Genomic DNA, 41,130 nt, shown 5'->3' with positions numbered 1-41,130 from the left:
CGACGCCGTCCTGCGCCAGAACCCGGAAGTCGGCGCCTACAATCAGACGATCTGATACCGAGCGGATGAAGTTCTGACCTGTTCGGAACTTCATCCGCGAAGGCGAGCCCGAACGGGCGTCGGCCGGTCAGGCCGCAACCCACGAAATTCGGACGAGTCCGAATTTCGTGGACTCGGTATGAGCTGTCGACGGATCTCTCTGCGGCGGTTCCGCAGCGATGCGAAGGGCGCGGAACCTCTCCGAGTGTTTCGTCGCGGCAACTCGCCATCACGAAACGGCGACGACGCGACGACACCCGCTGACATGTCTCGTCGCCTGCCCTAATTTCCTCTTTCCGCACCGTGCCGTTTCGGGACGATGACGACGACGAGGAGATGCCGAGGAATGACGAGCCGCAGCCGCGACGCCGACCGCCCCGAGACCCGCCTGATCGCGACCCGCCGCGCCGCCCTCCTCGGACTGCCGCTGTTCCTCGCCGGCTGCGCCGCCGGCGGCCGCATGCGGTCGATCCCCGGCTCCGGCGTCGGCTCCTTCGCCTTCGCCTCCCCCGCCGGCGACTGGCGCACCATCTACGCCGCACGCCGCGACAACGGCCGCGAGATCGAAGCGCTCGACATGTCGCGCATCGACCGCCAGTACCTGCGCCACACCGTCGCCTGGGCCGGCGACGAGGCGCCCGGCACCATCGTCGTCGACCCCTACGAGCGCTTCCTCTATCACGTCGAAAGCCGCGACCGGACGACCCGCTACGGCGTCGGTGTCGGTCGCGAGGGCTTCTCCTGGGCCGGACGCGCCCGTATCGGCGGCAAGTCCGGTCCGTGGCCGACCTGGACGCCGCCGCACGAGATGACGTTGCGCGACAAGGCCGCGGCGAAATGGGCCGGCGGCATGCCCGGCGGCCCCGACAACCCGCTCGGCGCCCGCGCCCTCTATCTCTTCCAGGGCAGCCGCGACACGCTCTACCGCATCCACGGCAACAACGACGAGACCAGCATCGGCAAGGCGGTGTCGTCGGGCTGCATCCGCATGCTCAACCACGACGTCGTCGATCTCTACGGCCGCGTCGGTGTCGGCACGCCGGTGATCGTGCTGGGCTGATCGTCCTCGGCCGAGCTTCGTGATGCGAAAGGGTAGCACCCCGGGTCTCCCTCCCCGGCGCCGCTCCGTACGTCCTCGATTCCGCTGCTTCGCTCACACCTCGACCGGCGCCACCAGCCGCCGGTAGAGGTGCCACGTGGTGTGGCCGAGGATCGGCAGCACCACGAAGAGCCCGACGAAGGCGGGGATGACCGCCACGAACATCAGCGCCGTGACGATCGCCGCCCAGGAGAGCATCGTCTTGGGATTGGCGATCACCGCCTTCACCGAGGTGATCATCGCGGTGATGAAGTCGACCTCGCGATCGAGCAGGATCGGGAACGACACCACCGTCAGCGTGAAGGCGACGAGCGACACGATCGCCCCGTCGAGGTGGACCAGCACCAGGAACAGGAAGCCCTCCGGCGTGCTCGTCGCCACGTGGAGGAATTCGGTCGCCGTGGTGAAGTTCTTCAGGCCCAGGCACAGCACCAGCAGAATGCGGACCTGATACATCCACATCAGGAAGATGAAGAGGGTGACGAAGGCCATCCAGCCGAGCTCGCGCCGGCTCTGGTCGAACATCGCCCCGAGGATGCCGCGCCACGCGAGCGGCAACCCCGCCTCTCGCCGCCGGCTGACTTCGTAACAGCCGACCGCCACGAAGGGGCCGAGGAGGGCGAAACCGGTGGCGAAGGGATAGGTCAGATAACCGATGCCGACGCCGAAGGTCAGCCACACCAGGAACAGCCCGCCGATCGCGTAGAAGCCGCCGAAGAACAAGCCGTAGAGCGGCGCGGCGCGGAAGTCGGCGAGCCCGGCGGCGAAGGCCTCGGCGATGTCGCGGCCGTCGATGTTGCGCACCTTCGGCTGGCGCCGGCGGTGTTCCTCCGCCGCTTCCGCGCTTCGGCCGGGATCGGTGGACATCGTGTTCGCGTCGCTCATGGTCGCCCCTCCGCTCGCGTCGGCCCCACGCGCGATCGTTTCCGACCGGGATGCGATCGTCCGAACGTCTGTTTGGATCGATTAGATCCGCGCGTCCGCACCATTTGCAAGGGGATTCACATAGTCGAAGGCGAGAACTCGGCCGTTTCTGCCACAATGTCGGGCGACGTCGCCTCCGGCGCGTCGACCTCGACCACGTCGACCGCCACGGCGAGGCCCTGCGAGCCGGCCGACAGGATGATGCCGGTCACCGGCGAGACGTCGGTGTAGTCGCGGCCGTGGCCGACGACGATGTGATCGGTGGCGACGGCGATGCCGTTGGTCGGATCGAAGCCGATCCAGCCGAGCTCGACGCCGCACCACACCTCGACCCAGGCGTGCATGGCATCCGCCCCGGCGAGCCTCGCTTCGCCCGGCGGCGGCACGGTCCTGAGATAGCCGCTGACATAGGCCGCCGGCAGGCCGAGACCGCGTAGGCCCGCGATCATCACATGGGCGAAGTCCTGGCACACGCCGCGCCGTTCCGAGAACGCTTTGGCGAGCGGCGTCGCCACGTCGGTGGCGTGGGGATCGTAGGCGAAGTCCGCGTGGATCCGCCGGGTCAGGTCGAGGGCGCCGGCGACGATCGACCGCCCGGGCGGAAACGACGACGCCGCCCAATCGGTCACCGGCGGGGTGAGCGGCACCCAGCGCGAGGGAAACAGGAAGTGGACCGGATCGTCGGGCGCCAGTGAGACGGAGCCGGCGGCGAGATCGCGGATCGTCTCGTGCGCCGGACTCGGGTCGGGGTCGAGCGACGGCGGCGGCGCCACCGTGACGCGGGCGGTGGCGCGGATGGTGAGGCGGCGATGCGACCGGCGGAAACCGACGCGGGTGACGTGGTTGCCCCAGAAGTCGAGCCCGTCGACGAGACCTGAGGCCGGAGGGTCGACCACCAGATCGGAGACGTGGACCCGCTGGCCGCGCCGCTCGATCGGGATCAGGCGCAACGCACAGTCGGCGAAGGGCACCGCCGCGCCCCAATCGTAGACCGTGACCTGGGTGACGTCGTAACGCATCGCCTCACTCGTCCGTCTCGTCGTCGGCGAGCGGCACGGTCCGCCCGAACCAATGCGCCGTCACCTGATCCGAGATCGCCATCAGTTCGATCTCGATCGCCTCGATGCGCGAGATGTCGAAGGCGCCGGCGTCGCTGGTCTCGAGCGTCGTGACGAGGCGTTGGGCCAGTCGTTCCGCCGGTTCCAGCAGGTCGCCCTCGCTGCGCCCGGTGAGCCGGGAGAGGTGTTCGACGATGCGCGCCACCTGATAGGCGACCGCCCGCGGATGACCCTCGTCGAGCAGCACCAGATCGAGCACCGGCCGCCGCGCCGGACCGGAGAGGTACCGGCTGTGATAGGTCACCCGCCCGTCGGCGAGGTCGAGCAGCAGATCGAGCGCCTCCGAGCCGGAATCCGGCCCGGTGAAGGTCCGCGCCGCTCGCGACAGGCCGATGCCGCGCTCGATCCGCCGCCCGAGATCGAAGAAGCGCCAGCCTTCGCGCCGGTTCATGGTGTCGTGGGCGAGACCGACGATGGCGGCGAGGGTTCTGAGCGCCCGCTCGATCTCGCCGAACACCGGCGCCGCTCGCCGTTCGTCGTCGCCGCGCAGCTTGGATTGCTCCTCGAGGTCGAGCAGCGCCCGCCAACAGTCGGGCGACAGGCGGTCGCGCACCACCGCCCCGGTCCGATGCGCCGCCGCCACCAGAGAGGCGACCGACCCCGGCATGGCGCCCCACAGCGCCGCCGTCGCGGTTTCTTCGACCCCCCGCGTCTCCGCCACCGCCCCCCAGCCGACGAGCTGCCTCCCGATCCGCCGGGCGAGGCCGCCGGAGGTTTCGGCGACGCCGTCGTCGCCGTGACCGGCCAGCGCCCGCAACAGGCGCAACGTCGTCTCCGCCCGCTCCAGATAGCGGCCCAACCAGAAGAGATTGTCGGCGACGCGCGCCGGCAGGATGCCGTTGTCGCGACGGATCTCCGCGGCTTCCGCATCGGGCACCAGCCGGGTCTCGGCGCGCGCCGGCGTGGCACCTCCGAGCACCCAGACGTCGGCGGAGCGACCGCCGCGCTGCATCGACAGGTTGCGCACGTCCTCGCGCTCGGAGATACGGGCGAGACCGCCCGGCATCACCGTCCAGCCGTTCGGCGTCCGCGCCGCGAAGATACGCACCGCGAAGGGGCGCGGCACGAGGCGGCCCTTCTCCCACACCGGCGCGGTGGAGAGACGCAGCGGTTCGCGCCCGACGAAATCGACGCCGCGGCGTTCGAGCAGGTTGGCGATGCGCCCCTTCTCCGCGGCGGAGAGACGCGAGCCGAGCACACCGGTCGAATCGAGCGTGCCGCGCAGCGACCGCCCGAAGGCCGGCGACAGCATCAGACGGTCGAGGTTCGCCGTCACGGTCCTGCGCGCCGCCGCCTCACCGCACCACCAGGTGGCGACGTTGGGAAGGCGCAGGTCCTCGCCGAGCAGACGCCGGGAAATCCCCGGCAGGTAGCCGGCGAGCGCCGGCGCTTCGACCAGGCCGGAGCCGAGCGCATTGGCGACGACGACGCGGCCGTGACGGACCGCCTCGACGAGCCCGGCCACACCGAGCCGCGACGACGGATCGAGTTCCAGGGGATCGGCCCAATCGGAGTCGATACGACGGACCAGCACGTCGACCGGCCGCGGTCCTTCGACGGTGCGCACCGCCACACCCTCGGGCGAGGCCACCAGATCGCTGCCCTCGACCAGCTGGAAGCCGAGGACCCGGGCGAGATAGGCGTGTTCGAAATAGGTCTCGTTCCACGGGCCGGGGGTCAGCAGCGCGATGCGCGGATCCTCGCGCCCGCTCGCCGCCGCGAGGCCGGATCGCATCGCCTGGAAGAACGGCCCCTGGCGCTCGACCCCGAGCGCGTCGAAGAACTCCGGCAACGCCCGCGACAGGGCGATCCGGTTCTCGATGGCGTAGCCGGCGCCCGACGGCGCCTGCGTGCGATCGGCGAGAACCCACCACCGCCCGTCCGGCGCCCGGCTGACGTCGGCCGCATAGAGATGGAGATGCGCCCCGCCCTTCGGCCGTAGACCGGCCAGCGGCGGCAGGAACTCCGGATTGCCGGCGACCAATGCCGCCGGCAGTACGCCTTCGCCGACGAGACGCCCCTCGCCCATCAGGTCGTCGAGGATCGCCTCGAACAGGCGGGCGCGTTGCAGGACGCCCTCCGCCAGCCCCGCCCAGTCGGCCGCGTCGATGACGATCGGCAGATGGGCGAGCGGCCAAGGCCGCTCCACTTCCGCCTCGTCGCCGTAGACGCGATAGACCACGCCCGATTCGGCGAGCCGCCGGTCGGCCTCGGCGAAGCGCCGCTCGAGTTGGCCGCGGCCGAGCGCCGCCAGCCGGCCGAGCAGATCCTTCCAGTGCGGCCGGAGGCGGCCGGTCGCATCGACCAACTCGTCGTGGACGCCCGGCACCGGGCGATAGCCGACGAGCAGCGGAGCGAGATCGCCGTCGATCTCACCCGTCCATCGCATCGCCAACTCGAGCTGCGTCGACGCCACCTCGCCCCCCGCGCGGTCCCCTTCCTCAGCCGCGAGTGGGCGGGCGTCGGAGGTCGAGTGTCAAGGGGTATTCCCCGGTTCTCTCCGGCTGCGGCACCACGACGAAGCCCGGCGTGTGTCCGTGGTCGATGAATCGGGCGAGACGACGCGCCTCCGCCTCGTAGGAATTGACCGGGAAGGTCTCGTAGTTGCGCCCTCCCGGATGGGCGACGTGATAGACGCAGCCGCCGATCGACCGGCCCGTCCACTTGTCGAGGATGTCGAAAGTGATCGGTGCCTGCGGCGGGATCGTCGGATGGAAGCCGGAGGCCGGCTGCCACGCCTTGAAGCGCACGCCCGCCACCGCCTCGCCGGTCACCCCGGTCGAGGTGAGCGGCACCGGCCGGCCATTGGCGGTGATCATGTGGCGCGTCGGGTTGAAACCCTCGACCTTGACCTGCAGGCGTTCGACCGAGGAGTCGACGAAACGCACCGTACCGCCGACCGCGCCCTCCTCGCCGGTGACGTGCCACGGCTCCAGCGCCTGACGGATCTCGAGCTTCACGCCGGCGTGCTCGACCGTGCCGTAATAGGGGAAGCGGAACTCGTATTGCGCCTTGAACCACAGCGGATCGAAGGCGTATCCGGCCCCCTTCAGGTCGTCGAGAACCCCGAGGAAATCCTCCCAGACGAAGTGGCCGAGCATGAAGCGATCGTGCAGCGCCGTGCCCCAACGCACGAACTCGCCCGACTGCGGCTCCCGCCACAGCCACGCGATCAGCGCCCTGAGGAGGAGTTGCTGGGCGAGCGACATGCGCGCATCCGGCGGCATCTCGAAGGAACGGAACTCGACCAGCCCGAGCCGGCCGGTCGGCCCGTCCGGCGAATAGAGCTTGTCGATGCAGATCTCGGTGCGATGTGTGTTGCCCGAGACGTCGACGAGGAGATTGCGGAACAGCCGGTCGACCAGCCACGGCGGCGGCGGCCATCCCTCACCCGGTGACGGCACCGAGGCCATGGCGATCTCGAGTTCGTAGAGCGTGTCGTGCCGGGCCTCGTCGATGCGCGGCGCCTGGGAGGTCGGGCCGATGAACAGGCCGGAGAAGAGATAGCTGAGCGAGGGATGGCGCTGCCAATAGAGCACCAGGCTCTTCAGGAGATCCGGCCGCCGCAGGAACGGACTGTCGGACGGCCAGCGCGAACCCACCACCACGTGGTTGCCGCCGCCGGTGCCGGTGTGGCGGCCGTCGACCATGAACTTCTCGGTGCCGAGCCGCGACCAGCGGGCCTCCTCGTAGAGCTTGGAGGTGATCTCGACGCACTCGCTCCACGACGCCGCCGGCTGGACGTTGACCTCGATGACGCCGGGATCGGGCGTGACCTTGATCACCTCGAGCCGCGGATCGAACGGCGGCGGATAGCCTTCGATGTGGACGGGCAGACGATGCGTCTCGGCCGCCGCCTCGACCGCCGCCAAGAGTTCGAGATAGTCGTCGAGCGTCTGCACCGGCGGCATGAACACGTTGAGGATGCCGTCGCGCGGCTCGATCGACAGCGCGGTGCGCACCTGATCGGCACCGATCTCCTCGACCCAGCGCTGGGTCACCCGCTGCGCCGGCCCCGAGCGACGGTAGACCTGGGCGAGGTCGTCCGGATCGGGCAGGTCCGGCCGCTCGACGAAGGGATCGAGTTCCATGATGTAGGGATAGCTCGCCGGCGGGATCCACGGCAGCGAGGCGATCGGCAGGCGATAGCCGACGGGGCTGTCACCGGGGATGAGGAACAGCTTGTCGCGCCGGAGCCGCCACTTCTCCGAATACCAACCCTGGCCGGCCCGGCTCTGCCAGCGCTGCACCGGCAGCACATGGCCGGTCGCGCTGGTCAGACCGCGGTCGAAGACGCGGGCCATGCGATGGCGATCCTCGGCGTTCTCCAGCTTGGAGTTCGACGGATCGGTGTTGACCGGCAGTTTCGCCTCCTGGACCATCCAGTGGGCCGGGTCTTCGTAGGCCGCCACGACGTAGTCGCCGCCGATGTCGAGCCGTTCGGCGATGCTCTCGGCGAGGATGCGCGACTGTTCGACCGTCGCGTCGCGGCCGCCGGCCTCCAGCGCCACCAGCGACGGGTCGCGCCAGATCGGCTTGCCGTCCTTGCGCCAGTAGAGCGCGAAGGCCCAGCGCGGCAGGCTCTCGCCCGGATACCACTTGCCCTGGCCGTAGTGCAGGAAGCCCCCCGGGGCGAAGCGGGTCCTGAGCCGACGGATCAGGTCGTCGGCGAGCGTCCGCTTGGTCGGCCCGACCGCGGCGGTGTTCCATTCCGCCGACTGATAATCGTCGATCGACACGAAGGTCGGCTCGCCACCCATGGTGAGCCGTACGTCGTTGCGGACGAGGTCTTCGTCGACGCGCTCACCCAGCGCGTCGAGCGCCGCCCAGGCGTCGTCGGAGAAGGGCGCGGTGACCCGCGGCTTCTCGGCGATGCGGTCGACCCGCATCCTGAAATCGAAGGTGACTTCCGCCGGATCGACCAGACCGGTGATCGGCGCCGCCGAGCGATAGTGCGGCGTGCCGCACAGCGGCAGGTGGCCCTCGCCGGCGAGGAGACCCGATGTCGGATCGAGACCGATCCAGCCGGCGCCCGGCAGATAGACCTCGGCCCAGGCGTGCAGATCGGTGAAGTCGTGATCGGTGCCCGACGGCCCGTCGAGCGATTTCACGTCCGGCCTCAGCTGGATCAGATAGCCCGAGACGAAACGCGCCGCGAGCCCGAGCCGCCGCAGGATCTGGACGAGCAGCCACGCCGTGTCGCGGCACGAGCCGGATTTCTTCTCCAGCGTCTCGTCCGGCTCCTGGACGCCCGGCTCCATGCGGATGACGTAGCGGATGTCCTGCGACAGGTGGCGATTGAGATCGACCAGGAAATTGACGGTGTTGGTCTCGTCGCGCGACAGCCCCGCCAGATAGGCCTCGAACAGCTCGCCCGTCGGCTCGGCCACGAGATAGGGCTTCAGTTCGTATTCGAGTTCCGGCTTGTAGGCGAAGGGGAACGTCTCGCCGTATTCCTCGACGAAGAAGTCGAACGGGTTGTAGACCGCCATTTCGGCGATGAGATCGACCTCGATGCGGAACTCCGTCGTCTTCTCCGGAAAGACGAACCGCGCCGCCCAGTTGCCGTGCGGATCCTGCTGCCAGTTGACGAAGTGGGTCTCCGGCGTCACCCGCAAAGAATAGCCGGTGACCCGGGTCCGGCAATGCGGCGCCGGCCGCAGCCGGATGATCTGCGGCCCGAGTTGGACCGGTCGATCGTAGGAATAGGCGGTGACGTGGTGCAGCGCGGTCTGGATGGCCAAGGGATGCCCCTGCTCACGAAATGAACTTTCACAGGTGAGCCTAAACCTTGTGCAGCGCAGCGCAAGACCATTGGTGCGGAACGCGGTTCGTCGTTCGACGTAGGCGCGGCGCGTGCAACGAAGAAGCCCCGGAACCTTGGGTTCCGGGGCTCGTGTAGTCTCGGATGAACGGGAGGCTCACGCCGACAGCCGGTCCAGCGCCGCGACGATGGCCGTGCCCATCTCGGTGGTCGAGACGGTGTTCTCGCCCGGCTTGGCGATGTCGGCGGTGCGGACGCCCGAGCCGAGCACGTCGGAGATCGCCTTGTCGAGCAGGTCGGCGGCGTCGCCGAGGCCGAGCGAATAGCGCAGCGCCATGGCGAAGGAGCCGATCATGGCGATCGGGTTGGCGAGGCCGCGGCCGGCGATGTCCGGGGCGGAGCCGTGCACCGGCTCGTAGAGCGACTTGCGCTTGCCCGTCGCCGCGTCCGGCGCGCCGAGCGAGGCCGACGGCAGCATGCCGAGCGAGCCGGTCAGCATGGCGGCCACGTCGGAGAGGATGTCGCCGAACAGGTTGTCGCAGACGATGACGTCGTACTGCTTCGGCCGGCGGACGAGCTGCATGGCGCAGTTGTCGGCGAGCACGTGCTCGAGCTCGACGTCGGCGTATTCCGCCGCGCCGACCTTCGACACCACCTGCTTCCACAGCACGCCGGACTTCATCACGTTGTGCTTCTCGGCCGAAGAGACCTTGTTGCGGCGGGTCTTGGCGAGGTCGAAGGCGACGCGAGCGATGCGCTCGATCTCGTGGGTGGTGTAGACCTGGGTGTCGACGGCGCGCTTCTCGCCGTTCTCCAGCGTCACGATCTCCTTCGGCTCGCCGAAATAGACGCCGCCGGTCAGCTCGCGCACGATCAGGATGTCGAGGCCCTCGACCAGCTCGGGCTTCAAGGACGAGGCAGAGGCGAGCGCCGGATAGCAGATCGCCGGGCGCAGGTTGGCGAACAGGCCGAGGTCCTTCCTGAGACGCAGCAGGCCGGCTTCGGGGCGCACCTCGTAGGGCACGTCCGCCCACTTCGGCCCACCGACCGCGCCGAACAGCACCGCGTCGGCCGCCTGGGCGAGCGCCATGTCGCTCTCCGAGATCGCCTTGCCGTGGGCGTCGTAGGCCGAACCGCCGACGAGGCCGCTCTCGGTCTCGAACTTGGCCACGCCCCGCTTCTCGAACCAGCCGAGCACCTCCTTCACCTGGATCATGATCTCCGGACCGATGCCGTCGCCGGGAAGAAGGAAGAGATTGAAGGAGGCCATGGGCGGAAATCCCGTTCGAAGTGACAAGGAGGCGCGCTCGCGCGGCCTCCCTTTACCAAGACGCGACTTCCTCGGCAACGACCGGCCGACCCGGCACGCCGCTCGCACCACGAGCGGGACAATCGCACCGGATGTTTCGAAAAGAGACACTTTCCGGACCAAGAAGACATCGATCGACGGAGAAGCCCATGTCCACCCTGACGAGCCGTTTCGATGCGAAACTCCTCGCCGTCGTGGCGATCGCCATGGTCATCGCGGTGGCCGGCTGGGAAGGCTGGCGGCTCACCGCCCGCGGCGCCCCGGTGAACGTCCCCAAGGTGGTGACCGACTTCGGCCACCAGAAGGTGATCTATCACCTGACCGAGAGCGGCGGTTACCTCGGCAGCAAGTACCGCAACTGGGTCGGCAACATGGAGAACCACTTCGCCGCGGTCGAGCCCGACCAACTCGATCTGGTGGTGGTGATGAACGGCGACGGCGTCGACCTGCTCACCTACGCCAAGGGCGACGAGAAGCTCGCCGCCCGCATCGACGCGTTGAAGGCCAAGGGCGCCCGCTTCCTCGTCTGCCGCAACACCCTGATCTCGCGCCGCATCGAGCCGGCCGACCTCCACGGCCTGAAGACCGAAGATCTGATCGGCGCCGGTGTCGCCCAGATCGCCCTGCTGGAGCGCCAGGGTTACGGCTATCTGAAGCCCTGAGACGAGGCCGGGCGCGACCGCCGCCGCGACGAGGGGGACGCCCTCCGTCGGCGTCAGCCGGTCTCGCCGGTCTCCAACCGATCCCAGCTGCCGGTCGCCTCGTCGAGCACGTGCAACTCGCCGAGGCCGATGTCGAACCACACCCCGTGGAGCTTCAGCCGCCCGAGCATCTCCAGCGCCCGCACGCAGGGAAACGTCCTGAGGTTCTCCAACGAATTGGCGATCGACAGGTGTTCGAGCCGATGCTGGCGCTCCGACGGCTCGGCGATGTCCTCGCAACGGCAGGCCTCGACCGGCTTCTCCAGCAGCGAGATCCACTTGCCGATGAAGTCGCCGGGCGACAGCGGCGAGCCGCCCTCCTTCAGCGCCGCGGCGATGCCACCGCACCGGCCGTGGCCCATCACCACGACGTGCTCGACCTCGAGCCCCATCAATCCGAATTCGAGCGCCGCCGAGGTGCCGTGATACTCGCCGTCGGGCGCATAGGGCGGCACCAGGTTGGCGACGTTGCGCACCACGAAGAGTTCACCCGGCGAGGAGTCGAAGATCAGCTCCGGCGCGGCGCGGCTGTCGCAACAGGCGACGACCATCACCTTCGGCCGTTGGCCGGTCTCCGCCAGGAGGCGATAGCGATCGTTCTCCGACTGATAGCGGCCGGAACGGAAGGCGGCGTAACCCTTCAACAGGCGGTCGGGAAGCATGTGGGTCTCTCTCGGTCACGAGGGGGTCACGGGGCCAGTGCCGCCAGGGCGGCGAGATCGACGTTGCCGCCGCACACCAGAACGCCGACGCGTTCGCCCCGCGCCGGCCGATAGGCGCCGGAAAGGAGCGCGGCGAGCGCCGCCGCACCTCCCGGTTCGGCGGCGATGCGCAGGCTCTTCCACAACCGCCGTTGCGCCTCGACGATAGCGCTGTCGGGCACCAGCACCGACTGGTCGACATGGGTCGAGGCGATCATGTGGACGAGGTCGCCGACCCGCTTGGCGCCGAGACTGTCGACGGCGATCGATTCCACCTCGACGTCGACCGGCCGCCCGGCGGCGAGCGCCGCATGAAGGGCCGAGGAGCCGCGCGGCTCGACCGCCACCACCTTGGTCCGCCCGGCGAACCACAGCGCGATCCCGGCGACGAGGCCGCCGCCCCCGGCGGCGACCAGAACCGTGTCGAGGCCGTCCGCGGCGTCCTCCTCCCACTCGAGCCCGACGCTGCCCTGGGCGGCGATCGTATAGGGGCTGTCGTAGGGGTGGACGACGAGGGCGCCGCTCTCGCGGGCGTAGGCCTCCGACAACAGCGCCGCATCGGCGTAGCGCTCACCCGCCACCACCACCTCGGCGCCGTAGGAACGGATGCGATCGACCTTCACCGGGCTCGACACCGTCGGCACGAAGATGCGGGCGCGATGCCCGAGACAGGCCGCCGCATAGGCCACCGCCGCCCCGTGATTGCCGCCCGAAGCCGCGGTCACCCCGGTCTTCGGCACCTGACGGGCGAGAAGATTGTTGAAGGCGCCGCGGCTCTTGAACGAGCCGGTGTGCTGGAACAGTTCGAGCTTGAGGCTCACCGGTTCGGCGAGACCGAAGGCCGCGCCCTCGACGCTCATCACCGGTGTGTGGCGCACGTGCGGGCGGATACGGGCGAGAGCCGCTTCGACGGCGGACGGACTGAGCGCTTCGGCCAATCTCGACACCTCCCTGTCTCGCCATCACGGCGATGCGCCTTTCGCATATCGGATCCCGATCGCTTCGCCAAGACCGCGCCGCGTCGCGAAATCGCAATGCAACATTCCACGCCACCGACGAACACCGACAACACGACCGGATACCGCGGTTTTCGCGACGGCCGGCCGATCGATGGACGGATCACTTGCTGCGGAATTTATGCTGCATTGCAGCAAACCCCTTTCGCTCCCGCCTCGCAAAGGTTATCTAGGAAAGGATTTTCGGCCGCCCACCGCCACCCGGAGCGGGACGAGCCGAGATCTTCGGAGACGCTCGCATGCCCCTGCGCCTGCTCCAACCGCTACTCGGAACCACCTCGCTCGGCATGGCCGGCGTGTGGGAAGCGATGGGCGAGATCGCCCGCCTGTCGCCGATGGTGATCGCGCTCAGGACCGACGCGGCGCTCGCCGCGCTCGCCGATCCGAAGTCGGCGCCGGCCGGCGAACCGGTGCGGATGGTCGCCGAGAAGTTCGACGCGCTGGCCCAGAGCACCGTCGCCGCCACGCTCGAGGCGGGCCTCACCGTCGGCCGCAGCATGACCGAACGGCGTCTGCCGGTCGACGCCGCCTTCCGCGTCGCCACCGCCGCGCTCGAGCCGATCCGCGGCCGCCTGCGCGACAACGTCCGCCGCCTCGGCGCCGGCCGCATCGAGCCCGGCACCGGCGGCGAATGAGCCCCGCCGCGCACCGTAGACCGCGAATTCACCCGCCGCGGCCGCTCGCCGAAGCGCCCCATACGACCCCGGGCGGCGAGACGCCCCATACGACCCTCGGCGGCGAGCCGCCCCAATCGACCCCCGGCGGCGAAGCCGCTCCATACGACCGAAGTCGCAGAGCCGTCGCTTTGACTTCCCCCCACCCGATCGCTACCTCCCTTGCCGACCGAAACTGCCGCGAACGGCGCTCGGTCGTCCGGGGTTGAGAGAGGGTCGCGCCCCATGTCGCAGAGCGAGGACGAGAGCCGTACCGTCGTCGGGCGCTATCAGGCGCTGGTCGACACGCGCGCCATCGCCTACGACCCGCTCCAGGCCGAACTCGCCCGCCGCCTCGACGACCTCGATCGCGCCCTCGCCCAGTCCGATCTCGCCGCCAAGGGCTCGGCCCTCGGCTGGTTGTTCGGCCGTCGCGCGCCGAAACGCGAGACGCTGCGCGGTCTCTACGTCCACGGCGCCGTCGGCCGCGGCAAGACCATGTTGATGGATCTGTTCTTCGAGTGCTCGACGGTCGCGCGCAAGCGCCGGGCGCATTTCCACGCCTTCATGGCCGACACCCAGGACCGTATCCATCGCGCCCGCCGCGCCATCCTCGACGGCCGGCGCCAGGGCAACGATCCGATCGCCCCCGTCGCCGAAGAGATCGCCGCCGAGACGCGCCTGCTCTGCTTCGACGAGTTCGCCGTCTACGACATCGCCGACGCGATGATCCTCGGCCGGCTGTTCCAGAAGCTCTTCGAACTCGGCGTGGTGGTGGTCGCCACTTCCAACGTGGCGCCGCAGCGCCTCTACTGGGGCGGCCTCAACCGCGCCCTGTTCCTGCCCTTCGTCGACCTCCTCGGCCGCCACACCGACGTCTTCGAACTCCTCTCGCCCAACGACTACCGCCTGACCAAGACGGAAGGCGACGAGGTCTGGCGCATGCCGCTCGGCGCCGTCACCGACGCGGCGATGGAGGAGGAGTGGTTCCGCCTCACCGGCCACCGTCCGACCCCGCCCGAGGCCATTCCCTTCCGCGGCCGCGCCATCGACATTCCCGCCGCCGCCGCCGGCCACGCCCGCTTCCACTTCCGCGACCTGTGCGACAAACCGCTGTCCGCCGCCGACTTCGTCCAGATCGCTCGCCGTTACCACACGGTGATGATCGAGGGCGTGCCGGTGCTCGGCCCCGACCGGCGCAATGCCGTGAAGCGACTGATCAACCTCGTCGACGCCCTCTACGACTGCCGGGTCAAGATCGTCGTCTCTGCCGCCGCCGAGCCGGCGGCGCTGTGGACCGACACCGACGGTACCGAGAGTTTCGAGTTCGCCCGCACCGTCTCCCGCCTCACCGAGATGCGCTCGCACGAATACGCCCGGACCCTCCACGGCACCGGCGACGGCGCCCTCGCCCACGACGAACCGGACACGTCGGAGGAAGATCCGGACGATGCGGTGCGGCAAGCGTCCGACACATGAAATCTCTTGCGAATTTGCGCGGAAAATGCCGTTTTTCTTAGCCTTTTTGCGATGCGAAATAAACCTTCGGCCGACTTGCACCCCCGTCCGGAACGGAGTATCGAACCGCACGACAGGATGTCGCACCGACCTCCAATTGACGTGAAGGGAAACCTCTGAAATGGCGCGTAAGAAGATCGCCCTCATCGGCGCGGGTCAGATCGGTGGCACGCTCGCTCATCTCGCCGGTCTCAAGGAACTCGGCGACATCGTGCTGTTCGACATCGTCGACGGCGTTCCGCAGGGCAAGGCCCTCGACATCGCCGAGTCCTCCCCCGTCGACGGCTTCGACGCCGGCTTCTCCGGCGCCTCTTCCTACGAGGCCATCGCCGGCGCCGACGTCATCATCGTCACCGCCGGTGTGCCGCGTAAGCCCGGCATGAGCCGCGACGACCTGCTCGGCATCAACCTCTCCGTCATGGAGAAGGTCGGCGCCGGCATCAAGGAATTCGCCCCGAACGCCTTCGTCATCTGCATCACCAACCCGCTCGACGCGATGGTGTGGGCGCTGCAGAAGTTCTCCGGCCTGCCGGCGAACAAGGTGGTCGGCATGGCCGGCGTGCTCGACAGCGCCCGCTTCCGCTACTTCCTCGCCGAAGAGACCGGCGTCTCCGTCAAGGACGTCCATGCCATGACCCTCGGCGGCCACGGCGACGACATGGTCCCGCTGGTGCGCTACTCGACCGTCGGCGGCGTGCCGCTGCCGGAACTGGTCAAGATGGGCTGGCTCACCCAGGAGAAGCTCGACGCCATCGTCGACCGCACCCGCAAGGGCGGCGCCGAGATCGTCGGCCTGCTGAAGACCGGTTCGGCCTATTACGCCCCGGCCGCTTCCGCCATCGCCATGGCCGAGTCCTACCTCAAGGACCAGAAGCGCATCCTGCCGGTCGCCGCCGAGCTGAACGGCGAGTACGGCCAGAAGAACCTCTACGTCGGCGTCCCCGCGCTGATCGGCTCGAACGGTGTCGAGAAGATCGTCGAGGTCTCCTTCGACGCCGCCGAGCAGGCGATGTTCGACAAGTCGGTCGCCGCGGTGACCGGCCTGATCGACGCCTGCAAGAAGATCCAGCCGGCGCTCGCCTGAGCCGCCGAAGCGAATGCATCCACGGCGAGCGCCGCATGACGGTGCTCGCCGGTTCGATCGAACGATGCGCGTGAGCGGGCCCAGATCCGCCACGTCCTCTCGGTGGGCCTCTCTCTCCGAGACGGTACTTTCCGCATCCCGGCCGCGACCGGACCCGGACCCGGGTTCGGCCGCGCAGCGGTTCCGGCAACCTCAGAAACCGAATTCTCGAGGCGAGACAGGGCGATGAACATCCACGAATACCAGGCGAAGGCGGTCCTTCGCGAGTACGGCGCTCCGGTGTCGCGCGGCATTCCGGCCTTCACGCCGGCCGAGGCCCGCAAGGCGGCGGAAGATCTCGGCGGCCCGCTGTGGGTCGTCAAGTCGCAGATCCACGCCGGCGGTCGCGGCAAGGGCAAGTTCAAGGAACTGCCGGCCGACGCCAAAGGCGGCGTGCGTCTCGCCAAGTCGGTGGCCGAAGTCGAGGCCTTCGCCGCGGAGATGCTCGGCAACACCCTCGTCACCGTGCAGACCGGCCCGGCCGGCAAGCAGGTGAACCGCCTCTACATCGAGGACGGCTCCGACATCGAGCGTGAGCTCTATCTCTCCGCCCTGATCGATCGCGCCACCGGCTCGGTCGGTTTCGTCGTCTCGACCGAAGGCGGCATGGACATCGAGGCGGTCGCCCACGACACGCCCGAGAAGATCCACACCTTCCACGTCGACCCGGCCGCCGGCTTCCAGCCCTACGTCGGCCGCAACATCGCCTATGCGCTGCAACTGACCGGCGCTCAGGTCAAGCAGTGCGTCAAGCTGGTCGCCGATCTCTATCGCGCCTTCGTCGAGAAGGACATGGCGATGCTGGAGATCAACCCGCTGATCGTCACCAAGCAGGGCGACCTCAAGGTCCTCGATGCCAAGGTGAACTTCGACTCCAACGCGCTCTTCCGTCATCCCGACATCGTCGCGCTCCGCGACGAGACCGAAGAGGACGCCAAGGAGATCGAAGCCTCCAAGTTCGACCTCGCCTACATCGCCCTCGACGGCACCATCGGCTGCATGGTCAACGGCGCCGGCCTCGCCATGGCGACCCTCGACATCATCCAGCTCTACGGCGAGAGCCCGGCCAACTTCCTCGACGTCGGTGGCGGCGCTTCGGAAGAGAAGGTGACCGCCGCGTTCAAGATCATCACCTCCGATCCGAACGTGAAGGGCATCCTGGTCAACATCTTCGGCGGCATCATGAAGTGCGACATCATCGCGCGCGGCGTGCTCGCGGCGGTGAAGGCGGTCGGCCTGCAGGTCCCGCTGGTCGTTCGTCTGACCGGCACCAACGAAGAACTGGGCAAGCAGATCATCCGCGAGTCCGGTCTCAACGTCATCCCGGCCGACAACCTGGACGACGCGGCCCAGAAGATCGTCAAGGCCGTGCGGGGAGCTTGATCAGATGTCCATTCTCGTCGACAAGAACACCAAGGTCATCTGCCAGGGCTTCACCGGCGCGCAGGGCACCTTCCACTCCGAGCAGGCGATCGCCTACGGCACCCAGGTCGTCGGCGGCGTGACCCCCGGCAAGGGCGGCACCTGGCACATCGACCTGCCGGTCTACGACACCGTCTGGCAGGCCAAGGCCGCCACCGGCGCCAACGCCACCTCGATCTACGTGCCGCCGCCCTTCGCCGCCGACGCCATTCTCGAGGCGATCGACGCCGAGATGGAACTGATCGTCTGCATCACCGAGGGCATCCCGGTGCTCGACATGGTCAAGGTCGGCAAGGCGCTCAAGGGCTCCAAGTCGCGCCTCATCGGCCCCAACTGCCCCGGCGTCCTGACCCCGGACGAGTGCAAGATCGGCATCATGCCGGGCCACATCTTCAAGCGTGGCACCGTCGGCATCCTGTCGCGCTCCGGCACCCTCACCTACGAGGCGGTCAAGCAGACCTCCGACGTCGGCCTCGGCCAGACCACCGCCGTCGGCATCGGCGGTGACCCGGTCAAGGGCACCGAGTTCATCGACATGCTCGACATGTTCCTGAAGGACCCGGAGACCGAGTCGATCATCATGATCGGCGAGATCGGCGGTTCGGCCGAGGAAGAGGCGGCGGAGTTCCTCGCCTCCCACGCCATCAAGAAGCCGATGGCCGGCTTCATCGCCGGTGTGTCGGCCCCTCCGGGCCGCCGCATGGGCCACGCCGGCGCCATCGTGTCGGGCGGCAAGGGCGACGCCAAGTCGAAGATGGCCGCCATGGCCAAGGCCGGCGTCCACGTCTCCCCGTCGCCGGCTCGTCTCGGCGAAACCCTGCTCGAAGCCATCAAGGCCTTCGGCAAGTGAGTTCGACGAGGGGAGCGGCGACGCTCCCCTCGTCCTTCGTCCCCGGACGAACGACGATCGGCTCCGACTTTCCCCGTGGGCTCGCCCCCACGGACCCGACGGCCGGAGCCGAGACGACATCCCGAGCGAGTTCGAAACCGCGGTCCGTGACGATCACGAATCGGTTCGATCCCGCCGCCCGAACCGACCGACCGGAAGACGGACGCCCCCGCGACGGGACGCGCCGACCCAGATCGAGGCGGAGCCCGAGAGGTTCCGAGACGCACCATGGATCGTGACGATCAGCAGACCTCCTCGTTCCTCTTCGGTGGCAACGCCGCCTGGATCGAAGACCTCTACGCCCGCTACGAAGAGAACCCGGCTTCGGTCGACGCCAGCTGGCGCGAGTTCTTCGGCGAGTTGAGCGACGACCGGTCCGACGTTCTCAAGAACGCCAAGGGGCCGTCCTGGAAGCGCGCCAACTGGCCGATCAAGCCCGGCGAAGAGCGCATCTCGGTCCTCGACGGCGACTGGGACTGGCTGGAGAAGTCGCTCAAGGACAAGGTGAAGGGCAAGGCCGCCGCCAAGGGTGTCGAGATCACCCAGGAGCAGCTGCAGGCCGCCGCCCGCGACTCGGTGCGCGCCATCATGATGATCCGCGCCTATCGCATGCGCGGCCATCTCCACGCCAAGCTCGACCCGCTCGACATCTCGGCCGACAAGGACCACGAGGAGCTGCATCCCTCCTCCTGGGGCTTCACCGAGAAGGACCTCGACCGCAAGATCTTCATCGACAAGGTGCTCGGCCTCGAGTTCGCGACCGTCCGCGAGATGGTCGACATCCTGCGCCGCACCTACTGCTCGACCCTCGGCGTCGAGTTCATGCACATCTCCGATCCGGCCGAGAAGAGCTGGATCCAGGAGCGCATCGAAGGTCCGGACAAGGCCATCGCCTTCACCAAGGAAGGCAAGCGCGCCATCCTCAAGAAGCTGATCGAGGCGGAGGGCTTCGAGAAGTTCATCGACGTCAAGTACACCGGCACCAAGCGCTTCGGCCTCGACGGCGGTGAAGCGCTGATCCCGGCGCTCGAGCAGATCATCAAGCGCGGCGGCAACCTCGGCGTGAAGGAGATCGTGCTGGGCATGGCCCACCGCGGCCGCCTCAACGTGCTGTGCCAAGTGTTGGGCAAGCCCCACCGCGCCCTCTTCCACGAGTTCAAGGGCGGCTCCTTCGCCCCCGACGAGGTCGAAGGTTCCGGCGACGTCAAGTATCACCTCGGCGCCTCGTCCGACCGCGAGTTCGACGGCAACCGCGTCCACCTGTCGCTGACCGCCAACCCGTCGCACCTCGAGATCGTCAATCCGGTGGTGCTCGGCAAGGCCCGCGCCAAGCAGGACCAGCTCGCCAAGGATCCCTTCGCCGAGATCATCCCGCTCGACGAGCGCACCCAGGTGCTGCCGCTGCTGCTCCACGGCGACGCCGCCTTCGCCGGTCAGGGCGTGGTGGCCGAGTGCTTCGGCCTCTCCGGTCTGAAGGGTCACCGCACCGCCGGCTCGATCCACGTCATCATCAACAACCAGATCGGCTTCACCACCTATCCGCGCTTCTCGCGCTCCTCGCCCTATCCCTCGGATGTGGCGAAGATGATCGAGGCGCCGATCCTGCACGTGAACGGCGACGACCCGGAAGCGGTGACCTTCGCCGCCAAGGTGGCGATCGAGTTCCGGCAGAAGTTCCACAAGCCGGTCGTCATCGACATGTTCTGCTATCGCCGCTTCGGTCACAACGAAGGCGACGAGCCGAGCTTCACCCAGCCGATCATGTATCGGAAGATCCGCAACCACCCGACCACGCTGGCGATCTACGTCGAGAAGCTGGTCGCCGAGGGCGTGGTCACCCGGGCCGAGGTCGACGCGTGGCAGGCGGAATTCCGCAAGCACCTCAACGGCGAGTTCGAGGCCGGTCAGGCCTTCAAGCCGAACAAGGCCGACTGGCTCGACGGCCGCTGGACCGGCATGAAGGCCGTCGGCATCCACGACGACAGCGACCGCACCGGTCTGACCGGCTCGACCATGGCGGAACTGAAGGAGATCGGCGCCAAGCTCTGCGAGGTGCCGGCCGGCTTCAACGTCCACAAGACGATCCTGCGCTTCCTCGACAATCGCCGCACGGCGATCGAGACCGGTCAGGGCATCGACTGGGCGACCGCGGAATCGCTCGCCTTCGGCACGCTGGCCAAGGCCGGCCATCCGATCCGCCTGTCCGGTCAGGATTGCGAACGCGGCACGTTCTCGCAGCGCCACACGGTGCTCTACGATCAGGAGACCGAGGCCCGCTACATCCCGCTCAACAATCTGGCGGCGGATCAGGCGCGCTACGAGGTCATCAATTCGATGCTCTCGGAAGAGGCCGTCCTCGGCTTCGAGTACGGCTATTCGCTGGCCGAACCCAACGCGCTGACCCTCTGGGAAGGTCAGTTCGGCGACTTCGCCAACGGCGCCCAGGTGGTGTTCGACCAGTTCATCTCGTCGGGTGAGCGCAAGTGGCTGCGCATGTCCGGCCTCGTCTGCCTGCTGCCGCACGGCTTCGAGGGTCAGGGTCCGGAGCACTCCTCCGCCCGCCTCGAGCGCTATCTGCAGCTCTGCGCCGAGGACAACATGCAGGTCGCCAACTGCACCACCCCGGCCAACTACTTCCACATCCTGCGCCGCCAGCTGATGCGCGACTTCCGCAAGCCGCTCATCCTGATGACGCCGAAGTCGCTGCTGCGCCACAAGCGCTGCGTCTCTTCGCTCGACCTGCTCGCCGAGGGCTCGTCCTTCCACCGCGTGCTCATCGACGGCGCCGAGAGCGGCAAGGAGCCGACGACGACGAAGCTCGTCGCCGACGACAAGATCCGTCGGGTCGTGCTGTGCACCGGCAAGGTCTACTTCGACCTGCTCGAGGACCGTGAGAAGCGCGGCGTCGACGACGTCTATCTGCTGCGCGTCGAGCAGATCTTCCCGACCCCGGTGAAGTCGCTGGTCCGCCTCCTCTCGCGCTTCAAGCAGGCCGAGGTGGTGTGGTGCCAGGAGGAGCCCAAGAACCAGGGCGCCTGGTCCTTCATCGAGCCCTACCTCGAGTGGGTGCTGACCCAGGTCGGCGGCGCCTCCAAGCGGCCGCGTTACGCCGGCCGTCCCGCCTCCGCCTCTCCGGCGACGGGCCTGATGTCGCGCCACCTCGCGCAGCTCAAGGCCTTCCTCGACGACGCCCTCGGGGCGTGACGACTTCCGAGCTCGGTGAGGGTGTCCCACCCTCCCGGCCCCCGAAACACGATCCAGACGAAGAGACGACGATCATGGCGATCGAGATCAAGGTTCCGACCCTCGGCGAGTCCGTCACCGAAGCCACCATCGCGAAATGGTTCAAGAAGCCCGGCGACGCGGTCGCGATCGACGAACCGCTGGTGGAATTGGAGACCGACAAGGTCACCGTCGAGGTTCCCTCGCCCGGCGCCGGCGTGCTGGAGTCGATCGTCGCCAAGGACGGTGACACCGTCGGCGTCGGCGCCCTGCTCGGCACCCTCGGCGAAGGCTCCGGCGTCGTCGCCGCGCCGGCTCCGGCCGCGGCCCCCGCCGCCGCTCCGGCCCCCGCCACTCCGGTCGCCGCCTCCACCTCGATGCCGCCGTCGCCGGCCGCCGCCAAGCTGATGGCCGACACCGGCGTTTCGGTCGACGCCGGCTCCGGCAAGCGCGGTCAGGTGCTCAAGGGCGACGTCCTCGCCGCCGCCGCCCAGCCGCGTCCCGCCGCTCCGGCCGCCGCGCCGGCTCCGGTCGCCGCGCCGCGCGCCCCGTCGGCGGCGGAAGATGCCGCCCGCGAAGACCGCGTGCGCATGACCAAGCTGCGCCAGACCATCGCCCGCCGCCTCAAGGAAGCGCAGTCGTCCGCGGCGATGCTCACCACCTTCAACGACGTCGACATGTCCGCGGTGATGGCGCTGCGCAACCAGTACAAGGACATCTTCGAGAAGAAGCACGGCACCCGCCTCGGCTTCATGGGCTTCTTCGTCAAGGCCGCGGTGCAGGCGCTGAAGGACATCCCGGCGGTGAACGGCGAGATCGACGGTCAGGACGTCATCTACAAGAACTACTACCACATCGCCGTGGCGGTGGGCTCCGACAAGGGCCTGGTGGTTCCGGTCGTCCGTGACGCCGACAAGCTGTCGATCGCCGGCGTCGAGAAGACCATCTCCGACTTCGGTCGCCGCGCCCGCGACGGTCAGCTGAAGATCGAGGAGATGCAGGGCGGCACCTTCACCATCTCCAACGGCGGCGTCTACGGCTCGCTGATGTCGACCCCGATCCTCAATGCTCCGCAGTCCGGCATCCTCGGCCTGCACCGCATCGAGGACCGTCCGGTCGTCCGCAACGGCCAGATCGTCGTCCGTCCGATGATGTACATGGCGCTCAGCTACGATCATCGTATCATCGACGGCAAGGAGGCCGTGACCTTCCTCGTCCGCATCAAGGAGATGATGGAAGATCCGCAGCGTCTGGTGATGGACATCTGATCGCACGAACGATCGGGGAGCCGCGGCCGGTTGACGAAACCGCCGCGGTTCATCGTGTCGATGTGATGGTGGCGGGGGAGGTCGACGACGGTCATGAACGCTGAGCGTGACATCATCCTCGTGACCGGCGGTGGCCGCGGCATCGGTCGCACCGTCGCCCTCGCCGCCGCGAAGACCGGCGCCGCCGTCGTCGTCGACTACGCCCGGGACGCGACCGCCGCCGAGGCGGTCGTCGCCGAGATCGAAGCCGCGGGCGGCACGGCGATCGCGGTCCGCGCCGACGTCGGCGAAGAGGCCGAAGTGCTCTCGCTGTTCGCCGCGGTCGACGCCTATGCAGCGTCGATCGGCGGACGCCTCACCGGTGTCGTCAACAACGCCGGCGTCGTCGACCTGTCGACCCGTGTCGAGGACATGACCGCGGCGCGCATCGAGCGCATCTTCCGCATCAACGTCTACGGTTCGTTCTTCGTCGCCCGCGAAGCGGTGCGTCGCATGTCGACCCGGCACGGCGGCAGGGGCGGCTCGATCGTCAACATCTCGTCCGCCGCCGCCCGCCTCGGCTCACCCGGCATGTACGTCGACTACGCCGCCGCCAAGGCGGCGATCGACACCTTCACCAAGGGCCTCGCTCTCGAGGTCGCCGCCGAGGGCATCCGGGTCAACGCGGTCCGCCCCGGCATCATCGACACCGACATCCACGCCTCCGGCGGCGAGCCCGATCGGGCGGTCGCGCTGGCGGGTATCGTTCCGATGAAGCGCCCCGGCACGTCCGAGGAGATCGCTTCCGCCGTCCTCTGGTTCCTGTCGGAGGGCGCATCCTACACCACCGGCGCCATCCTCGACGTAACCGGGGGGCGGTGACCGGCGCGCACATTCGAACCACGAGGGTCAGGTCATGGCTGAAGTTTTCGATCTCGTCGTCATCGGCACCGGGCCGGGCGGTTACGTCTGCGCCATCCGCGCCGCGCAGCTCGGCATGAAGGTGGCCGTGGTGGAGAAGCGCAAGACCCACGGCGGCACCTGCCTCAACGTCGGCTGCATCCCGTCCAAGGCGCTGCTCCACGCCTCCGAACTGTTCGAGGAGGCCGGTCACGAGTTCGCTCACCTCGGCATCGACGTGCCGAAGCCGAAGCTGAACCTCGCAGCGATGCTGAAGCACAAGCAGGACACCGTCGACGGCAACGTCAAGGGCATCGACTTCCTGTTCAAGAAGAACAAGATCACCGTCTTCTCCGGCATCGGCTCGATCGTCTCCAAGGGCAACGTCGCCGTCACCCTCGACGACGGCACCAATCAGGTGGTCGAGACCCGCAGCATCGTCATCGCCACCGGCTCGGACGTCGCGCGCCTGCCCGGCATCGACATCGACGAGAAGGTGGTGGTCTCCTCCACCGGCGCGCTCGAACTTTCGGCCGTGCCGAAGAAGCTGATGGTGGTCGGCGCCGGCGTCATCGGCCTCGAACTCGGATCGGTGTGGCGCCGTCTCGGCGCCGAGGTCACCGTCGTCGAATTCCTCGACCGCATCCTGCCCGGCATGGACCTCGATTGCGCCAAGCAGTTCCAGCGTCTGCTCGCCAAGCAGGGCATGGCCTTCGAACTCGGAACCAAGGTGACCGGGATCAAGGTGACCAAGAAGGGCGCCGAGGTGACGCTCGAACCCTCCGCCGGCGGTGAGGCCAAGGTGGTGGACGCCGACGTGGTGCTCGTCGCCATCGGCCGCGTGCCCTACACCGACGGCCTCGGCCTCGAGGCGGTCGGCGTCGTCAAGGACGCCCGCGGCCGCATCGAGATCGACGACCACTTCCGGACCGCCGTCCAGGGCATCTACGCCATCGGTGACGTGGTGCGCGGCGCCATGCTCGCCCACAAGGCCGAAGACGAGGGCGTCGCCGTCGCCGAGATCATCGCCGGCCAGCACGGCCACGTGAACTACGACGTCATCCCCGGGGTGGTCTACACCCAGCCCGAGTTCGCCACCGTCGGCAAGACCGAAGAGGACCTCAGGGCCGCCGGCATCGACTACGCCGTCGGCAAGTTCCCCTTCACCGCCAACGGCCGCGCCAAGGCGATGCGCAAGTCGGACGGCTTCGTCAAGGTGCTCGCCGACAAGGCGACCGACCGCGTCCTCGGCGTCCACATCGTCGGCGCCGGCGCCGGCGAGATGATCCACGAGGCGGCCGTGCTGATGGAGTTCGGCGGCTCGGCCGAGGACCTCGCCCGCACCTGCCACGCCCACCCGACCCTGTCGGAAGCGATCAAGGAGGCGGCGCTCGCCGTCGACAAGCGCCCGATCCACATCTGATCGGGACGGCAGATCGAATTTTCGCGGGGCGCCTCGGGGCGCCCCGTTTCGTTTCGGCCGGATCGCCCTCATGCCCTCGGATGCGTCTTGGCCCAGACGTCGAGCAGCCGCGCCGCGTCGACTTGCGTGTAGACCTGGGTGGTCGACAGCGAGGCGTGGCCGAGCAGTTCCTGGATGGTCCTGAGGTCGCCCCCGGCGCCGAGCAGGTGGGTGGCGAAGGAGTGGCGCAGCGCATGCGGCGTCGCCGTGTCGGGCAACCCCAGCGCCCCGCGCATCCGCTCGATCGCCAGTTGGATGATTCGCGGCGACAGCGGCCCGCCCTTCACCCCGCGGAACAACGGCTCGTCGTCGTCGAGAACGAAGGGCACCCGCCCGAGATAGTCCTCGATCGCCCGGACGACGATCGGCAACACCGGCACCACCCGCGTCTTGCCGCCCTTGCCGGTGATCCGGAGCGCCCGCGCCTCGCCACGCGGCGCGGTCGCCGGCGTCAGCGCCAGCGCCTCGGAGATGCGCAGGCCGCAGCCGTAGAGGAGGGTGAACACCGCCGCGTCGCGCACCGCCACCCACGGCTCCTCGGCGAGGCTCTCCCCCGCATCCGTCAACCGCCGCGCCGCGGAGGCGATCAGCGGTTTCGGCAGGCTCTTGCCCGCCTTGGGGCTGCGCACCGCCCGATAGGGTGCGGCATTGAGGCCGTCGCGCCGCTCGAGGAAGCGGGCGAGCGAACGCACCCCGGCGAGATTGCGCCCGAGCGACCGCGCCCCGATCCCCTCCGCCCGGCGTCGGGCGAGGAAGGAGCGCAGATCCGCCGGCCTGAGCGACGACAACGCCGCGATCGTCGGCGGCTCGCCGAGATGTTCGGTCATGAAGCGCAGAAACTGAGCGACGTCGCGGTCGTAGGCTTCGACCGTCTCCGGCGAGACCCGCCGCTCGGCCGCGAGATGCCGCCGCCAGCGCTCGACCCCGTCGGCGAGATCCGGCGCGGCGAGGATCAGGATCTCGGGGGCGAAGGGCGCGTTCATGTCCGGACCGGCAGCGATGGGTCCGCCATTCTGGGGTGCGGCAGATGAAGGGCGGGTTACCGCAGGGACGGGCGGCAGGTGTGCCCCCTCGTTCCCCCGTCGTCGCCGAGACCCACCCCATGGCTGTCCGGTTCGCCGTCCGCCGACCGAACAAGATCCCTATCGGCAAGACGTTCGCAGTGTCTCTTGGACGATGCGGCACGGCTCGGCGCCCCCCTCTCCCCTCGCGGGAGAAGGTGCCCGAAGGGCGGATGAGGGCGCGCGCGCGGCAGCGCGCAAGGGGAAATCCGCAGATTTCTGCCGTTTCGAGAGGCCCGACCCCTCTTCCGACCCTTCGGGCCACCTTCTCCCGCAGGGAGAGAAGGAAGAGAAGGAAGAGCGCGCTTCCGCGCGCGGCCGGAGCCCGACCACCGAAGTCCGGAGCCCCCACCGCCGCCGCCCTCTCGCCTCGTCGCCCCGCCACGCCTATGTTCGCCGGACGTTCACGCCGGCTCCGAATCGCATGGCCTCACCGATCGACGACCTCTTCGGCGAAGACCGCCCGCGCCCCGCTCCGACGGGTCCGCGCGTCGTGCCGGTGCTCACCCCGGTCGCGCTCGACACCGCCTATTCCTATCGCGTCGCCCACGACCAGACGGTCGAACCCGGCTCGATCGTCGTGGTGCCGCTCGGCCCCCGCAAGGTGCTCGGCGTCGTCTGGGACGACGAGCCCTCGGCCAAGGCGCTGAAGATCGGCGACAATCGCCTGCGCGAGATCGAACACGTCTACGACGTGCCGCCGCTCACCACGCCCACGCGCCGCTTCGTCGACTGGGTCGGCCGCTACTATCTGATGCCGCGCGGCATGATGCTGCGCATGGTGCTGCGTGCCCCCGAGGCCTTCGAGCCCGAACCGCCGATCCGCGGCGTCCGTCTCGCCGGCCCCTTGCCCGAACGCATGACCACGGCGCGCCGCCGGGTGATCGAGATGATGGAGGGCGGCTTCGCCTGGTCGCGCGTCGGCCTCGCGGCTTCCGCCGGCGTCTCGGCCAGCGTCGTCGACGGCCTCGTCAGCCAGGGCACCCTCGAAGAAGTGTGGCTCGAGCCCGGCCGCGCCCCCACCCGCCCCGATCCGGACCATCATCGCCTCGACCTCAACCCCGATCAGACCGCCGCCGCCGAGACGTTGCGCGCCTCGGTGACGGAAGGTGGCTTCCGCGTCGATCTCCTCGACGGCGTCACCGGCTCCGGCAAGACCGAGGTCTATTTCGAGGCGGTCGCCGCCGCGGTGGAGAAGGGCAAGCAGGCGCTGGTGCTCCTCCCCGAGATCGCGCTCACCGCCGAGTTCCTCGACCGATTCGTCGAACGCTTCGGCGTGAAGCCGGGCGAGTGGCACTCGGAGGTGACGCCGAAGAACCGCGCCCGGCTGTGGCGCGGCGTGGCGACCGGCGAGGTGAGCGTGGTGGTCGGCGCCCGCTCGTCGCTGTGGCTGCCGTTCCGCGACCTCGGACTCGTCGTCGTCGACGAGGAGCACGACGGCGCCTACAAGCAGGAGGAGGGTGCGGTCTACCACGCCCGCGACATGGCCGTGGTGCGCGGCCGGCTCGGCGACTTCCCCGTCGTCCTCGCCTCGGCGACGCCGTCGCTCGAGAGCTGGGTCAACGCCGACCAGGGACGCTATCGCCGTCTCGTGCTCCCCGCCCGCGCCGGCGCCGGCCGCCTACCCGAGGTGCGCACGCTCGATCTGCGCCGCCACCTCCCCGCTCCGGGCCGATTCCTCGCCCCGCCGCTGGTTTCGGCGATCCGCGACACCATCGCCGCCGGCTCCCAGGCGCTGCTCTTCCTCAACCGCCGCGGCTACGCCCCGCTGACGCTGTGCCGCACCTGCGGCCATCGCTTCGAGTGCCCGAACTGCTCGACCTGGCTGGTCGAACACCGCTTCCGCGGTGTCCTCACCTGCCACCACTGCGGCCATACGGTGCGTCGCCCCGAGGCCTGCCCCTCCTGCGGCGAGATCGACGCCCTGGTCGCCTGCGGCCCCGGCATCGAGCGCATCGCCGAGGAAGCCGCCGAGATCTTCCCCGACGCCCGTCGCCTCGTCCTCTCCTCGGACCTGCCCGGCGGCACGGCGCGGATGAAACTGGAGCTCGCGGCGGTGGCGGCCGGCGACTGCGACATCGTCATCGGCACCCAGGTGCTGGCCAAGGGCCACAACTTCCCACTCCTCACCCTCGTCGGCGTGGTCGACGCCGACCTCGGCCTCGCCCACGGCGACCCGCGGGCGGCCGAGAAGACCTTCCAGCTCATCCAACAGGTGACGGGACGCGCCGGGCGCGCCGGCGGCGAGGCCCGCGCCTTCCTCCAGACCCGCGCCCCCGACCATCCGGTGTTGCGGGCCATCATCGCCGGTGATCGCGACGGATTCTACGAGGCCGAGGTCGAAGAGCGCCGCCGCTCCGGCATGCCGCCCTTCGGCCGGCTCGCCGGTATCGTCGTCTCGGCCGATTCCCGCGATCCCGCCTTCGCCCTCGCCCGCGCCCTGGCGCTCGCCGCCCCCCGCCAGGACGACGTCACCGTCCTCGGCCCGGCCGAGGCGCCGATCGCCGTCGTCCGCGGCCGTCACCGTTTCCGCCTGCTCGTCCGCACCGCCCGCCACGTCGATATCCAATCGTATATCGGACGATGGTTGAACGCCGCTTCGCCGGCCACCGGCGGCGCTCGAATCCAGGTCGACATCGATCCCCAGAGCTTCCTGTGACCGATTCTCGCGCACCCCCGCGACGACAGACCGCAATTCCTGCCGAATTTTTCTCGATCTTGCCGATTCGTCTCGAAAAACTCCGCTTTTTCAGCGACCTCCCCCGGAAGATCGCGTCGGCGAGACGGCTTAGACTTTCGGAAATCGCTCCGGTGGGCTTGTTGCGTCCCGGCTACCCCTATGCTAGGACACCCGCGGTTTCGGCGGGGGAAGCTCTCTCCACGAGAGTGCTGCCGAAAAACATCCAATGAATTCAAGGGTGTGCGGGGCGCCAGCCGCACTGTACGCCCGAATTGGCGTGGGGGTTCCGAACCGGTGGCAGAGACGACTTCGATCGTATCCGGCGTGGCTCAGCGCTATGCGAGCGCACTCTTCGAGGTGGCCCTCGACGGAAATGCCGTCGACGCCGTCGGCGCCGATCTCGACACGTTCGAGAAGCTCCTCGCCGAGAGCACCGACCTGGCGCGCTTGGTGCGCAGCCCGGTGTTCTCCGCCGACCAGCAGGTCCGCGCCGTCGGTGCGGTGCTCGCCAAGGCGGGCATCGGCGGTATGGCCGCCAATTTCATCGCTCTGGCGGCGCGCAATCGCCGCCTCTTCGTTCTGCCCGACATGATCAAGGCCTATCGCATCCTGGCCGCCGCGCATCGCGGTGAGCAGGCGGCCGAGGTCACGTCGGCCACTCCCCTCACCGAGGACCAGGTCTCCTCGCTCTCCACGGCTCTTTCGGGTGTCGCGCAGGGCAAGACGATCCGGATCGTCCCCAAGGTGGATCCCTCGATCATCGGCGGCCTCATCGTCAAGGTGGGTTCCCGCATGATCGACACCTCTCTGAAGACGAAACTCACTTCTCTCAAGGTCGCACTGAAAGAGGTCCGCTGATGGATATTCGGGCGGCGGAAATTTCCGCAATCCTCAAGGAGCAGATCAAGAACTTCGGCCAGGAAGCCGAGGTTTCCGAGGTCGGCCAGGTTCTCTCCGTCGGCGACGGCATCGCCCGTGTGCACGGTCTGGACAAGGTCCAGGCCGGTGAGATGGTCGAGTTCGCCAACGGCACTCGCGGCATGGCGCTGAACCTCGAAGTCGACAACGTCGGCATCGTGATCTTCGGCTCCGACCGTGAGATCAAGGAAGGCGACACCGTCAAGCGCACCGGCTCGATCGTCGACGTGCCCGTCGGCAAGGGCCTGCTCGGCCGCGTCGTCGACGCGCTCGGCAACCCGATCGACGGCAAGGGTCCGATCGTCGCCGACAAGCGTTCGCGCGTCGACGTCAAGGCCCCGGGCATCATCCCGCGCAAGTCGGTGCACGAGCCGATGTCGACCGGCCTCAAGGCCGTGGACGCGCTGATCCCGATCGGCCGTGGCCAGCGCGAGCTGATCATCGGTGACCGCCAGACCGGCAAGACCGCGATCGCGCTCGACACCATCCTGAACCAGAAGCCGATCAACGCCTCGGGCGACGAGAGCCAGAAGCTCTACTGCGTCTATGTCGCCGTCGGCCAGAAGCGGTCCACCGTCGCCCAGTTCGTGAAGGTCCTCGAAGAGCAGGGTGCTCTCGAGTACTCGATCGTCGTCGCCGCGACCGCCTCCGACCCGGCCCCGATGCAGTTCCTGGCGCCCTTCGCCGGCTGCGCCATGGGCGAGTTCTTCCGCGACAACGGCATGCACGCCGTGATCATCTACGACGACCTCAGCAAGCAGGCGGTCGCCTATCGTCAGATGTCGCTGCTGCTGCGCCGTCCGCCGGGCCGTGAAGCCTATCCGGGCGACGTCTTCTACCTGCATTCCCGCCTGCTCGAGCGCGCGGCGAAGCTCAACAAGGACAACGGCCTCGGCTCGCTGACCGCTCTGCCGGTCATCGAAACCCAGGCGAACGACGTGTCCGCCTACATCCCGACCAACGTGATCTCGATCACCGACGGTCAGATCTTCCTCGAGACCGACCTGTTCTACCAGGGCATCCGCCCGGCGGTGAACGTCGGCCTCTCGGTCTCCCGCGTCGGCTCGTCGGCGCAGGTGAAGGCGATGAAGCAGGTCGCCGGCAAGATCAAGGGTGAGCTCGCCCAGTATCGCGAGATGGCGGCCTTCGCTCAGTTCGGCTCCGACCTCGACGCGGTGACCCAGCGTCTGCTCAATCGTGGCGCTCGTCTGACCGAGCTCCTCAAGCAGCCGCAGTTCTCGCCGCTGAAGACCGAAGAGCAGGTCTGCGTGATCTACGCCGGCATCAACGGCTACCTGGACGCGATTCCCGTGGCCAAGGTCGGTGCCTACGAGCAGGGCCTGCTGCGCCTGCTGCGTGCCGAGCACGGTGCGCTGCTCGACGGCATCCGCGACAAGCGCGAACTGACGAGCGAGCTCGGCGACAAGCTGAAGTCGGTCGTCGAGGCCTACACCAAGTCCTTCGCCTGATCGGGCGGGACTTCGGATCATCGGTCGACCCGCGCGGGGTGATGCTCCGCCGGGTCGAGACGACGGAGCCGGGTGCGTCCCGGCTCGACGCTCCAGGATAGGACGGCCCGATGCCGAGCTTGAAGGATCTCAGAAATCGCATCGCCTCGGTGAAGGCGACGCAGAAGATCACGAAGGCCATGCAGATGGTGGCCGCGGCCAAGCTGCGCCGCGCCCAGCAGGCCGCCGAGGCCGCTCGCCCCTTCGCCGAGCGGATGAACACGGTTCTGGCCAATCTCGCCGGCGCCTTCGACGGCCGCCCCGACGCCCCGGCGCTGCTCGCCGGCACCGGCCGGTCCGACGTCCATCTGCTGGTGGTCTGCACCGCCGAGCGCGGCCTGTGCGGCGCCTTCAACTCGTCGATCGCGCGTCTCGCCCGTGACACCGCCAATCGGCTGATCGCCGACGGCAAGACGGTCAAGATCCTGTGCGTCGGCCGCAAGGGCGCCGACCAGCTGCGCCGCCAGTTTTCCGACAAGATGCTCGAGACCATCGAGTTCAAGTCGGTGAAGCAGATCGGCTACGAGCACGCCGACGGCGTCGGCAAGAAGCTCCTCAAGATGTTCGAGGTGGGCGAATTCGACGTCGCCACCCTGTTCTTCTCGCGCTTCAAGTCGGTGATCTCGCAGATCCCGACGGCACAGCAGCTGATCCCGGCCGAGATCCCGGCGGACGCCAAGAAGGCGGCCGGCGGCGGCGCCATCTACGAATGCGAGCCGAGCGAGGAAGAGATCCTGCTGGACCTCCTGCCGCGCAACGTCTCCACTCAGGTGTTCCGCGCGCTGCTCGAGAACGCGGCGTCCGAACAGGGTTCGCGCATGTCCGCCATGGACAGCGCGACGCGCAACGCCGGTGAAATGATCAAGAAGCTGACCACGACCTACAACCGGTCGCGTCAGGCGATGATCACCAAGGAACTGATCGAAATCATCTCGGGCGCCGACGCGGTCTGAGTTCTTATCCAGAGGATATCACGATGGCTGACAAGAAGATCGGTCGTATTCGGCAGGTGATGGGCGCCGTCGTCGACGTTCAGTTCGACGATCATCTCCCGGCGATCCTGAACGCGCTGGAGACCAACAACGGCGACAACCGTCTGGTGCTGGAAGTTGCGCAGCATCTCGGTGAGAACACCGTGCGCACCATCGCCATGGACTCGTCCGAAGGCCTCGCTCGTGGCCAGGATGTGGTCGACACCGGCCTGCCGATCGCCGTTCCGGTCGGCAAGGGCACCCTCGGCCGCATCATCAACGTCATCGGCGAGCCCGTCGACGAGGCCGGCGCGGTCACCTACGAAGAGCTGCGCCCGATCCACGCCCCGGCCCCGACCTTCGCCGAACAGTCGACCGAAGCCGAGATCCTGGTCACCGGCATCAAGGTCGTCGACCTGCTGGCGCCCTACGCCAAGGGCGGCAAGATCGGCCTGTTCGGCGGCGCCGGCGTCGGCAAGACCGTTCTGATCATGGAACTGATCAACAACGTCGCCAAGGCGCACGGCGGTTACTCCGTCTTCGCCGGCGTCGGCGAGCGCACCCGCGAGGGCAACGACCTCTATCACGAGATGATCGAGTCGAAGGTCAACGTCGACCCCAAGGAGAACAACGGCTCGGCCGAAGGCTCCAAGTGCGCGCTGGTCTACGGCCAGATGAACGAGCCCCCGGGCGCCCGCGCCCGCGTCGCGCTGACCGGCCTCACCGTCGCCGAGTACTTCCGCGACCAGGGTCAGGACGTGCTGTTCTTCGTCGACAACATCTTCCGCTTCACCCAGGCGGGTTCGGAAGTGTCGGCGCTCCTCGGCCGTATCCCGAGCGCCGTCGGCTATCAGCCGACGCTCGCCACCGAGATGGGCGCCCTCCAGGAGCGCATCACCACCACCCAGAAGGGTTCGATCACCTCGGTGCAGGCCATCTACGTGCCCGCCGACGACCTGACCGACCCGGCGCCGGCGACCTCGTTCGCCCACTTGGACGCCACCACGGTGCTCTCGCGCTCGATCGCGGAAAAGGGCATCTACCCGGCGGTCGACCCGCTCGACAGTACCTCGCGCATGCTTTCGCCGCTGGTCATCGGCGAGGAGCACTACGCGGTCGCCCGTCAGGTGCAGGCGATCCTGCAGCGCTACAAGGCGCTCCAGGACATCATCGCGATCCTGGGCATGGACGAGCTCTCGGAAGAGGACAAGCTCTCCGTCGCCCGTGCCCGTAAGATCGAGCGCTTCCTGTCGCAGCCCTTCCACGTCGCCGAAGTCTTCACCGGCTCGCCCGGCAAGCTCGTCGACCTGAAGGACACGATCCGCGGCTTCAAGGGTCTGTGCAACGGCGAATACGATCACCTCCCCGAGGCGGCCTTCTACATGGTCGGCACCATCGAAGAGGCGATCGAGAAGGCCAAGAAGCTCGCCGCCGAAGCGGCCTGATCGCTCCAAGATCCGACGGCCGGCACCGCCGGCCGTCTCCGTCCCGTAGTTTGAGAAGAGGCGGAAATGGCCGAAGCCTTCAAGTTCGAGCTGGTCTCCCCGGCGCGTCTGCTCCTCTCCGAAGAGGCCTCCCAGGTGGTCGTCCCCGGCCTCGAGGGTGACTTCACCATGCTGTCGGGCCACTCGCCGTTCATGACCACGGTGCGCCCCGGCGTCGTCGAGGTCACTTCGGCCTCCGGCAAGGTCTCCAAGATCTTCGTGCGCGGCGGCTTCGCCGACGCCTCTCCGACCGGCCTCACCATCCTCGCCGAGCAGGCGATGCCGGTGGAAGAACTGAAGGCCGACGTGATCGCCAAGGAGATCAAGGACGCCGAAGAGGACGTCGCCGACGCCAAGACCGACGAGGCCAAGCGCGTCGCTCAGGAGAAGCTCGACCAGCTCCGCGCCGTCCTCGGTGCCGCGCAGTCGACGGCTCACTGAACCGCGACCTCTCCGGTCCCGACGAAATACCAAACCCCGGTCGCGAGACCGGGGTTTTTCGTTTCCGATCGCGAACCGGGAGAGGCCTCAGCCGACCCGCAGCCCCGGGTGGACCGCATTGATCGCCTTGGCCGCCTGACGCATCGCCGCTTCGTCGCCGAAGTCGCCGAGATGCAGCGGCCGGCCGTTCTCCGCCTCGACCATGAACAGCCGATAGGTGGCCTCGTCTCCGTCGCGATCCCGCACGGCGCACAGCCCGCTCAGATCGTCGAAGACGAAGCCGTCGATCACCGCCAGATTGCCGAAAGTGTGCAGTTCCTTGCGCACCGTCCCCGTCGCCGCCTCGAACGAGACGATCCATTCGCCACCGTAGAGCGCGAAAGAGAGGAAGATCGCGCCGACCGTCAGGGCGAGGGCGAAGAGGAAGAACATCGCCGCATCGGGAAACTCGATGATCGACGGCCGCCACACCATCAACCCGACGATCCCGGTGAACACCGCCACCCCGCCGATCGCCGCGGCGATGCCGCGCAGGTGATCTTCCACCGGCCGAGCGATGTCGACCCGACCCCGTCCCTCCGACAGAACCACATCGCCACGTGCCATCGTCGCCTCCGCGAACCTCGCGAACCGCAATCGGTCCGGGTTCATGGTGGAACGAGGTGTTGAACGATCGATTACCGCGTGACGAAAAAAGAGGCAGGTCGGCCGACGCGGGCGCCGACGGTCGGGTCCCTCACACCCCCAGGTGTCGGAAGGCCTCGACCACCTTTTCGTAGACCGGTCGTTTGAAGGGGATGATCAGGTTCGGCAGGTTGGCCATCGGCTCCCACCGCCATTCGGCGAATTCCCGCTCCCCGGCCGGCGGATTGTCGATGTCGATCTCGCTCTCGTCGCCCTCCAGGCGAAAGGCGAACCATTTCTGGATCTGGCCGCGCCACTTGTGGCGCCAGCGCTCGCCGACCACGTCGCGGGGAATGTCGTAGGCGTACCAGTCCGGCGCCTCGGCGACGAGCGCGGCGGTGCGCACGTTGGTCTCCTCCCACAGTTCGCGCCGCGCCGCCGCCAACGGATCCTCTCCGGCGTCGATGCCGCCCTGCGGCATCTGCCACTCGTGACCCGGCGCCACGTGCTCGACCAGGCCCTCGTTCGCCCGCCGTCCGATCCACACCAACCCGGCCGGATTGAGCAGAAGGATACCGACGCAGGGGCGATAGGGCAGGCTCTCGAATTCGGCGGGCGTCATCTCGGGAAGGCCTCCGGTGGGAACGGGAGTCGGGTCCGACTCGCCCGACAGTCATAGACCATTTTCGCGCCCTCCGGAGGCCGCACCCGGCGTCCGACGACGCCCCGCCGGCGCGCTCACCTGCGGCTCCCCGGCCACGCTCGCGTGTCCTCGCGCTCCGCCTCTCACGCGATCCTTGAACTGGAGGGGGCATCCACCGTATCTTCGAGACGTCGGGCCCGTCGGTCCGGTCGGCGGTACGGAGGCAGCGGGATCACGGAAAAAGTGTCGAGTTCCCCCCGCGTTCGGTGACGCCGTGCTCGAGAGGAGGTCACTCATCTGACCATCGCACTCACCCGTGAGGACGTGGGTCTCACCACTCCTGCCGCGCCCGTCGTCGCCGAACGGCTCCACGACGCCGAAACGCTGGCGAAACTCGTCTCCGCGAGCCTCGACGATTCGAAGGCCGAAGACATCGTCACCATCGACATCGCCGCCAAATCCTCCCTCGCCGACACGATGATCGTGGCGTCGGGGCGGTCGCATCGCCACGTCGGCGCCATCGCCGACCGGCTGATCGAGGACCTGAAGGCCAAGGGCGTGCACGACATCCGCGTCGAGGGCCTCGCCCACTGCGACTGGGTGCTGATCGATCTCGGCGACGTGCTCGTCCACGTCTTCCGGCCCGAGGTGCGCGGCTTCTACAATCTCGAGAAGATGTGGGCCGCCGAGCCGATGGCCGCGCGGACGCCGCGTTCGACCGGGGCCTGAGCCGGTTCCATGCGTGTGACGATCGCCGCGGTCGGGCGGATGAAGACCGGTCCCGAGCGTGAGTTGCTCGACCGTTACGTCGATCGTGCCGGAAAGCAGGGGCGCAGCCTCGGCATCACCCGTGTGGAGGTGCGCGAGATCGGCGAATCGCGCGGTGCCCGCGCCGACGACCGCCGTGCCGAGGAGGCCGCCGCCCTCCTCGACGGCCTCGCCGAACGTGCCACCGTGATCGCCCTCGACGAGCGCGGCCGCACCATGGGCTCCGACGCCTTCGCCGCCTTCCTCGGCGACCGCATCGCCGAAGGCCGCGACCTCGCGATCCTGATCGGCGGCGCCGACGGTCACGGCGAAGCGGTGCGCACCCGCGCCGATCTGGTGCTCGCCTTCGGCGCCATGACCTGGCCGCACCAGATCGTCCGCATTCTCGCCGCAGAACAGATCTATCGAGCCACCACCATTCTCGCCGGTCACCCCTACCACCGCGCCTGAGAGTGCGGACGCGGGCGAATCGCGTCATGGTCGGGACGGGGAACGAAGGATCGATACCATCGGTCGCTGCAAGCGACCGATGGTATTCCCGACGCGAATTTCTCATGCCCCCGATGCAGGTGAGAAATTCGCGTGTCTTCGAAGGCGGGGTGCAGCCGCACCTCCGGCCTTCGGTACGAGGTGGACGCGGCGCGCATGAAGCCGATCGGCACGACGACGAGATCGAAGCGAGCGCCGCGCCGCACCGCGATGCTCGCGCTCGTCGCTGCCGTCCACGCTTTGCCGTCCGCCCTCCGCGCCGAAGAGTCGCCTGCGACACCGCCGACAGCCGCCACCCCGCCGGCCGCACCCGCCGACCGCCGCGCCACCACCCGCGCCGAGCTCGACGCGGTGCTGCGCGACATGGAGGTCGGCCGCGATCGTCAGGCGGAGCTGAAGCGCGACATCGATGCTCTGGAGCGCGACCGCACCCGCGTCGCCGAACGCCTCCTCGCCACTGCCGCCCGCATCAAGGACCTCGAATCCCGTCTCGCCGACAGCGAGGCCCGGGTCGAGACCCTCGACGGCCGCGTCGCCGCCGTCCGCGCCTCGCTCGCCGGCCGCCGCGGCGTCCTCGCCGACGTCCTCGCCGCCCTGCAACGCATCGGCCGCAAGCCGCCGCCGGCCATCGTCGTCCGCCCCGAGGACGCCCTCGCCTCGGTGCGCAGCGCCATCCTGGTGGGCGCCCTGCTTCCCGAACTGCGCGGCCAGGCCGAAGCGCTCCTCGCCGATCTCGAGACGCTGGAGGAGGTCAAGCGCGCCGCCGCCGCCGAACGCGACCGCTTCCACGCCGAGGCGCGCGACCTGGTGGAGGAGCGCGCCCGCCTCGAGCTTCTGGTCGAGGAGCGACGCCGCACCCGCACCGCCCAGGAGAAGACCCTCGAGGAGGAGCGCCGGCGGGTCGGTGAACTGGCGCGCAAGGCCGCCGGTCTCGAATCGCTGATCGCCCGCCTCGACGCCGAGGCGCCGAAGCCGAAACCGCCGAGCGAAAGCGAGCGCCGCCTCGCCTCTCTCGGCGATGCCGGGCGTCTGCAGCCGGCGGTCGCCTTCGCCGACGCCCGTGGTACGTTGCCGCTGCCGGTGAGCGGAAACGCGGTCCGCCGTTGGGGCGAAGACGACGGTCTCGGCGGCTCCGCCCGCGGTCTCACCATCGCCACCCGCACCGACGCCCGGGTCACCAGCCCGTGTGACGGCTGGGTGGTGTTCTCCGGTCCGTTCCGCTCCTACGGCGAACTCTTGATCATCGACGGCGGCGGCGGATATCATGTGGTGTTGGCTGGTCTCGACCGGATCGACGTCGAACTGGGCCAGTTCGTTCTGGCGGGTGAGCCCGTCGGAGCGATGGGCACTCGCCGAACCGTGACGACCACGGCCGAAGCTGCGACGCCACGCGGCGACGAAGCGGGAAATCCGCTTCTCTACGTCGAATTTCGCAAGGACAATGCTGCCATAGATCCCGCCCCCTGGTGGGCGCGGTCACCTGATGAGAAGGTTCGCGGATGATGCGCAAGGTTTCGCTGTTGGTGGTGGGGGCGATGATGGGGGCGGGTGCCGTCGTCGGCATCGGCCAGGGCCGTTCGTTCATCACCGGCAACGCCGTCGCGGCCGCCGCCGACACCTATCGCCAGCTCAATCTGTTCGGCGACGTCTTCGAGCGCATCCGCGCCGACTACGTCGAGAAGCCCGACGACGGCAAGCTGGTCGAATCGGCCATCAACGGCATGCTGGCGTCGCTCGACCCCCACTCCAGCTACATGTCGCCGAAGAGCTTCAAGGACATGCAGGTGCAGACCCGCGGCGAGTTCGGCGGGCTCGGCATCGAGGTGACGATGGAGGACAACCTGGTCAAGGTCGTCACCCCCATCGACGACACGCCCGCCGCCCGCGCCGGGGTGCGCGCCGGCGACTTCATCACCCATCTCGACGGCGAGCCGGTGTTGGGCCTCAACCTCAACCAGGCCGTCGACAAGATGCGCGGCCCGGTCAATTCGCCGATCACGCTGAAGATCAAGCGCGAGGGCGCCGCCGAGCCGCTGGAGATCAAGATCGTCCGCGACATCATCCGCATCCGTTCGGTGCGCTCGCGTGAGGAAGGCGGCGACGTCGGCTACGTCCGGATCACCCAGTTCAACGAGCAGACCTTCGACGGCCTGCGCGACGCGCTCGACAAGATCAACAAGGACATCCCCGCCGACAAGCTCAAGGGCTGGGTCCTCGATCTGCGCAACAACCCCGGCGGCCTGCTCGATCAGGCGATCTCGGTCTCCGACGCCTTCCTCGAGCGCGGCGAGATCGTCTCGACCCGCGGCCGCAATGCCGAGGAGAGCCAGCGCTACAACGCCCGTCCGGGCGATCTCACCAAGGGCAAGCCGGTGATCATCCTGATCAACGGCGGCTCGGCCTCGGCCTCCGAGATCGTCGCCGGCGCGCTGCAGGACCACAAGCGGGCGACCCTCGTCGGCACCCGCTCCTTCGGCAAGGGCTCGGTCCAGACCATCATCCCGCTCGGCCAGAACGGCGCCATCCGCCTCACCACGGCGCGCTACTACACGCCGTCGGGCCGCTCGATCCAGGCCAAGGGCATCGAGCCGGACATCGAGATCCTGCAGGACACGCCCGAGGATCTGAAGGGCAAGGACGACACCAAGGGCGAAGCCAGCCTCAAGGGTCACCTGAAGAACCCGGCCGACGGCAAGGAAGCCGACGAGAAGACCGGCTCCCAGGCCTACGTGCCGCCCAACGCCAAGGACGACAAGGCGCTCAACCACGCCTTCGAACTGCTGCGAGGCGCCAAGACCGACGCGGCCTTCCCGCCCAATCCCAAGGCGGCCGTCCCCAACTGAGCCGGCGATCGCGGCGAAATCGACCGATCGAGGCGAATCAGCGATTTCAAAACGACGGGAAATGCGTCAGCATTTCCGATGATCGGTGAGAATCGAGACGCGAGGCCGCCGGAGATCGATCCGGCGGCCTCGCGGATTCCGAGCCCCCGACGTGGGCGAGCGGCGGCGTCGCGGGCTCGGGGGCGAGGAACGTGAGGCGCGGGACCCTCCCGCGTCGCAGGAGGCATCGTATGGCCGACGATCTCGGGGCGCCCCTGGGGCTGGGGACGAACCGCCGACGCTGGTGGCGGCAGCTGCCCTTCGGCCTCGTCGGCGGCGTCGCCATCGGCGTCGTCGCCACGGTGATGGGCGTCTGGATCCTCTTCATCGACGATCCCGCCGGTGGCGAGCCCTCGGCGATCGTCAAGATCGACCGCTCCAAGACCGGGGTCCCGCCGGCCGAGGTCGCCGTCGCCGGCGCCCCGCGCCCGGCCAACGCCGACGGCTCCGACCTCGCCGACCCCCGCCCACCGGCCGCCACCCCAGGCCTGTCGGAAGCGAAACCGACCGGCGGGGATCGCGCCCTGGAGCCGGCCCAGCCGGTGATGCGCGTCCCCGAGGTGGTCGAAGGCCAGCCGTTGTCGACCTCGCCGATCCAGCGGGTCGCCGAGAAGACCCGCTTCGGCGTCCTGCCGCGCATCGCCTCCGACGGCTCGCGCCCCCTCGACGTCTACGCCCGCCCGGTGCCGCGCCGCGCCGCCGCCAACGCCCGCGTCGTGCTGATCGTCGGCGGCCTCGGCATCAGCCAGACCGGCACCCAGGAAGCCCTGCGCGTCCTCGGCCCCGACGTCACCCTCGCCTTCGCCCCCTACGGCTCGAGCCTCGATCGCTGGATGAACCGCGCCCGCTCCGACGGCCACGAACTGCTGCTGCAGTTGCCGATGGAGCCCTTCGACTATCCCGACAACGATCCCGGACCCCACACGCTGCTGAGCAACGCCGACCCGCAGACCAATTCCGAGCGCCTGCAGTGGCTGCTCGGCCGGCTGACCAACTACGTCGGCGTCGTCAACTACATGGGCGCCCGCTTCACGTCGCACGAACCGGCGCTCTCGGCGACGCTGAAGGAGATCGGCGGTCGCGGCCTGATGTTCGTCGACGACGGCTCGTCGAGCCGGTCGTTGTCCGAGGCCACCGCGCGCACCGCCCGCACCCCCTTCGCCCGCGCCGACGTGCTGATCGACGCGGTGGCGGCCGACGACATGATCACCGCTCGCCTCACCCAGCTCGAACAGATGGCCCGCGCCAAGGGACTGGCCGTCGGCGTCGCCTCCGCGCTGCCGATCACCCTGCGCCACCTCGCCACCTGGACCAAGACGCTGGAAGCCCGCGGCATCACCCTGGTGCCGATCAGCGCCGCCGCCCGCGGCAGCCAGGGGTGATACCGAGCCGATGAAGTTTCGACCTCTTCGAAACATCATCGGCGAAGGCGAGCCCGAACGGGCGTCGGCCGGTCGGGCCGCAACTCACGAAATTCGGACGAGTCCGAATTTCGTGAACTCGGTATGATGAGACCTGTGCGCGGTTGGACCATCATGTTGATTTGATGCGTTT

32 protein-coding genes are annotated in these 41,130 nt (G+C 68.7%); 22 read left to right on the top strand and 10 right to left on the bottom strand.

The window, feature by feature from the left end:
* The first annotated feature begins 385 nt into the window (after window positions 1-385).
* Entirely contained in the window at window positions 386-1,099 is a 714-nt protein-coding gene (locus V7Q42_RS16840) for a L,D-transpeptidase (protein ID WP_333825267.1), read from the top strand.
* 93 nt (window positions 1,100-1,192) lie between these two features.
* Here V7Q42_RS16840 and V7Q42_RS16835 read toward each other — a convergent pair whose 3' ends face one another.
* From V7Q42_RS16835 to leuB, 5 genes are all read right to left on the bottom strand, one after another.
* On the bottom strand, window positions 1,193-2,005 hold the full coding sequence (locus tag V7Q42_RS16835; protein ID WP_442958221.1) for a DUF2189 domain-containing protein: 813 nt from the start codon (window positions 2,003-2,005) through the stop codon (window positions 1,193-1,195).
* A gap of 134 nt (window positions 2,006-2,139) precedes the next feature.
* Window positions 2,140-3,081: a transglutaminase family protein gene (locus V7Q42_RS16830; protein ID WP_333825265.1), complete on the bottom strand. Its 942-nt coding sequence runs from the start codon at window positions 3,079-3,081 to the stop codon at window positions 2,140-2,142.
* A 4-nt stretch (window positions 3,082-3,085) separates the two neighbouring features.
* Complete coding sequence (locus V7Q42_RS16825) at window positions 3,086-5,596, bottom strand: circularly permuted type 2 ATP-grasp protein (RefSeq protein WP_333825264.1); 2,511 nt, start codon at window positions 5,594-5,596, stop codon at window positions 3,086-3,088.
* 25 nt (window positions 5,597-5,621) lie between these two features.
* Complete coding sequence (locus tag V7Q42_RS16820; protein WP_333825263.1) at window positions 5,622-8,924, bottom strand: transglutaminase family protein; 3,303 nt, start codon at window positions 8,922-8,924, stop codon at window positions 5,622-5,624.
* A gap of 177 nt (window positions 8,925-9,101) precedes the next feature.
* Window positions 9,102-10,214 (bottom strand): 3-isopropylmalate dehydrogenase, encoded by a 1,113-nt coding sequence (leuB, locus tag V7Q42_RS16815; protein ID WP_333825262.1) that lies wholly within the window; start codon window positions 10,212-10,214, stop codon window positions 9,102-9,104.
* 188 nt (window positions 10,215-10,402) lie between these two features.
* Here leuB and V7Q42_RS16810 point away from each other — a divergent pair, with 188 nt between their 5' ends.
* Window positions 10,403-10,915 carry a DsrE family protein gene (locus V7Q42_RS16810; protein WP_333825261.1) on the top strand — a complete coding sequence of 171 codons (513 nt, stop codon included), beginning with the start codon at window positions 10,403-10,405 and terminating at the stop codon, window positions 10,913-10,915.
* Window positions 10,916-10,968: 53 nt separating this feature from the next.
* Here the strand turns inward: V7Q42_RS16810 and V7Q42_RS16805 are convergent, their stop codons facing one another.
* Together V7Q42_RS16805 and V7Q42_RS16800 are read right to left on the bottom strand one after the other, a co-directional pair.
* On the bottom strand, window positions 10,969-11,616 hold the full coding sequence (locus V7Q42_RS16805; protein ID WP_333825260.1) for a carbonic anhydrase: 648 nt from the start codon (window positions 11,614-11,616) through the stop codon (window positions 10,969-10,971).
* Window positions 11,617-11,642: 26 nt separating this feature from the next.
* On the bottom strand, window positions 11,643-12,593 hold the full coding sequence (locus tag V7Q42_RS16800) for a threonine/serine dehydratase (protein WP_333825259.1): 951 nt from the start codon (window positions 12,591-12,593) through the stop codon (window positions 11,643-11,645).
* 317 nt (window positions 12,594-12,910) lie between these two features.
* Between V7Q42_RS16800 and V7Q42_RS16795 the strand changes: the two genes are divergently transcribed.
* The 9 genes from V7Q42_RS16795 (at window position 12,911) to lpdA (ending at window position 25,068) form a co-directional block, all read left to right on the top strand.
* Window positions 12,911-13,306: a hypothetical protein gene (locus V7Q42_RS16795; RefSeq protein ID WP_333825258.1), complete on the top strand. Its 396-nt coding sequence runs from the start codon at window positions 12,911-12,913 to the stop codon at window positions 13,304-13,306.
* Between the two features lie 264 nt (window positions 13,307-13,570).
* A complete protein-coding gene (zapE, locus tag V7Q42_RS16790) occupies window positions 13,571-14,803 on the top strand; it encodes a cell division protein ZapE (RefSeq protein WP_333825257.1) in 1,233 nt (410 codons plus the stop codon).
* Between the two features lie 160 nt (window positions 14,804-14,963).
* Window positions 14,964-15,926 (top strand): malate dehydrogenase, encoded by a 963-nt coding sequence (gene mdh / locus V7Q42_RS16785; RefSeq protein WP_333825256.1) that lies wholly within the window; start codon window positions 14,964-14,966, stop codon window positions 15,924-15,926.
* A gap of 225 nt (window positions 15,927-16,151) precedes the next feature.
* A complete protein-coding gene (gene sucC, locus V7Q42_RS16780) occupies window positions 16,152-17,348 on the top strand; it encodes an ADP-forming succinate--CoA ligase subunit beta (protein ID WP_333825255.1) in 1,197 nt (398 codons plus the stop codon).
* Window positions 17,349-17,352: 4 nt separating this feature from the next.
* Window positions 17,353-18,237 carry a succinate--CoA ligase subunit alpha gene (gene sucD, locus V7Q42_RS16775; RefSeq protein WP_333825254.1) on the top strand — a complete coding sequence of 295 codons (885 nt, stop codon included), beginning with the start codon at window positions 17,353-17,355 and terminating at the stop codon, window positions 18,235-18,237.
* 267 nt (window positions 18,238-18,504) lie between these two features.
* A complete protein-coding gene (locus V7Q42_RS16770; RefSeq protein WP_333825253.1) occupies window positions 18,505-21,480 on the top strand; it encodes a 2-oxoglutarate dehydrogenase E1 component in 2,976 nt (991 codons plus the stop codon).
* A 74-nt stretch (window positions 21,481-21,554) separates the two neighbouring features.
* Window positions 21,555-22,766, top strand: a complete 1,212-nt coding sequence (gene odhB, locus V7Q42_RS16765; protein ID WP_333825252.1) for a 2-oxoglutarate dehydrogenase complex dihydrolipoyllysine-residue succinyltransferase — start codon at window positions 21,555-21,557, stop codon at window positions 22,764-22,766.
* A gap of 93 nt (window positions 22,767-22,859) precedes the next feature.
* Entirely contained in the window at window positions 22,860-23,627 is a 768-nt protein-coding gene (locus tag V7Q42_RS16760; RefSeq protein WP_333825251.1) for an SDR family oxidoreductase, read from the top strand.
* A gap of 34 nt (window positions 23,628-23,661) precedes the next feature.
* Window positions 23,662-25,068, top strand: a complete 1,407-nt coding sequence (gene lpdA / locus V7Q42_RS16755; protein ID WP_333825250.1) for a dihydrolipoyl dehydrogenase — start codon at window positions 23,662-23,664, stop codon at window positions 25,066-25,068.
* 68 nt (window positions 25,069-25,136) lie between these two features.
* Here lpdA and V7Q42_RS16750 read toward each other — a convergent pair whose 3' ends face one another.
* Window positions 25,137-26,090, bottom strand: coding sequence for a tyrosine recombinase XerC (locus V7Q42_RS16750; protein WP_333825249.1), 954 nt, complete (start codon window positions 26,088-26,090; stop codon window positions 25,137-25,139).
* A 502-nt stretch (window positions 26,091-26,592) separates the two neighbouring features.
* Here V7Q42_RS16750 and V7Q42_RS16745 point away from each other — a divergent pair.
* The 6 genes from V7Q42_RS16745 to V7Q42_RS16720 all read left to right on the top strand — a co-directional run bounded on the left by V7Q42_RS16745 (window position 26,593) and on the right by V7Q42_RS16720 (window position 34,170).
* Complete coding sequence (locus V7Q42_RS16745) at window positions 26,593-28,827, top strand: primosomal protein N' (RefSeq protein ID WP_333825248.1); 2,235 nt, start codon at window positions 26,593-26,595, stop codon at window positions 28,825-28,827.
* Window positions 28,828-29,142: 315 nt separating this feature from the next.
* On the top strand, window positions 29,143-29,706 hold the full coding sequence (locus V7Q42_RS16740) for a F0F1 ATP synthase subunit delta (protein ID WP_333825247.1): 564 nt from the start codon (window positions 29,143-29,145) through the stop codon (window positions 29,704-29,706).
* A complete protein-coding gene (gene atpA, locus V7Q42_RS16735; RefSeq protein ID WP_333825246.1) occupies window positions 29,706-31,235 on the top strand; it encodes a F0F1 ATP synthase subunit alpha in 1,530 nt (509 codons plus the stop codon). The genes V7Q42_RS16740 and atpA overlap by 1 nt, the downstream gene beginning before the upstream one ends.
* A 110-nt stretch (window positions 31,236-31,345) precedes the next feature.
* On the top strand, window positions 31,346-32,227 hold the full coding sequence (locus tag V7Q42_RS16730) for a F0F1 ATP synthase subunit gamma (RefSeq protein WP_333825245.1): 882 nt from the start codon (window positions 31,346-31,348) through the stop codon (window positions 32,225-32,227).
* A gap of 23 nt (window positions 32,228-32,250) precedes the next feature.
* Window positions 32,251-33,690 (top strand): F0F1 ATP synthase subunit beta, encoded by a 1,440-nt coding sequence (gene atpD, locus V7Q42_RS16725; RefSeq protein ID WP_333825244.1) that lies wholly within the window; start codon window positions 32,251-32,253, stop codon window positions 33,688-33,690.
* A gap of 66 nt (window positions 33,691-33,756) precedes the next feature.
* The gene (locus V7Q42_RS16720; RefSeq protein WP_333825243.1) at window positions 33,757-34,170 is read left to right on the top strand and encodes a F0F1 ATP synthase subunit epsilon; all 414 of its coding nucleotides are present in this window, start codon (window positions 33,757-33,759) and stop codon (window positions 34,168-34,170) included.
* An 87-nt stretch (window positions 34,171-34,257) separates the two neighbouring features.
* Here V7Q42_RS16720 and V7Q42_RS16715 read toward each other — a convergent pair whose 3' ends face one another.
* Window positions 34,258-34,776: a hypothetical protein gene (locus V7Q42_RS16715; protein WP_333825242.1), complete on the bottom strand. Its 519-nt coding sequence runs from the start codon at window positions 34,774-34,776 to the stop codon at window positions 34,258-34,260.
* 130 nt (window positions 34,777-34,906) lie between these two features.
* Window positions 34,907-35,416 carry an RNA pyrophosphohydrolase gene (locus V7Q42_RS16710; RefSeq protein WP_333825241.1) on the bottom strand — a complete coding sequence of 170 codons (510 nt, stop codon included), beginning with the start codon at window positions 35,414-35,416 and terminating at the stop codon, window positions 34,907-34,909.
* 345 nt (window positions 35,417-35,761) lie between these two features.
* Between V7Q42_RS16710 and rsfS the strand changes: the two genes are divergently transcribed.
* From rsfS to V7Q42_RS16685, 5 genes are all read left to right on the top strand, one after another.
* Entirely contained in the window at window positions 35,762-36,166 is a 405-nt protein-coding gene (gene rsfS, locus V7Q42_RS16705; RefSeq protein WP_442958220.1) for a ribosome silencing factor, read from the top strand.
* Window positions 36,167-36,175: 9 nt separating this feature from the next.
* Entirely contained in the window at window positions 36,176-36,655 is a 480-nt protein-coding gene (gene rlmH, locus V7Q42_RS16700) for a 23S rRNA (pseudouridine(1915)-N(3))-methyltransferase RlmH (RefSeq protein WP_333825240.1), read from the top strand.
* 195 nt (window positions 36,656-36,850) lie between these two features.
* A complete protein-coding gene (locus V7Q42_RS16695; RefSeq protein WP_333825239.1) occupies window positions 36,851-38,197 on the top strand; it encodes a murein hydrolase activator EnvC family protein in 1,347 nt (448 codons plus the stop codon).
* A complete protein-coding gene (locus V7Q42_RS16690; protein WP_333825238.1) occupies window positions 38,194-39,537 on the top strand; it encodes a S41 family peptidase in 1,344 nt (447 codons plus the stop codon). The genes V7Q42_RS16695 and V7Q42_RS16690 overlap by 4 nt, the downstream gene beginning before the upstream one ends.
* 230 nt (window positions 39,538-39,767) lie before the next feature.
* Window positions 39,768-40,958 carry a divergent polysaccharide deacetylase family protein gene (locus V7Q42_RS16685; protein ID WP_333825237.1) on the top strand — a complete coding sequence of 397 codons (1,191 nt, stop codon included), beginning with the start codon at window positions 39,768-39,770 and terminating at the stop codon, window positions 40,956-40,958.
* The last annotated feature ends 172 nt before the right edge of the window (window positions 40,959-41,130 follow it).

The sequence above is a fragment of the Pinisolibacter sp. genome, assembly GCF_036782435.1.
Classification (GTDB): Bacteria; Pseudomonadota; Alphaproteobacteria; order Rhizobiales; family Ancalomicrobiaceae; genus CALBKH01.
Note: the sequence above shows the minus strand (reverse complement) of the source record. Positions and strands in the feature narration are given on the sequence as shown.

Excerpts from the sequence above, each read along its gene's own strand:
- zapE (WP_333825257.1), top strand. The coding sequence starts at position 13,571 with ATGTCGCAGAGCGAGGACGAGAGCCGTACCGTCGTCGGGCGCTATCAG.
- V7Q42_RS16695 (WP_333825239.1), top strand. The coding sequence starts at position 36,851 with ATGAAGCCGATCGGCACGACGACGAGATCGAAGCGAGCGCCGCGCCGC.
- V7Q42_RS16760 (WP_333825251.1), top strand. The coding sequence starts at position 22,860 with ATGAACGCTGAGCGTGACATCATCCTCGTGACCGGCGGTGGCCGCGGC.
- V7Q42_RS16805 (WP_333825260.1), bottom strand. The coding sequence starts at position 11,616 with ATGCTTCCCGACCGCCTGTTGAAGGGTTACGCCGCCTTCCGTTCCGGC.
- V7Q42_RS16840 (WP_333825267.1), top strand. The coding sequence starts at position 386 with ATGACGAGCCGCAGCCGCGACGCCGACCGCCCCGAGACCCGCCTGATC.
- V7Q42_RS16685 (WP_333825237.1), top strand. The coding sequence starts at position 39,768 with ATGGCCGACGATCTCGGGGCGCCCCTGGGGCTGGGGACGAACCGCCGA.
- leuB (WP_333825262.1), bottom strand. The coding sequence starts at position 10,214 with ATGGCCTCCTTCAATCTCTTCCTTCTTCCCGGCGACGGCATCGGTCCG.
- odhB (WP_333825252.1), top strand. The coding sequence starts at position 21,555 with ATGGCGATCGAGATCAAGGTTCCGACCCTCGGCGAGTCCGTCACCGAA.
- V7Q42_RS16770 (WP_333825253.1), top strand. The coding sequence starts at position 18,505 with ATGGATCGTGACGATCAGCAGACCTCCTCGTTCCTCTTCGGTGGCAAC.
- V7Q42_RS16835 (WP_442958221.1), bottom strand. The coding sequence starts at position 2,005 with ATGTCCACCGATCCCGGCCGAAGCGCGGAAGCGGCGGAGGAACACCGC.
- V7Q42_RS16715 (WP_333825242.1), bottom strand. The coding sequence starts at position 34,776 with ATGGCACGTGGCGATGTGGTTCTGTCGGAGGGACGGGGTCGGGTCGAC.
- atpD (WP_333825244.1), top strand. The coding sequence starts at position 32,251 with ATGGCTGACAAGAAGATCGGTCGTATTCGGCAGGTGATGGGCGCCGTC.
- V7Q42_RS16730 (WP_333825245.1), top strand. The coding sequence starts at position 31,346 with ATGCCGAGCTTGAAGGATCTCAGAAATCGCATCGCCTCGGTGAAGGCG.
- V7Q42_RS16720 (WP_333825243.1), top strand. The coding sequence starts at position 33,757 with ATGGCCGAAGCCTTCAAGTTCGAGCTGGTCTCCCCGGCGCGTCTGCTC.
- rlmH (WP_333825240.1), top strand. The coding sequence starts at position 36,176 with ATGCGTGTGACGATCGCCGCGGTCGGGCGGATGAAGACCGGTCCCGAG.
- V7Q42_RS16710 (WP_333825241.1), bottom strand. The coding sequence starts at position 35,416 with ATGACGCCCGCCGAATTCGAGAGCCTGCCCTATCGCCCCTGCGTCGGT.
- V7Q42_RS16745 (WP_333825248.1), top strand. The coding sequence starts at position 26,593 with ATGGCCTCACCGATCGACGACCTCTTCGGCGAAGACCGCCCGCGCCCC.
- V7Q42_RS16690 (WP_333825238.1), top strand. The coding sequence starts at position 38,194 with ATGATGCGCAAGGTTTCGCTGTTGGTGGTGGGGGCGATGATGGGGGCG.
- V7Q42_RS16750 (WP_333825249.1), bottom strand. The coding sequence starts at position 26,090 with ATGAACGCGCCCTTCGCCCCCGAGATCCTGATCCTCGCCGCGCCGGAT.
- V7Q42_RS16810 (WP_333825261.1), top strand. The coding sequence starts at position 10,403 with ATGTCCACCCTGACGAGCCGTTTCGATGCGAAACTCCTCGCCGTCGTG.
- sucD (WP_333825254.1), top strand. The coding sequence starts at position 17,353 with ATGTCCATTCTCGTCGACAAGAACACCAAGGTCATCTGCCAGGGCTTC.
- atpA (WP_333825246.1), top strand. The coding sequence starts at position 29,706 with ATGGATATTCGGGCGGCGGAAATTTCCGCAATCCTCAAGGAGCAGATC.
- sucC (WP_333825255.1), top strand. The coding sequence starts at position 16,152 with ATGAACATCCACGAATACCAGGCGAAGGCGGTCCTTCGCGAGTACGGC.
- lpdA (WP_333825250.1), top strand. The coding sequence starts at position 23,662 with ATGGCTGAAGTTTTCGATCTCGTCGTCATCGGCACCGGGCCGGGCGGT.
- V7Q42_RS16830 (WP_333825265.1), bottom strand. The coding sequence starts at position 3,081 with ATGCGTTACGACGTCACCCAGGTCACGGTCTACGATTGGGGCGCGGCG.
- V7Q42_RS16795 (WP_333825258.1), top strand. The coding sequence starts at position 12,911 with ATGCCCCTGCGCCTGCTCCAACCGCTACTCGGAACCACCTCGCTCGGC.
- mdh (WP_333825256.1), top strand. The coding sequence starts at position 14,964 with ATGGCGCGTAAGAAGATCGCCCTCATCGGCGCGGGTCAGATCGGTGGC.